General features: G+C 67.3%; 44 protein-coding genes and 1 tRNA gene (1 of these 45 only partly in view). 17 read left to right on the plus strand and 28 right to left on the minus strand.

The features are described 5' to 3' along the window. Positions 1–254: 254 nt before the first annotated feature. The 7 genes from ASE31_RS11155 to ASE31_RS11185 form a co-directional block, all read right to left on the minus strand. Positions 255–1,454, minus strand: a complete 1,200-nt coding sequence (locus tag ASE31_RS11155) for a ribonucleotide-diphosphate reductase subunit beta (RefSeq protein WP_057201712.1) — start codon at positions 1,452–1,454, stop codon at positions 255–257. 135 nt (positions 1,455–1,589) lie between these two features. Then, positions 1,590–4,526 carry a ribonucleoside-diphosphate reductase subunit alpha gene (locus tag ASE31_RS11160; RefSeq protein ID WP_057201713.1) on the minus strand — a complete coding sequence of 979 codons (2,937 nt, stop codon included), beginning with the start codon at positions 4,524–4,526 and terminating at the stop codon, positions 1,590–1,592. 424 nt (positions 4,527–4,950) lie between these two features. Beyond that, positions 4,951–5,580: a 1,6-anhydro-N-acetylmuramyl-L-alanine amidase AmpD gene (ampD, locus tag ASE31_RS11165; protein WP_057201714.1), complete on the minus strand. Its 630-nt coding sequence runs from the start codon at positions 5,578–5,580 to the stop codon at positions 4,951–4,953. Beyond that, positions 5,558–7,129: a sigma-54 dependent transcriptional regulator gene (locus ASE31_RS11170; protein WP_057201715.1), complete on the minus strand. Its 1,572-nt coding sequence runs from the start codon at positions 7,127–7,129 to the stop codon at positions 5,558–5,560. The genes ampD and ASE31_RS11170 overlap by 23 nt, the downstream gene beginning before the upstream one ends. A gap of 6 nt (positions 7,130–7,135) precedes the next feature. After that, positions 7,136–8,842, minus strand: coding sequence for an ATP-binding protein (locus tag ASE31_RS11175; protein WP_057201716.1), 1,707 nt, complete (start codon positions 8,840–8,842; stop codon positions 7,136–7,138). A gap of 7 nt (positions 8,843–8,849) precedes the next feature. After that, positions 8,850–9,077 carry a PP0621 family protein gene (locus ASE31_RS11180; RefSeq protein ID WP_057201717.1) on the minus strand — a complete coding sequence of 76 codons (228 nt, stop codon included), beginning with the start codon at positions 9,075–9,077 and terminating at the stop codon, positions 8,850–8,852. Beyond that, a complete protein-coding gene (locus ASE31_RS11185; RefSeq protein ID WP_057201718.1) occupies positions 9,074–9,871 on the minus strand; it encodes an inner membrane protein YpjD in 798 nt (265 codons plus the stop codon). Before ASE31_RS11185 ends, ASE31_RS11180 begins: the two co-directional genes overlap by 4 nt. 88 nt (positions 9,872–9,959) lie before the next feature. Here ASE31_RS11185 and ffh point away from each other — a divergent pair, with 88 nt between their 5' ends. Next, positions 9,960–11,339, plus strand: a complete 1,380-nt coding sequence (gene ffh, locus ASE31_RS11190) for a signal recognition particle protein (protein WP_057201719.1) — start codon at positions 9,960–9,962, stop codon at positions 11,337–11,339. A gap of 44 nt (positions 11,340–11,383) precedes the next feature. Here the strand turns inward: ffh and ASE31_RS11195 are convergent, their stop codons facing one another. The 16 genes from ASE31_RS11195 to ASE31_RS11270 all read right to left on the minus strand — a co-directional run bounded on the left by ASE31_RS11195 (position 11,384) and on the right by ASE31_RS11270 (position 30,833). Continuing rightward, positions 11,384–12,085, minus strand: a complete 702-nt coding sequence (locus ASE31_RS11195; RefSeq protein ID WP_057201720.1) for a DUF1266 domain-containing protein — start codon at positions 12,083–12,085, stop codon at positions 11,384–11,386. Continuing rightward, entirely contained in the window at positions 12,082–13,239 is a 1,158-nt protein-coding gene (locus ASE31_RS11200; RefSeq protein ID WP_235514413.1) for a hypothetical protein, read from the minus strand. The genes ASE31_RS11195 and ASE31_RS11200 overlap by 4 nt, the downstream gene beginning before the upstream one ends. Continuing rightward, on the minus strand, positions 13,224–15,542 hold the full coding sequence (locus ASE31_RS11205; RefSeq protein ID WP_057201721.1) for a hypothetical protein: 2,319 nt from the start codon (positions 15,540–15,542) through the stop codon (positions 13,224–13,226). Before ASE31_RS11205 ends, ASE31_RS11200 begins: the two co-directional genes overlap by 16 nt. Positions 15,543–15,612: 70 nt before the next feature. Next, the gene (locus ASE31_RS11210) at positions 15,613–16,464 is read right to left on the minus strand and encodes a C13 family peptidase (protein WP_057201722.1); all 852 of its coding nucleotides are present in this window, start codon (positions 16,462–16,464) and stop codon (positions 15,613–15,615) included. Between the two features lie 245 nt (positions 16,465–16,709). Further along, complete coding sequence (mdoH, locus tag ASE31_RS11215; protein ID WP_057201723.1) at positions 16,710–18,740, minus strand: glucans biosynthesis glucosyltransferase MdoH; 2,031 nt, start codon at positions 18,738–18,740, stop codon at positions 16,710–16,712. Next, positions 18,713–20,281 carry a glucan biosynthesis protein G gene (locus ASE31_RS11220; protein ID WP_200961102.1) on the minus strand — a complete coding sequence of 523 codons (1,569 nt, stop codon included), beginning with the start codon at positions 20,279–20,281 and terminating at the stop codon, positions 18,713–18,715. Before ASE31_RS11220 ends, mdoH begins: the two co-directional genes overlap by 28 nt. 182 nt (positions 20,282–20,463) lie before the next feature. Beyond that, the gene (locus tag ASE31_RS11225) at positions 20,464–21,885 is read right to left on the minus strand and encodes a sigma 54-interacting transcriptional regulator (protein ID WP_057201724.1); all 1,422 of its coding nucleotides are present in this window, start codon (positions 21,883–21,885) and stop codon (positions 20,464–20,466) included. A gap of 4 nt (positions 21,886–21,889) precedes the next feature. Then, positions 21,890–22,537 carry a hypothetical protein gene (locus tag ASE31_RS11230; RefSeq protein ID WP_057201725.1) on the minus strand — a complete coding sequence of 216 codons (648 nt, stop codon included), beginning with the start codon at positions 22,535–22,537 and terminating at the stop codon, positions 21,890–21,892. Continuing rightward, complete coding sequence (locus tag ASE31_RS11235; RefSeq protein ID WP_057201726.1) at positions 22,527–23,987, minus strand: sensor histidine kinase KdpD; 1,461 nt, start codon at positions 23,985–23,987, stop codon at positions 22,527–22,529. Before ASE31_RS11235 ends, ASE31_RS11230 begins: the two co-directional genes overlap by 11 nt. Before the next feature lie 22 nt (positions 23,988–24,009). Further along, positions 24,010–25,350 (minus strand): tRNA (N6-isopentenyl adenosine(37)-C2)-methylthiotransferase MiaB, encoded by a 1,341-nt coding sequence (gene miaB / locus ASE31_RS11240; RefSeq protein ID WP_057201727.1) that lies wholly within the window; start codon positions 25,348–25,350, stop codon positions 24,010–24,012. 100 nt (positions 25,351–25,450) lie between these two features. Beyond that, entirely contained in the window at positions 25,451–25,903 is a 453-nt protein-coding gene (locus tag ASE31_RS11245; protein WP_057201728.1) for a hypothetical protein, read from the minus strand. Positions 25,904–26,068: 165 nt separating this feature from the next. Then, positions 26,069–26,145 (minus strand) — tRNA-Met (locus ASE31_RS11250). A gap of 25 nt (positions 26,146–26,170) precedes the next feature. Continuing rightward, positions 26,171–26,950, minus strand: coding sequence for an enoyl-CoA hydratase (locus ASE31_RS11255; protein ID WP_057201729.1), 780 nt, complete (start codon positions 26,948–26,950; stop codon positions 26,171–26,173). 95 nt (positions 26,951–27,045) lie between these two features. Next, positions 27,046–28,833, minus strand: coding sequence for a M61 family metallopeptidase (locus tag ASE31_RS11260; RefSeq protein WP_057201730.1), 1,788 nt, complete (start codon positions 28,831–28,833; stop codon positions 27,046–27,048). Between the two features lie 61 nt (positions 28,834–28,894). Beyond that, the gene (locus tag ASE31_RS11265) at positions 28,895–29,626 is read right to left on the minus strand and encodes a DsbC family protein (protein WP_057201731.1); all 732 of its coding nucleotides are present in this window, start codon (positions 29,624–29,626) and stop codon (positions 28,895–28,897) included. Positions 29,627–29,699: 73 nt separating this feature from the next. After that, a complete protein-coding gene (locus ASE31_RS11270) occupies positions 29,700–30,833 on the minus strand; it encodes an FAD-dependent monooxygenase (RefSeq protein WP_057202482.1) in 1,134 nt (377 codons plus the stop codon). Between the two features lie 91 nt (positions 30,834–30,924). Here ASE31_RS11270 and ASE31_RS11275 point away from each other — a divergent pair, with 91 nt between their 5' ends. The 4 genes from ASE31_RS11275 (at position 30,925) to ASE31_RS11290 (ending at position 35,454) form a co-directional block, all read left to right on the plus strand. After that, complete coding sequence (locus ASE31_RS11275; protein WP_057201732.1) at positions 30,925–31,794, plus strand: MOSC domain-containing protein; 870 nt, start codon at positions 30,925–30,927, stop codon at positions 31,792–31,794. An 84-nt stretch (positions 31,795–31,878) separates the two neighbouring features. Further along, positions 31,879–32,973: a redox-regulated ATPase YchF gene (ychF, locus tag ASE31_RS11280; RefSeq protein ID WP_057201733.1), complete on the plus strand. Its 1,095-nt coding sequence runs from the start codon at positions 31,879–31,881 to the stop codon at positions 32,971–32,973. A 126-nt stretch (positions 32,974–33,099) separates the two neighbouring features. Continuing rightward, positions 33,100–33,993, plus strand: a complete 894-nt coding sequence (gene rarD, locus ASE31_RS11285; RefSeq protein WP_057201734.1) for an EamA family transporter RarD — start codon at positions 33,100–33,102, stop codon at positions 33,991–33,993. A 174-nt stretch (positions 33,994–34,167) separates the two neighbouring features. Further along, positions 34,168–35,454, plus strand: coding sequence for a GGDEF domain-containing protein (locus ASE31_RS11290; protein WP_057201735.1), 1,287 nt, complete (start codon positions 34,168–34,170; stop codon positions 35,452–35,454). A gap of 165 nt (positions 35,455–35,619) precedes the next feature. Here the strand turns inward: ASE31_RS11290 and ASE31_RS11295 are convergent, their stop codons facing one another. Next, complete coding sequence (locus tag ASE31_RS11295) at positions 35,620–36,090, minus strand: YqaA family protein (protein ID WP_200961103.1); 471 nt, start codon at positions 36,088–36,090, stop codon at positions 35,620–35,622. Positions 36,091–36,243: 153 nt separating this feature from the next. Between ASE31_RS11295 and ASE31_RS11300 the strand changes: the two genes are divergently transcribed. The 4 genes from ASE31_RS11300 (at position 36,244) to purH (ending at position 39,925) form a co-directional block, all read left to right on the plus strand. After that, on the plus strand, positions 36,244–36,783 hold the full coding sequence (locus ASE31_RS11300) for a M15 family metallopeptidase (protein WP_057201737.1): 540 nt from the start codon (positions 36,244–36,246) through the stop codon (positions 36,781–36,783). A 155-nt stretch (positions 36,784–36,938) separates the two neighbouring features. Next, the gene (dusB, locus tag ASE31_RS11305) at positions 36,939–37,994 is read left to right on the plus strand and encodes a tRNA dihydrouridine synthase DusB (protein ID WP_057201738.1); all 1,056 of its coding nucleotides are present in this window, start codon (positions 36,939–36,941) and stop codon (positions 37,992–37,994) included. Continuing rightward, the gene (locus tag ASE31_RS11310) at positions 37,991–38,224 is read left to right on the plus strand and encodes a Fis family transcriptional regulator (protein ID WP_057201739.1); all 234 of its coding nucleotides are present in this window, start codon (positions 37,991–37,993) and stop codon (positions 38,222–38,224) included. The genes dusB and ASE31_RS11310 overlap by 4 nt, the downstream gene beginning before the upstream one ends. A 99-nt stretch (positions 38,225–38,323) precedes the next feature. Further along, positions 38,324–39,925: a bifunctional phosphoribosylaminoimidazolecarboxamide formyltransferase/IMP cyclohydrolase gene (purH, locus tag ASE31_RS11315; RefSeq protein ID WP_057201740.1), complete on the plus strand. Its 1,602-nt coding sequence runs from the start codon at positions 38,324–38,326 to the stop codon at positions 39,923–39,925. 86 nt (positions 39,926–40,011) lie between these two features. On the opposite strand, the gene ASE31_RS11320 is transcribed toward purH, so the two are convergent. After that, on the minus strand, positions 40,012–41,790 hold the full coding sequence (locus ASE31_RS11320; protein ID WP_057201741.1) for an alkaline phosphatase: 1,779 nt from the start codon (positions 41,788–41,790) through the stop codon (positions 40,012–40,014). A 74-nt stretch (positions 41,791–41,864) separates the two neighbouring features. Then, positions 41,865–43,076: a 4-hydroxybenzoate 3-monooxygenase gene (gene pobA / locus ASE31_RS11325; RefSeq protein WP_057201742.1), complete on the minus strand. Its 1,212-nt coding sequence runs from the start codon at positions 43,074–43,076 to the stop codon at positions 41,865–41,867. Between the two features lie 175 nt (positions 43,077–43,251). Here pobA and ASE31_RS11330 point away from each other — a divergent pair, with 175 nt between their 5' ends. Beyond that, the gene (locus ASE31_RS11330) at positions 43,252–44,037 is read left to right on the plus strand and encodes an IclR family transcriptional regulator C-terminal domain-containing protein (protein WP_057201743.1); all 786 of its coding nucleotides are present in this window, start codon (positions 43,252–43,254) and stop codon (positions 44,035–44,037) included. 2 nt (positions 44,038–44,039) lie between these two features. Here the strand turns inward: ASE31_RS11330 and hemL are convergent, their stop codons facing one another. After that, on the minus strand, positions 44,040–45,350 hold the full coding sequence (hemL, locus tag ASE31_RS11335; protein ID WP_057201744.1) for a glutamate-1-semialdehyde 2,1-aminomutase: 1,311 nt from the start codon (positions 45,348–45,350) through the stop codon (positions 44,040–44,042). Continuing rightward, positions 45,334–46,284 (minus strand): bifunctional hydroxymethylpyrimidine kinase/phosphomethylpyrimidine kinase, encoded by a 951-nt coding sequence (locus ASE31_RS11340; RefSeq protein WP_057201745.1) that lies wholly within the window; start codon positions 46,282–46,284, stop codon positions 45,334–45,336. Before ASE31_RS11340 ends, hemL begins: the two co-directional genes overlap by 17 nt. 94 nt (positions 46,285–46,378) lie before the next feature. On the opposite strand from ASE31_RS11340, the gene ASE31_RS11345 reads away from it, so the two are divergent. The 7 genes from ASE31_RS11345 to ASE31_RS11375 form a co-directional block, all read left to right on the plus strand. After that, complete coding sequence (locus ASE31_RS11345) at positions 46,379–46,552, plus strand: rubredoxin (RefSeq protein ID WP_082604130.1); 174 nt, start codon at positions 46,379–46,381, stop codon at positions 46,550–46,552. Between the two features lie 49 nt (positions 46,553–46,601). Then, on the plus strand, positions 46,602–47,000 hold the full coding sequence (locus ASE31_RS11350; protein ID WP_005796099.1) for a PleD family two-component system response regulator: 399 nt from the start codon (positions 46,602–46,604) through the stop codon (positions 46,998–47,000). Then, positions 47,000–47,365: a PleD family two-component system response regulator gene (locus ASE31_RS11355; protein WP_007853160.1), complete on the plus strand. Its 366-nt coding sequence runs from the start codon at positions 47,000–47,002 to the stop codon at positions 47,363–47,365. Before ASE31_RS11350 ends, ASE31_RS11355 begins: the two co-directional genes overlap by 1 nt. A 15-nt stretch (positions 47,366–47,380) precedes the next feature. After that, positions 47,381–47,908: a chemotaxis protein CheW gene (locus ASE31_RS11360; protein ID WP_057201746.1), complete on the plus strand. Its 528-nt coding sequence runs from the start codon at positions 47,381–47,383 to the stop codon at positions 47,906–47,908. A gap of 21 nt (positions 47,909–47,929) precedes the next feature. Next, positions 47,930–50,215 carry a methyl-accepting chemotaxis protein gene (locus ASE31_RS11365; RefSeq protein WP_057201747.1) on the plus strand — a complete coding sequence of 762 codons (2,286 nt, stop codon included), beginning with the start codon at positions 47,930–47,932 and terminating at the stop codon, positions 50,213–50,215. A gap of 51 nt (positions 50,216–50,266) precedes the next feature. Next, positions 50,267–56,524: an Hpt domain-containing protein gene (locus tag ASE31_RS11370; protein WP_057201748.1), complete on the plus strand. Its 6,258-nt coding sequence runs from the start codon at positions 50,267–50,269 to the stop codon at positions 56,522–56,524. Positions 56,525–56,621: 97 nt separating this feature from the next. After that, positions 56,622–57,671, plus strand: partial view of a PilT/PilU family type 4a pilus ATPase gene (locus ASE31_RS11375; protein WP_057201749.1) — the 5' portion only. It continues 102 nt past the right edge of the window; only the first 1,050 of its 1,152 coding nucleotides appear in the window; the start codon lies at positions 56,622–56,624; its stop codon lies off the right edge, out of view.

Consider the following 57,671-nt stretch of genomic DNA (forward strand, 5'->3'; position numbering starts at 1 on the left):
CGCTGGCTTTGCAGCTACAGCCTTCTTCGCGGGAGCTGCCTTCTTTGCAGCGGGTTTTTTCGCAGTTGCCATCATGTTCTCCTTGAGTCAATTTGCAAAGAGCACTTCGTGTCTACAGTGGACATGAAGCGATCCATGGAGATGGGGTTGACCCCATCTCCATGAACACGGGAACGCCCTGCACGGCAACGCGCTTGGGCGTTGTCCGTGCAGGGCGTGGTGTGGGGATCCATGGCGTGCGTGCACCTGCGAGGCTAGTCCCAGGACAATGCGCCACCCGACTGGTACTCGATGACGCGCGTCTCGAAGAAGTTGCGTTCCTTCTTCAGGTCGATCATCTCGCTCATCCAGGGGAAGGGATTTTCTTCGTTGGGGAACAGCGTCTCCAGGCCGATCTGGGTGGCGCGGCGGTTGGCGATGTAGCGCAGGTAGCCCTTGAACATCGAGGCGTTCATGCCCAGCACGCCACGCGGCATGGTGTCTTCGGCGTAGCGGTATTCGAGCTCCACGGCCTGCATGAACAGGGCCTTGATCTCGGCCTTGAACTCTGCGGTCCACAGGTGCGGGTTCTCCAGCTTGAGCTGGTTGATCAGGTCGATGCCGAAGTTGCAATGCATCGACTCATCGCGCAGGATGTACTGGTACTGCTCGGCAGCGCCGGTCATCTTGTTCTGGCGACCCAGCGCCAGGATCTGCGTGAAGCCGACGTAGAAGAACAGGCCTTCCATCAGGCAGGCAAACACGATCAGCGACTTGAGCAGCGTCTGGTCGGTCTCGAAGGTGCCGGTGTGGAAGTTGGGGTCCATAATCGCTTCGATGAAGGGGATCAGGAACTGGTCCTTGTCGCGGATCGAGGGCACTTCCAGGTAGGCGTTGAAGATCTCGCCTTCATCCAGGCCGAGCGACTCCACGATGTACTGGTAGGCGTGCGTGTGGATCGCTTCCTCGAACGCCTGGCGCAGCAGGAACTGGCGGCACTCGGGCGCCGTGATGTGGCGGTAGGTGCCCAGCACGATGTTGTTGGCGGCCAGCGAGTCGGCGGTCACGAAGAAGCCGAGGTTGCGCTTGATGATGCGGCGCTCGTCTTCGGTCAGGCCGTTCGGGTCCTTCCACAACGCGATGTCGCGCGTCATGTTCACCTCTTGCGGCATCCAGTGGTTGGCGCAGGTGGCGAGGTACTTTTCCCAGGCCCACTTGTACTTGAACGGCACCAGCTGGTTGACGTCGGTCTGGCCGTTGATGATGCGCTTGTCGGCAGCGTTCACGCGGCGGTGCGCGGGTGCTGTGGCAGGGGCGGCTTGCGGTGCAGCGGATGCCGTCATCGACGCATGCACTTCCTGAAGCGAGGGGGTCTGGAAAGACACAGGCGGCTGTTCCGCCGGGTGGCTTTTGTGCAGTCCACCGTCCAGTTGATTTTGCGATGAGGGCTTGACTTCTTCGTCCCAGGACAACATAGATTTTCCAGTGTTCGGATTATGAAAGCAGTGCTGCAAAAAGGAAAGCACTGCAGCGTTGCGCAGCAACGTTTTGTTGCTTCACAGCACCGAAGCGGCGTGCATGGGTCTGCATGCGCGCCGCTTCATGAGGCCTTACTGGCAGGCCTCGCAGGTTGGATCATCGATGGCGCAGAACTTGACGTCGGTGGCAGGCAGCGCAGCGGCCTGCGCGGCAGCGGCTGCAGCAGCCACTTCCATCGCGCTGGGCTTGGCGGGTGCGGCCTGTGCAGAGCCTGCATCGCTGCCCGACGACACGGAGTTGAGCTGGCGCGTGTTCACGGTGCTCATCTCCACGTGCGTGGCGCTTTGCGTGCGCAGGTAGTAGGTGGTCTTCAGGCCGCGCAGCCAGGCCAGCTTGTAGGTGTCGTCGAGCTTCTTGCCCGATGCACCGGCCATGTAGATGTTCAGGCTCTGGGCCTGGTCGATCCACTTCTGGCGGCGCGATGCGGCCTCCACCAGCCATTGCGAATCGACTTCGAAGGCCGTGGAGTACAGGGCCTTGATGTCTGCCGGCACGCGGTCGATGGGGTGCAGCGAGCCCTTGAAGTGCTTGAGGTCCATGATCATCACGTCGTCCCACAGGCCCAGGCGCTTGAGGTCGCGCACCAGGCCGCCGTTGATCACGGTGAACTCACCCGACAGGTTGGACTTGACCGACAGATTGCCGAACGAAGGCTCGATCGATGCGTCCACGCCGATGATGTTGGAGATGGTGGCCGTGGGGGCGATGGCGACACAGTTGGAGTTGCGCATGCCGTCCTGGACGATCTTCTTGCGCAGGGCATCCCAGTCCAGCGTGGCCGAACGGTCCACTTCAACGTAGCCGCCGCGTGCCGTGGCCAGCATGTCCAGCGTGTCCAGGGGCAGGATGCCCTGGTCCCACAGCGAGCCCTTGTAGCTCTCGTACTGGCCGCGTTCGCGGGCCAGCTCGGTCGAGGCCCAGTAGGCGTAGTAGCAGATTGCTTCCATCGACCGGTCGGCGAATTCCACGGCCGCTTGCGAGGCGTAGGGAATGCGCAGCTCGTACAGGCTGTCCTGGAAGGCCATCAGGCCCAGGCCCACAGGGCGGTGGCGCAGGTTGGAGTCGCGCGCCTTGGTGACCGCGTAGTAATTGATGTCGATCACGTTGTCCAGCATGCGCATTGCCACGGTGATGGTCTTGCGCAGCTTGGCGTGGTCAATCTGGCCGTCCTTCAAGTGCTGCAGCAGGTTCACGGAGCCCAGGTTGCAGACCGCGGTCTCGGTATCGCTGGTATTCAGCGTGATCTCGGTGCACAGGTTGGACGAGTGCACCACGCCAGCGTGCTGCTGGGGCGAGCGCACGTTGCAGGCATCCTTGAAGGTGATCCAGGGATGGCCGGTCTCGAACAGCATGGTCAGCATCTTGCGCCACATGTCGGTGGCCTGCACCGTCTTGGAGGGCTTGATCTCGCCGCGCGCGGCCTTTGCTTCGTAGGCCACATAGGCCTTCTCGAAGGCAGTGCCGAACAGGTCGTGCAGGTCGGGTACGTCGGAGGGCGAGAACAGGGTCCAGGTGCCCTTTTCCATCACGCGGCGCATGAACAGGTCGGGGATCCAGTTGGCCGTGTTCATGTCGTGCGTGCGGCGGCGGTCATCGCCGGTGTTCTTGCGCAGCTCCAGGAACTCCTCGATATCCAGGTGCCAGGTTTCCAGGTAGGTGCAGACGGCGCCCTTGCGCTTGCCGCCCTGGTTCACGGCCACGGCCGTGTCGTTGACCACCTTGAGGAAGGGCACCACGCCCTGTGATTCACCGTTCGTGCCCTTGATGTGCGAGCCCAGGGCGCGCACGCGGGTCCAGTCGTTGCCCAGGCCGCCGGCAAACTTGGACAGCAGGGCATTTTCCTTGATGGAGTCGTAGATGCCTTCCAGGTGGTCGGGCACCGTGGTCAGGTAGCACGAGGACAGCTGCGAGCGCAGCGTGCCGCTGTTGAACAGCGTGGGCGTGCTGGACATGAAGTCGAAGCTCGAGAGGATCTCGTAGAACTCGATGGCGCGGGCTTCGCGGTCGGCTTCATTGAGCGACAGGCCCATGGCCACGCGCATGAAGAAGCACTGGGGCAGCTCGATGCGGGTCTTGCGCACGTGCAGGAAGTAGCGGTCGTACAGGGTCTGCAGGCCCAGGTAATCGAACTGCAGGTCGCGGTCGGCGTTGAGGGCGGCGCCCAGGCGGGCCAGGTCGAACGTCAGCAGGCGCGGGTCCAGCAGCTCGTTGTCCACACCCTTCTGGATGAACTGCGGGAAGTAGTCCACGTAGCTCTGGCCCATGTCGTCCTGCGTGACTTCACGGCCCAGCACTTCGCGCACGATGGTATGCAGCAAGAGGCGTGCGGTGGCGTAGGTGTAGTCGGGGTCCTTCTCGATCAGCGTGCGGGCTGCCAGGATGGACGCTTTGTAGACCTCGTCCATGGGGACGCCGTCGTACAGGTTGCGCATGGTCTCGGCCACGATGGGCTGGGCCGAGATGTCCGCGCCCAGGTTCACGCAGGCCGACTCGATCAGGCCACGCAGGCGCCCCAGGTCCAGCACCACGCGCTTGTCGCCATCCAGCACGTGCAGTGCGGGGGCGGGCGCGGCAGCCGTTTCCTGTTCGACATGGCGGGCGCGCTCCTGGGTGCGGCTTTCGCGGTACAGCACGTAGGCGCGGGCCACCTCGTGGTGGCCGCCGCGCATCAGCACCAGTTCCACCTGGTCCTGCACGTCTTCAATGTGGAAGGTGCCGCCGCCAGGACGCGAGCGCGCCAGGGCGCGGGCGACGTTCTGGGTCAGCGAGTCCACCACTTCGCGCACGCTGGCCGATGCAGCACCCTGGGTGCCGTGCACTGCCAGAAACGCCTTCATCATCGCCACGGCAATCTTCTGCGGCTCGAACGGGACCACGGCGCCATTGCGGCGGATGATCTGGTAATGGGAGTACGTGTTCGCTCCCTCTGGTGCAGCAGAAGATGCCTCGGGCGCATCCTGGGATGCGGGGCGGGTGGTGGATGAAGGCGTGTTCAAAGCAGCGTGCATGGGTGTCCTCTTTTTGGGTGCTGTCTGGAATGTGCAGGCGGGTGGCAGTGCCGCCGCGAGGGAGAAGTGGTGCGCCAGTTTCTGGCCTGTCGCACACTATATATGGTGTGTCAGTTGCGTTCAATACGCTACCGGTAGTGTACCGCCGCCAGAGATGCCAAAATCCGAAACAGCATGTTTCCCCCACGCCGCATCGGCCTATCGGGGCTGCCGTGCGCGCGCCTTGTGTCCGATGGATGGCTGTGAAAACCACGCAGTGGCGCGTGATGCGGCCCGGTTTTGCATGGCAGACCGCGTGCAGATTGAAGCGGCCGTTTTGTGCATGCGCAGCAAAAAATATTTTTGCTGCAGCGGTGAGGTGACGTGCTGTTGCGACATCCGCTGCGGGTGCTGCAGCCTGCGCGCACCGGCCCGGTGCGCGGGGTCAGGCGCCGGTGGTGGAGGCCGGCTGCGTGTCGACCGGAAAGCACTCCGGTGGCCAGCCCAGCGACTGCTGCAGGCCCGCCCAGTCGAAGCCCGCACCCGGGTCGCGCTTGCGCCCTGGGGCAATGTGCTCGTGGCCAGCCAGGTGGGCGACGGGATAGCGCCGTGCAATGTCACGGCACAGCCAAGCCAGCGTGGCGTACTGGGCGGCCTCGAAGCACTCGCCCTCCAGGCCTTCGAGCTCGATGCCGATGGAGTCGTCGTTGCATTGCGCGCGGCCCCGATAGGCCGAGGGCCCCGCATGCCAGGCGCGCTGGTCGCAGTCCACGAACTGCCAGAGCACTCCGGTGCGGTCGATGACAAAGTGCGCGGACACCGTGAGGCCACGGATGCCCTGGTAATAAGGGTGTGCGTCCCAGTCGAGCGTGTTGGTGAAGAGCTGGCGCACGGCCGGGCCCCCGTACTCGCCCGGCGGCAGGCTGATGGAGTGCACCACGATCAGGTCGATCTGCGCTGCGGGAGGGCGCGGACCGAAGTTGGGCGAGGGCTGGCGCACGGCCGACCGGTGCCAGCCCTGGTCCCAGGGGGAACCGTCGGCGTCCGGCCCCTCAGCCGATGTCGTCATGGGCATCCTGGTCATTGGGCACGGCGATGTTCAGGCGCGCAATGCGGTAGCGGATCTGGCGCAGGCTGATGCCCAGGCGTGCCGCCGTGGCCGTGCGGTTGAACCCCGCCTCGCGCAGTGCGCGCACCAGGATGTCGCGCTCCTGCTGGTCCAGCCAGGCCTGCAGGTCGCTGGGCAGGGGCGTGCTGGCGCCTGGCATGGGGGAGCCGGGCGCCCCGCCCAGGGCCGGGCGGGGTGTCGATGCGTCCTCCGCCTGCAGCGTGTCCGGCACGGCGATGGGGTTGAAAGCCGCAGCGTCTGAAGCCTGCGCGGGGGCCGGGCTTGCGCTGCCCGCAGCGGCCGGAAAGCCCCCCGCAGGCGGTGCCACGCCGTCCACGTGCAGCTCGTCCCCCTCGCTCAGGGCCACGGCCCGGTGCAGCAGGTTCTCCAGCTCACGCACGTTGCCGGTGAGCGGGTGGGCGGCAATCGCCTGTATGGCGTGCTCGGTGAGTGCCGGCACGGGCATGCCCGACTCCTGCGCGATGCGCGCGAGCAAGGCCCGGCACAGGGCGGGCAGGTCCTCGCGCCGCTCGCGCAGCGGCGGGATCACGACCTCGATCACGTTGAGGCGGTAATACAGATCCTGGCGGAAGCGGCCGGTCTGCACGTCGGCCGCCAGGTCGCGGTGCGTGGCGCTGACGATGCGCACATCCACCGTCTCTTCCTGCGTGGAGCCCAGGGCGCGCACGCTGCGCTCCTGGATGGCGCGCAGCAGCTTCGACTGCATGGCCAGCGGCAGGTCGCCGATCTCGTCAAGGAACAAGGTGCCCCCACGCGCCGCCTGGAAGTAGCCGTCCCGGTCCTGGCTGGCGCCGGTGTAGGAGCCCTTGCGCGCACCGAAGAATTCGGCCTCGAGCAGGTTTTCGGGGATGGCGCCGCAGTTCACGGCCACCCAGGGGCCGTCCGCGCGCTGGCTGCTGGCGTGCAGTGCCTGGGCGACCAGCTCCTTGCCGGTGCCCGACTCGCCGTGGATCAGCACCGGTGCCATGCCGCGCGCGACCTTGGCCACGCGCTGCTTGACGTTGCGCATGGCGGCCGATTCACCGACCAGCCGGTCCAGCGCCGACGAAGAGGCCTGCGCATCGACCGTGCCGCTCTGGCGCCCGCCCGGGGTGCGCGCTGCGCGCGGTGCGGGCACACCGCCCGTACCCTGGATGGCCGAGGCCACGACCGAGCGGAACTGTTTCAGGTCCACCGGCTTGGTCAGGTAGTCGAAGGCGCCGGAGCGCAGCGCTTCCACGGCGTTTTCGGCCGAGCCATAGGCCGTCATCACCACGCAGCGCTCCTTGCGCTGCTGGTCGCGCAGGTCCTGCAGCAGTTCCATGCCAAAGCCGTCGGGCAGGCGCATGTCGGTGATCACGGCGTCGAAGCGGTGGGCCTTGAGCTGCTCGCGGGCCTCCTGCACGCTGGCGGCGGTCTCCACGCGGTAGCCCTCGCGCAGCAGCGTGAGCTCGTAGAGCGTGCGCAGGTCGGGCTCGTCGTCCACGACAAGGATGGAGGCAGCAGGGGCGTTCATGGAGCTTTAGACAACAATCGTGTCGAACAGGGAGGCGGGCTCGGCGGGCCGGGTGGTGCGCCGAAAGCCTACCGTAAAAGCATTGCCGCCGGTATCGCCGCGCTGGGTCAGGCGCACCACGCGCTGGTAGCCGATGGAGGCGCCGTGGCGCTGGCACAGCTCGCGGCAGATGTACAGGCCCAGGCCGCTGGAGCGGCTTTCGGAAGAGAAGAAGGGCTCGAACAGGTGGCGCTCCACGGACTTGTCCATGGGGGCGCCATCGCTCCAGACCTGCAGGCTGACCTGGCCCGTGATGGTGGTGCGCGTGGCGATGCACAGCGAATCCGGCTCCGGGCCCATGTAGCGCAGGGCATTGTCCAGCAGGTTCACCAGCACGCGGCGCAGGTGCTCGGTGTCGAATTCCACTTGCGCATCGCCGGCGCTCAGCGCGACCAGGCCGCGCCGTTTGTCCGTCTCCTGCCCCTGCCAGTCGCTCCAGATCTGCGCCACGGCGCTGTCCAGGTGCAGGGTGGAGGCCGGCGACTGGCTGATCTGGTGCTGCACGCGGGCAATGTCCAGCACCTCCTCGGCAATGCGCGCCAGGCGGTCGGCGTTCTGCTGCACCATGTGCGCCAGGCGCTTCTGGCCGGGGTCCGTCAGGTCTTCTTCCAGCAGGGCATTGGCCTGGACGATGGCTGCCAGGGGGTTGCGGATCTCGTGCGCCACGGCGGCCGACATGCGGCCCATCGCGGCCAGCTTCTCGGTGCGCAGGCGCGCCTGCATCTCGCGCAGGTCGTGCAGGAACATCACGCACAGCCGCTCGCTGCCGGCCTCGCGGGCCGGTGTGCGCGAGGAGGTCAGCCAGGTGCGCACATGCAGCCCGGTCGGGCTCTCGCCGGGGTGCAGCAGGTCCGCATCGGCGGTCTGGGGTTGCTCCTGGCGAAAGGTGCGGCGTGCCAGCTTCACCAGCGGATCCCATGCGGCCGCATGCGTCAGCGAAAAGGGCAGCGGCGGCAGGGGCGGCTGCCCCAGCAACTGCAGCGCGGCCGGGTTGGCCGTGCGCACGACGTCGTTCTCGTCCACCACGAGCACGCCGTCGGTGAGGTTCTGGATCACCAGGGCGCTCACCTGCGTCTGCACGCGCGCCGTCATCTGGCTTTGCTGGGCCACTTCCTGCTCGCGCGCCAGGCGCGTGGCGAGCTGGTGTACCAGGTAGGAGACGATGAAGTAGCCCGTGCCGGTAAGGGCGCTCTGCAGGTAGCGTTGCGGGTCGTCGACACCGGAGCGCGAGCCCAGCCACGCCAGGCCCAGCAGCAGCAGGGTGACACCCGCCGTGGTGCCCAGCGCCAGCGTGAGCGTGCCCAGCACCGCCGCCATCAGGATCGGCAGGCCGAAGAGCGGGGTGTAGTTCAGTGCGCCCGAGTGCAGCAGCTGCAGCACGCAGACCACCGCCAGGTCGACGCCGATGGACGGCAGCCAGTGCACGCCTGTGCCCGGCGATGGCGGCCGGTGGCGCGCCAGGATGCGCATCAGGAGGGTGGCAACGAGGTAGGCCCCCGAGACCGACAGTGCGGCGGGGTCCAGCACCTGGTTGACCGCCTGCCCGAGCGTCTGCAGCAGGACCAGGGCGATGGCGACCATCACCCGGGCGGTCAGGAAGCCCTTCCACAGGCGCAGGAAAGGTGCGTCCACCGTCACGAGCAGATTGTTGCCCGGCAGCACGTTGTCCGCCATGGTCGGCTCAGGGCTTGCCAAGGCGCTGGTGCTCCAGGCTGCAGTAGGCGAGGTTGCCCTGGATCTGCGCGTCGGCACGCGGCACATGCACGCCGCAGTGCGCGCAGGCCAGCATGTCCTGGGGCAGCGCCGGGGGGCGGGCCTTGCCGGGCTGGGCTTCCTTGGGTGCGGCGCGGTTGCTGCGCCAGATGCCGATGGCCACCACCAGCACCACCAGCAGAACGAGGTACTTCATGCGCTGCGGCCCAGAATGACTTCGAGCACGAAACGCGAGCCCACATAGGCCAGCAGCAGCAGCCCCGCACCGGCATAGAGCACGCCCACGGCGGTGCGGCCGCGCCAGCCAAAGCGTGCACGGCCCAGCAGCAGCGTGGCAAACGTGATCCAGGCCATCAGCGAGAAAATCGCCTTGTGGTCCCAGCGCCAGGCGCGGCCGTAGAGCGCGTCGCCAAAAAGCCAGCCGGCCAGCAGCGTGGCCGTGAGCAGCACGAAGCCGGCGGTCACGAAGCGGAAGGTCAGGCGCTCCAGTGTGAGCAGCGGAATGCCGCTGTGCGGGTCTTCGGCCTGGCGGATGTGGCGCTCGGCCCGTGTCATCAGCCAGGCGTGCACCACCGCAGCGCCGAACAGGCCGTAGCAGGCGATGCCCAGGGCCAGGTGCAGCGGTAGCCAGGCCGAGGCCGACACATGCAGTGGCTGGCCCGGGAACACCAGGGCCAGCACGATGGCCGCCGCGCCCAGCGCCGCCAGCACCCAGCGCGCCTGCATCTGCGGAAACAGCTGCTTTTCGACCGCGTACACCGTCAGCACCAGCCAGGCCGTCATCGACAGCGCCGGCGCGAAGCCGAAGCGCGGAGCCTCGCTCCACAGCCCCAGCACCAGGGTGGCCCCATGCAGCAACCATGCGACCAGCAGGGCGTTGCGCATGCCCGCCGCCCCCAGGCGCGACGCCGCGGCTGCGGGCATGGCATAGGCTGCCGCTGCGGCAAGCGCGAGCAGCCAACCCATGGGAGAAGCACTGGGTAAAATCATGCCTCAGAGTTTAGTAGCCTTTCGCCCCATCGCCAGTACCCCCTGGCGCGCACGCCGCTTGCCCGCGCGCAAACCCGGAACAATCCCTATGGCCTCCGCCCTTACCGACAAACTCACGCGCCTCGTCAAGGAGATGCGCGGCCAGGCCCGCATCACCGAATCCAACGTGCAGGACATGCTGCGCGAGGTGCGCATGGCCCTGCTCGAAGCCGACGTGGCCCTGCCCGTCGTGCGTGATTTCATTGCCCGCGTCAAGGAAAAGGCCCTGGGCCAGGAGGTGCTGGGCTCGCTCAAGCCGGGCCAGACCCTGGTCTCCATCGTCAACCGCGAACTTGCCGCAACCATGGGCGAGGGCATTTCCGACATCAACCTGGCCGCCCAGCCACCCGCCGTGATCCTGATGGCCGGCCTGCAGGGGGCCGGCAAGACCACCACCACGGCCAAGCTGGCCAAGCACCTGATCGAAAAACGCAAGAAGAAGGTGCTTACCGTCTCCGGCGACGTCTACCGCCCCGCTGCCATCGAGCAGCTCAAGACGGTGACCAAGCAGGCCGGCGCCGAGTGGTTCCCGAGCACCCCCGACCAGAAGCCGCTCGATATCGGCCTGGCCGCGCTCGATTACGCCAAGAAGCACTACTTCGACGTGCTGCTGGTCGACACGGCCGGCCGCCTGGCCATCGACGAAGTGCTGATGAAGGAAATCAAGGACCTGCATGCCGCGCTGAACCCCGTTGAAACCCTGTTCGTGGTCGATGCCATGCAGGGCCAGGACGCGATCAACACGGCCAAAGCCTTCAAGGAAGCATTGCCGCTCACCGGCATTGTGCTGACCAAGCTCGACGGCGACTCGCGTGGCGGTGCCGCCCTGTCGGTGCGCCAGATCACCGGTGCGCCGATCAAGTTCGCCGGTGTCTCCGAGAAGCTCGACGGCCTGGAGGTCTTCGACGCCGAGCGCCATGCGGGCCGCATCCTGGGCATGGGCGACATCGTGGCCCTGGTGGAGCAGGTCACGGCCGGCGTGGACATCGAGGCCGCGCAAAAGCTCGCCGCCAAGGTCAAGAGCGGCGACGGCTTCGATCTCAACGACTTCCTCTCGCAGCTGCAGCAGATGAAGCAGATGGGCGGGCTGTCGAGCCTCATGGACAAGCTGCCGGCCCAGTTCACCGCCAAGGCCGGCGCCGTGGACATGGACAAGGCCGAGAAGGACATCAAGCGCAAGGAAGGCATCATCCAGAGCATGACCCCGCTGGAGCGTCGCAAGCCCGAGCTCATCAAGGCCACGCGCAAGAAGCGTATCGCGGGCGGCGCGGGCGTGCATGTCCAGGAGGTGAATCGCCTGCTCAAGGAATTCGAGCAGATGCAGGACATGATGAAGAAGATGAAGGGCGGCGGCCTGATGAAGATGATGAAGAAAATGGGTGGCATGAAAGGCCTGGGCGGCGGTGGCATGCCCAAGATGCCGTTCTGACCCCGGTCCTCGATCACCCAACAGCCCTGACGAGCGCCGGCTTCTCAGGGCTTTTTCATGGGCGGTGGCGGCAGCGGCCAGGGCAGCCAGTGCCAGGGGTGGTCCCGGTTGGCTACCCATTGCGCCACGTCGTCTTCGGTGAACGCCACTCCGAGGCTGTCGGCGCGCGAATGGGCCACCCATTGGCGGCGGCCGCGCGCGCAGGCGGTGCCGAAATCCTGCCAGCCCTGAAAGCAGTCGGCCGCGCGCTGCGCGTTGTGGTGCAGGATATGCCACTGCGTGGCCTCGTCCAGCCAACCCAGCAGCGCGGCCGTGCGCGTCGCAAAGGCCACGCGGGCGCAGGCCAGCGCCATGGCATCGCGCGGGACATCGTCGGGCCGCAGGGCGTCCAGGCCCATGCGGAACCAGCCCTCGCGCAACTGCCCGGGCAGGACCTTGCGGACCTGGTCGTCCGCCATGTCGCTGCGCAGGCCCAGCAGGTGCAGCAGGGCCGGGCGCAGCGATTGCTGCAGCGGCTCGGACAGCACGGGCATGCGCGCATCGGCAAAGCCGCCCTGGATGCGCGCGAAAGCCATGGGGTCGGCCAGGGCCAGGGTCCAGCTCCAGTGCGCGTCCAGCACGTACTGCCGGCGCAGGCGGGGGCGCCCGTACCAGCGCAGAAACGGCCCCAGCACCCACAGCAGCAACCGCCAGGCCAGCCATCCCAGAAGGCAGAACCCCAGCGCGAACACCAGCCAGGCGATCATGGCGTGCGCTCCGTGCCGTTCGGCGCTGCAGCAGTCAGCGCCGCAGCCACGGAAGCGGCCAGGGGCAGGCCCCGCAGCAGCGCCGGATCGCGCGCGGCCACCAGCCACTGCACCAGCACCGAGGGCGCGGGCAGCTCGCGCACCAGCGCCGGGCGGCTCTGGATGAGGCGCAGCTGGTCGGCCTCCAGCGCCACGTCGCGCACGGCGCACCAGCCCTGGGAGGTGTGCACGATGCCCATCTGCAGCGCGTCGGGCGGTGCACCCCCGCAGGTGCCGAGCTGGTTGAGCAGCGCCAGCACCTCGCCCTGGTAGCGCCCGATGGGCGGGCGGTTCTGTTTGCCCTTGATCTGGTCGATGGCCAGGCGGCCACCTTCGCGCACATGCGCGCTGATGGTGATGTGCGGCAGGTTTCCCGCCGTGCGGTAGGAGAACAGGCGCAGCCGGCCCCCTTCGCAGGCGCTGGCGTAGTGCTCGCCGTAGCCGCCACCGAGGCTGCGGCGGTTGGCGAACTGGCCCAGGCAGTGGCGCATCATCTGGCTCTCGTAGGCCATCTCAGCGCGCAGGTGCGTGCTGTCCGGCCGCAATTCGACGAAATGCCCCTGCTCTCCCTGCCACACCGGGGCCACCGCGTCGGGCGCGTGCTCGCGCCAGCCGGCTGCGGCCTTGGCCTCGTAGGCTGCATGCTCCTCGTCCCACTGCGCCAGCGCCTGCGGGGCCGTCACACGCTGCAGCTTGCCCTGCAGTGCGGTCCCTTCGCGCGACATCAGGAACTCCACCAGCCGCGACTCCAGCGCCAGCACGGCCTCGGCCTCGGGATCGACCCACCACAGCGCCGTGGTGGGAGCAGCCGTGTGCCGTGGCGAGGCCTCCACCAGACGGGCCAGTGCCCAAGGCGGTACGGCTGCCGGTTTGAGCAGGGCCTGCGCCTGCTCGCGCTGCGTGACGGCCTGCACCACAGGGGTGCTCGCCTGCAGGTTGCCTACCACATGGCGGTAGAAGTGGTTGGCCAGCCAGGCGCGCACCTCCTCGGGGTCGTTGCGCGCGCGGCTGCGGCGCTCGATGGCGCTGCGGATGGCCGGCGCGTTGACCACGTCGCGCGCACCGTACATGCTGCGTGCCGGCGAAGCCCCCACGGCCACTACCAGACCTTCCACCAAGGGTTCTTCGCGCGCATGGCCTTTTTGCAGCGGTCCATGTTCTCGCGCGCGTACCCGGCCTGCTCCTGATCGTCCGGTTCGCCGGGGCGCACCCTCTTGAGCGACTCCTGGTACAACGCCATGGCCCGCTCATGCTGGCCGGCGTACTCCAGCACGTTGCCTGCCACGCGCCGCATGCCGGGCAGGGAGCTGGCCAGGGTGCGGGGCATGGCCTGCTCCAGCCGCGCCAGCGCGTCGGCGGGCTGCGACCAGGCCAGGTCGCGCAGCATCACCAGCAGCGTGGAGAGGTAGTCCTCTTCGTTCTCGGCCTGGTCCTCCTGGTCCAGGCCGGCCCACCATTCGTCCAGGCGCTGCAGCCAGATGGCGATCTCGTTGTCGCGGTCCAGCCCGTACAGCGCGTGGCATACGCCCTTGAAGTATTCCGTGGGGTCGTGGCGTCCGTAGCCGTGGTCCAGCGCGTAGTGCCACAACCTGTCGGCGGCGGCAATGAACTCGGGTTTGCGCTCGGCCGCCTCGTAGCAGGACATGAGCCCGTTGTGGTGCTCGGCAAAGGGGCTGGTGGCCAGGCCCTTGTGGTGCAGGTCGATGGCCTTGTCGTAGTCCTTGAGTGCCCAGCGGTAGTAGATGCCCAGGTTGTTGCACAGCATGGAGTAGACGTGCACATCGGCATCGCGGAACCAGCCTTCGCCCGTGGCGAAGAAGCCATCGAAGTGCACCACGGCCGCCTCGTAGTAGCGCGCCTTGAGTGTGTCCACGTCGCGCTCGGGCCAGTCGCCATCGTCGATGCCGCAGGCCTCCTGGAAGCTGAAATCGAGCCACACGCCGATGTTGTAGCACCAGCCCGCCGCCGGTGAGGCGGGGAAGGGCCGCTGCAGCGCCTTGGCGATGCCGTGCACCTTGGCGCTGCAGACCCACAGCGCCTGCAGCACGTCGGGTGCGGCCATGAAGGGCTCGCGGGCGGCGGACTCCAGCAGGGGCAGGGCGCCTGCGTGGTCACCGTCTTCAAACCGCTTAAGGCCCTGCTGCGCGGCGATGGCCGGGTGGGCGGGGTCCATCTTGCAGGCCTCCTGCAGGTGGTGCTGCGCAAAGGCCTGCGGTTCCTGCGGGTGGGCGGCCCACTCGGTGCCATCGATGGTGGCCGCAGACGCCAGGGCCAGGTGCCAGTAGATGTCCAATGGTCGGCCCGCCGTGCCGTGCTCTGCCAGCTGGGCCAGCGCCACCCTGCAGGCATGCCCGGCGGAGGTGGGGCGCTCGCTGCTGATGCACTCGTACGCCAGCCGGGCTGCAGCATCCAGGCGGCCGGCTTGCACCAGCCAGTCGAGCACCAGGGCGCTGAAGCTGTCGTCCTGGTCATCGGTCAGGCCGAAGCGGCCTTGCAGCCCCTGGGCGATGGCTGCGTCGAGTTGACCCTGCCGGTGCAGCGCCTTGGCATGCAGGCGTGCGCGGCGCACCGAGACGTCGCGCTGCCGGGGGCGCGACAGGTCGGCCGGCATGCGCAGCGGAACCTGCTGCGCGATGGTGTCGATGCTGGACGGGTCCAGCACCACCAGCCGCTCGCCCAGCTTGAGCCAGTCGTTGTGGTCCACGTCCTGTCCGTCCACTGCATGGCGCAGGTGGTCCATGGCCTGCTGTACCAGTTGCTGCGCCTGCGCGGCATCGCCTTCGGCCGCCCAGGCCTCGGCCATGCGCGTGGCCAGCACGGCATCGTCCCAGGCGCGAAAGGCCGCCCGCCCAGGCTGCACCACCTGCAGCGCGTGGCGCGCCTGCACGCTGCGGCGCCACACGCCGCAGTGCTGGCTGCGTTCGGCCTGGCCGGCAAGGTGCTCCCAGGCATCGTCCGACTGGTGCTGCAGGGGCGGCTGTGCCAGCAACTGGGCCATGCCTTCGAGGGCCTGGTGCAGCATTGGCACCTGGTCCGGCAGGGAGCGCAAGGCCTGGGTGCGGGAAAAGCCGGTACCGACCTGTGCGTCGTGCCGCTCGGCGGGTGGCAGGTCCTGCAGCAGTGCGGCGGCATGGGTGTCTATGGCCTGCAGCGCCATGGCGGGCTGGACCGCCTGCATCCAGAGGGAATGGATGCGGTACAGCACCTCCAGCGAGGCCGGCTGCAGCACCTGCTGGCCCAGCATCCGCGCCAGCGCCTCGGTGCGCTGCGCCTGTGCGGCCGCGCCCTCCTGCTGCGGGGTTTCTTCTTCGTCCTCCTCTTCGCCTTCGACCAGCGCTTCGGCCTGGTCCAGGTAGGCGTCCAGCAGCGGGCCGGACAGGGGCGTGGCTTGGGGGGCGGCAGTGCGGTCAGTCAGCATGGCGTATCGGGGGTGTCAAAGGCAGAGGGGCGCGCCGGGCAGTGCGCGGCGCAAGGATCGCGGCAGGTCCTCAGGGCGCCAGCAGCCAGTCCTTGAGGGGCTGGCCGGCCCAGGCCTTGGCCTCGTCGCCGACGAAGGCCAGCGGCTTGGAGGCCGGCAGCTTGCGGCGCTTTTCCTGTGCGGCGATGGCTTTTTTCGCTTCGCCCATCCAGTCGGTCACCGACAGGCCTTCCGCGCCGGCCTGGCCGAACAGGGCATCACCGAAGGGCGTGTGGCTGCCCTCGTACTGGCACTTGAACGAGGTGCTGCGCACATCGGTCGCGGTCAGCACCACGCGATTCGGTGCCTTCAGGGGCTCGATGAACGAGCCGCTGTAGCACGCCGACAGCACCACCAGCGTGGGCACCTTGCCCAGGGGCGCCAGGGCGTCGCTCAGGATCCTGGGCGTGATGGGTTGCTGGTTCTTGCCGCCCACGTTGACGCTGAGCAGTCCGGGGTTGGCGTGGGTGGAGATCAGCAGCAGCACGCGGTCACGCGGGCGCGCCACCTCGGCCATCTTGGCCATCACCAGCGCGAAATTCTCGGCCGTGGCCTGGGGCCAGTCGGCGCTCTGGTCCTTGGCCGGGTTGGCCAGCTTGAGCATCAGGGCATTGGGGTCGATCCCGCTGACCAGCTTTTCGGCCAGCAGCACGTCGTTGCGGAAGGCCTTGGACTGCGAGTGCATTGCAAAGCCGGCAAAGATGATGCGGCCTGGCGGTTCGGCAGGCGGCTGGGGTTCGGGGGCTGCCTGGGGTGCAGGCGCCGACGGCTCTGCCACCTGGACGGGGGGCGCAGCGCAGCCTGCGGCCGCGAGGGCCAGTGCCAGGGCGCTGGCGTGGAAGAAGAGCCGCGTGGCGGCGTGGGGGGCAAGAGGCGATGGCATCGATGGTGTTCCACAGAAGGGCAAGAATCGGGGCAACCGGAGCGCGGCGCGCAGGCGGTTGCGAAGCGTGCGTATCGTAAGGGAGTGCCGTGGCGAGTCCAGCGCCTGTTTGGGTGAGTGGCGCAGCCGGGGTTGCGTTGTCGCCCATCGCCAGCAGGGATTGGATGCTATTGAATGAGTAGCAAACGACAAAAAGCCGGTGCATGCACCGGCTTCGTGTTTGTGTGGCAAATGTCACGCTTTCATCATGCGGCCCGCAGCGCCGGCCGTGCCAGGCGGCTGGCATGCAGCCAGGCGCGGCGCAGCACGGGGGGCGACCACGACTCCTCGGGGATCAGCAGCAGGCGCTGCGCACGCATCGCCTTGCCCAGGGCGATCTGGCTGGTCAGCACCGCCAGCGGAATGGCCAGCGCCAGCGGCAGGCCCACGGGCATCAGCCACAGCAGGGCGCTGCCATCGACGAAGGCCACGCCCAGGGCCAAGAGGGCGATCACGGCGGTCATCGGGGCGAGCTGGCGCGTGGCCTGGCCCCAGGGCACGGCATTGGCTTCGCGGGGTGGTGACTTCCACTGCAGCTCCAGGCCGGTGATGGCCAGCAGCACGAACAGCGAGTGGGCCAGCATGCGCACGGGCGCCTGCAAAATGGCCAGCACGCTCTCGACCACGGCGCTCTTGACGAGGCTCCAGCCGCCACCGTACTGCGACTGCTCCTTGCGCATGAAGACGGCCGTCACGCCCAGGATGCGCGGCAGGAACAGCATGGACACCGTCCAGCCCCACAGGCCCAGCAGTTCGGCCGGCAGGATGTGCCAGTTGGCCACCACAGGGGCACCCGACAGCCACAGGGCCGTGCCCAGCGTCAGGAAGGCCAGCCACAGCGGCGCCGACAGGTAGGCCATGGCGCCGGTGACGAACATCGAGCGGTGCACGGCATGGATGCCGGGCTCGGCCATGAGGCGGGCGTTCTGCAGATTGCCCTGGCACCAGCGGCGGTCGCGCTGCAGCTCGGCCAGCAGGTCCGGCGGTTGCTGCTCATAGCTGCCGATCAGGTCCGACACCAGCCACACGTGGTAGCCGGCGCGGCGCATCAGCGCGGCCTCGACAAAGTCGTGCGACATGATGCCGCCCGACAGGCCGCCCTTGCCTGCGATGGGGGCCAGCGCGCAGTGCTGCATGAACGGCTCCATGCGGATGATGGCGTTGTGGCCCCAGTAGTGCGACTCGCCCAGTTGCCAGTACTGCATGCCCAGGGTGAACAGGCGGCCGGTGACGCGCGAGGCGAACTGCTGCGCGCGGGCGTGCAGCGTGACGTGGCCAATGGCCTGCGTGGCCGTTTGCACGATGCCGGCGCTGGGGTTTGCTTCCATCAGCTTGGCCATCGAGACGATGCAGTCGCCGCTCATCACGCTGTCGGCATCGAGCACCACCATGTAACGGTAGTCCTTGCCCCAGCGGCGGCAGAAGTCGGCCACGTTGCCCGCCTTGCGGTGGCTGCGGCGCGTGCGCAGGCGGTAGTACACCTGCACCTGGGGCTGCTGGCCATGCTCGGCCAGGGCGCTGCGCAGGTCCTCCCAGGCGGCATGCTCGGCCCGGGCGATGTCCTTGTCGTAGCTGTCGGACAGCACGAACACGTCGAAGGTGGCGCCGTGGCCCGTGGCCGCGACCGACTCGCAGGTGGCGCGCAGGCCGGCGAACACCGTGGCCACGTCCTCGTTGCAGATCGGCATGATGATGGCCGTGCGCGCCTCGGGCGAGAGCTGGGCGGATGCCACGCTCTTGGCCGACAGTGCATGGCGGTCGCCGCGCAGCATGACCCAAAAACCCATCATCCCGGTCATGAAGCCGGTGACCACCCAGGCCGAGAGCAACGCGAACAGCGCCATCTGGCCATAGCCCAGCCAGGCGTTGTCGTAGTCGGGCTGCACACCGGCGAACAGGGTGGTGGCCAGCGTGGTGCTGAGCACCGTGAGCAGCGCAAAGGTCCAACGGCGGCGCTGGGCCGCGCCCTGCCAGGCCTCGTGCTGCATGCCGGCCGGGGTGGCTGGTGCGGCGGCGCCGGGGCGGCCGGTCAAGCGCAGCAGCAGCGCGGTGCCAATGCTGTTCCAGAAGCCGCGCCAGGGCAGGGGCACCATGGAGCCGCGGTTGAGCGGCGGCGCGGTGACGGAATTGGGGTGGCGCTCCTCGCGCAGCGTGCTGCGCTGCGTGCGAGGGGCACCACGGTCTTCAGAGGCGAGGGGCTCTGACGGGCTTACTCGGGAAGAATGATGTGCGTCCATGTTTCGCTCACAGCGTGGTTGTCGTGTTGAAGGAAGGCGCGCAGCTCGATCGGGCGATCGGCCTGCTGGCGCTGTACGCGCACGGTCATGCGCCACTGCCCGGTGGCAGGGTTGCGGTAGGCCGCGTTTTCGAGAACCTTGCCGTTGGCGTCGGCGGTGACCACGGCCTTCACGGCGGCATCGGTGGGCAGGGCGGCCAGCGCCGGGCCGGTGAAATCGACCACGTACTGCACCTGCTGGCGCAGCTCCTGCGCGCTTTGCTGGGTAAAGCCCATGCCGCGACGAGACTGCGTGACCCAGCTGCCCGGCGGGCGCTGCTGTTCATCGCCCTGCCAGCCGAGCTCGTACGAGAACTCCAGCGGCGTGCCCGGGGCGGGCAGCTTGGCCGGCACCCAGTAGGCGACGATGTTGTCGTGCGTTTCGTCGGGCGTGTTGTTCTGCACCAGCTCCACCCGGCCCGGGCCCCAGTCGTGCAAGGGGCGCACCCAGGCGCTGGGGCGGCGTTCGTAGCGGGCTTCCACGTCCTCGTAGCTGGCCCACTGGCGGTCGCGTTGCATCAGGCCGAAGCCCTTGGGGTTGGTGGTGGTGAACGAGGTCACCAGCGTGCTGCCCGGGTTCTGCAGCGGGCGCCACAGCCATTCACCCTCGCCCGTGGCGACCATCAGGCCGTCGGAGTCGTGCACCTCGGGGCGAAAGTCCTGCTTGCGCGGCTGGTTCTCGCCAAAGAAGAACATGCTGGTCAGCGGCGCCACGCCCAGCATGCCGATGGGCTTGGCGGCGTTGCCGCGCACGAAGACCCGGGCGCGCACGGTGGTCAGCGTCTGTGGCCCGGGCGTGATGTCGAAGCGGTAGGCACCCGTGGCGCGGGGCGAGTCGAGCAGCGCGAATACCGTGACTTGCTTGCCTTGGGGCCCGGGCTTGACCAGCCAGAAGTCGGTGAAGCGCGGAAACTCCTCGCCCGTGCCGCCCACGGTGTCGATCGCCAAGCCGCGCGCCGACAGGCCGTACTGCTGGCCCGCACCGAGTGCGCGGAAATAGCTCGCGCCCTGGAACACCGCCAGCTCGTCCTTGTACTCGGGCGAATTGAGGTGGTTGTGCAGGCGAAAGCCCGCAAAACCGAGGTCACCCCAGGCCTGGGGCTGCACGGTGTTCTTGCCGTAGTCGAAGTCGGCGCGGCTGTAGCTGATGTCGCGCGTGCCCGAAAGCATCACCTCATGGATGCGCACCGGCTGGGTCTGGTACAGGCCCAGGTGGAAGAACATGGCCTCGAAGGGCATCTTCTCTGCGCGCCACAGGGCACGCTCGGGCTTGTAGCGGATGTCACGCACCTGGTCGTAATTGAGCTGGGCCAGGTCTGCGGGCAGCTTGTCGCTGCCTGCGTTGAAAGGCTTGTCGGCGCGCTCACGCGCCAGCTTCGTCAGGCTCTCGAAATCGAACGCCTGTGCCTGCGCCACGCTGGCCGCCAGCAGGGCAGACAGTGCCACTGCGGCAGCAGCACTGCGGCGCAGGGGGCGTGAAAGGGAGGGAAATACAGCATCCATGCCGGCATATAGGGCAAACCCTGTGCCAGCTCGAAAAAAAGCTTGTATATCAACAGCTTAGGTGCTGGTTGGCCTGTAAGCAGATGTGCAATGCAGCAAAACGGCCCCAAAAGGCCGGTTTTTGTCGCCGAATGGCGACAGGGGGATGGCTGTGTATCGCCAATCCCTTTGAAATCAAGGACTTACTCCTGTCGCTCATCGGCGACGTCATCGCCCAGGCCCTCGTCCGGGCTGGCGTCGCTCTTGAAATGGCCGGGGGTCAGCGCATGCTTTTGCAGCAGCCGGTAGAACTCCGTGCGGTTGCGCTGGGCCAGGCGTGCGGCGTCGGCCACGTTGCCATCGGTCATCTTGAGCAGGCCCACCAGGTACTCGCGCTCGAAGCGCTGGCGCGCGTCGGCAAAGCTCAGCACCGGGGCCGAGGGGATGCGCAGCGCGCGCTGCACCAGGGTCAGCGGCACCAGCGGCGTGGTGGACAGTGCACACACCTGCTCAACCACGTTGAACAGCTGGCGCACATTGCCGGGCCAGGCCGCCGTGGTCAGGGCCTTGAGCGCCTCGGGCGCAAAGCCCGACAGGCGCTTGTCGTACTTGCGCGCCAGCCGGTCCAGGAAGTGGTTGGCCAGCAGGGCGATGTCCTCGCGCCGCTCGGCCAGCGTGGGCAGTGCCAGCGTCACCACGTTGAGGCGGTAGTACAGGTCCTCGCGGAACTGGGCCGTGGCCATGGCGGCCTCCAGGTCGCGGTGGGTGGCCGAGATGATGCGCACGTCGATGGGCGTGGACTGGCTTGACCCCACAGGCCGCACGGCCCGCTCCTGCAGCACGCGCAGCAGCTTGACCTGCAGGGCCGGCGGCATGTCGCCGATCTCGTCGAGCAGCAAGGTGCCGCCCTCGGCCGCCTGGAACAGGCCCTTGTGGTTGCTGGTGGCGTCGGTGAAGGCGCCCTTGACGTGGCCGAACAGCTCGGATTCGAGCAGGGCCTCGGGGATGGCGCCGCAGTTGACTGCCACGAAGGGCTTGGCCGCGCGCGGGCTGGCCCGGTGGATGGCCTGGGCCAGCAGTTCCTTGCCGGCGCCGCTGTCGCCCAGCAGCAGCACGCTGGCGTCCGACTGGGCCACCATGTAGGCCTCGGCCAGCAGCTCGGTCATGCGGTTGGAGCGGCTCACGATCTCGGCGCGCCAGGCCTCGTTGGCATGGGCCTGGGCCACGACCGGGGCGCTCAGCGCCAGGGCCTCCCCAATCTTCTCGAGCAGGTCCTTGCCGTCGTAGGGCTTGGTCAGGTAGGTGAACACGCCGCGCGAAGTGGCCTCCACCGCGTCGGGGATGGTGCCGTGCGCGGTCAGCAGGATCACGGGCAGCGAGGGGTGGCGCTCGCGCACCTCGTCGAACAGGGCCAACCCATCCTTGCCCGGCAGCCGCACGTCGCTGAGCACCAGCTGGGGCCGGGCCATTTCGAGCTGGGCCAGTGCCGCTTCAGCCGAGCCCACGGCAATCACCTCGTAGTCCGCAGCCTTCAGGCGCAGCGAGAGCAGGCGCAGCATGTCGGCATCGTCATCGACGACCAGGATGCGTTGTCGGCCGCTGGCGGGCTTGCTGGTGGGCGGCATGGCTTCAGCGGACCTCGCTGGCAGCGGGGGCGGGTGGCCGGGCGGTCATGCTGCGCTCGATGGCACGCACGGCCTCCAACCGTTCGTTGAGCTGGTCGTTGCGGCGCTGGGCATCGCGCAATTGCTGTGCCTGCCGCTCCAGTTGCTCTTCCAGCCGGCGCTGCTGCAGCAGCCGTGCTTCCAGCAGGCGCGCCAGGGGTTGCAGGGGCTGCGTGGCGGTGTCGTTGTGGCCCAGCAGGCGCTGCACCTGCGCCAGGGCGCGGGCCGTGTCCACGGGCTGGCGGGTCTGGGCCAGGGCCAGCGCCAGGTGCAGGGGGCTGGCGGCCAGCGTGTCTTCGGCCTCACCCAGGCGGGCGATTTCACGGGTCAGCTCGGCAGGCGGCATGCGCTGCACGCGGTCGGCATAGGCCAGCGCCTGGGTGAGCTGGGCAGATTCGGGCGCAGGCGCGCTGGCCTGCGGCGCGGTTTCCCGGGGGGGCTCGGCGGGGGGCGGTGCCACGGGCAGGGGGGCTGGCACCACCACCGCCACGGGGGCAGGCGGCGTGCCTGCAGGCGGGGGGCTGATGCAAGCGGCCAGCAGCGCTGTGGGCGCCAGTACCAGTGCGCCGATGTGGCGGCGCGCAGCACGGGTGGATGACAGGCTAGGAGGCATGGGGCAATTCGATGCGAAAAAAGGAATGGTCGCCATCTTCCACCAGTTCCACCCGGCCGCCATGGGCGCCGATGTATTCCTGAACGATGGACAGGCCTACCCCGGTGCCGCGCACGGCATCCTCGGGCTGGCGGGCGCCGCGGTAGAAGGGCTCGAAGACATGGGGCCGGTCGGCGGGGGCCACGCCAGGGCCCTGGTCGATGACGTCGATGCGCACCCGGCCCGGCACCCGGGACACTGCCAGGCGCACCGTACCCTGCTTGGGCGAGAAGCGGATGGCGTTGGACAGCAGGTTGCCGATGGCCGAGGCGATCTTGTCGCCGTCGATGGCCAGCGAAACGGGCGAGCCCTGTACCACCACGCGCAGGCTGCGGGCCTGCCACTGCAGGCGCTGGGATTCGACCTGCGCCTCCAGCAGCGCGATCAGGTCGGTGTCGCGCCGGTGCAGTTGCCGGGCCTCGAAGGCGGCGGCGTTGAAGCGCAGCAGCGCCTCGATCTCGTTTTGCAGCATGATCGTGTTGTGGTGCAGGATCTGCGCCACCTCCTGCTGCCCGGGGTTGAGCTCGCCCGTCACGCCGTCCTGCAGCAGGGCCACGCCCTCGCGCATGGAGGCCAGCGGGGTCTTGAGCTCGTGCGATACATGGCGCAAAAAGCGCGCCTTGTCCGAGTCGAGTTCCAAGAGGCGCAGGCGCAGCCATTCGAGCTGCAGGCCCACGCGGCGCACGTCGGCCGGGCCATTGATCTGGATGGGTTGCTCCAGGTCGTTCTCGCCCAAGAGGCGGATGGCGCCTTCTAGCCGCTTGAACGGCCGCGCCAGCCAGATGCCGAAGGACAGCGCCAGCACCAGCGCCAGCACGATCACGCCCACCACCTGGTGCGTGACCTCGCGGCGGCTGGCGTCGACCTTGGCCTGCAGGGCGCTGTTGCGTTCGGCATTGAGCTCCTGCACCGATTGCACGATGGCGTTGTGCAGCGTGTCGAGCGAGGCGAACTCCTCGGCTGCGGCGCGTTCGTTCTCCAGCGACACGGCGGCCGGTGCCGCCATCAGCGACTGCACCGTGGCCAGGTGGGCGCGCCACTGGGCCACGTGCCTGGCCGGCAGGCCGCCGTCCTGCAGCTGCTGCAAGGTCTGCTGGGCGTCGCGCGCCATATCGTCAAAGCCCCGGCGCAACTGCGCGTCGCCCAGCACCAGGGATTGCCGTGCCGCCCGCTCCATGGTCTGGCCGCGCTGGCCCAGGGCCTGCGCAGCGGCGCTCAGGCGCGTGGCCTGCACGGCGCCCTCGCGGCTTTGCACCATGAGCTGCTCCAGCGAGTACAGGGCCCCCAGTGAACTGGCGCCCAGCAGGCCGGCAATCAGCAAAAAGGCCAGCAGCAGCAACTGCTGGAACGACAGGCCATGCAGGCGGTTCCTGCCCGGTTCACCCTCGCGTGAAGCGCTCGATTCGGCCATGGAGAGTGGAATGGGCCGCAGCTCAGGCCGTGGCTATTTCTTGCACCACCACCTCGCCGCGCAAGGTGTAGGCCTTGGCCTCGGTGATGGTCACGTCCACCATCTGGCCGACCAGGCGCGGCTGGCCCACGAAGTTGACCACGCGGTTGCACTCGGTGCGGCCCATGAGCTCGGTGGCGTCGCGCTTGGAGGCGCCTTCCACCAGAATGCGCTGCACCGAGCCCACGCGGCTTTCGCTGATGGACTTGATATTGGCGTTGATCACCGACTGCAGGTGCTGCAGGCGGCGCAGCTTTACCTCGTGCGGCGTGTCGTCGTGCAGGCCGGCGGCGGGTGTGCCGGGGCGCGGGCTGAAGATGAAGCTGAAGCTGTTGTCGAAGTGGACGTCGTCGATCAGCTTCATCATCTTGCCGAAGTCTTCCTCGGTCTCGCCGGGGAAGCCGACGATGAAATCGCTGCTCATGGCCAGGTCGGGGCGGATGGCGCGCAGCTTGCGCACCGTGCTCTTGTATTCCATGGCCGTGTAGCCGCGCTTCATCGCCATCAGGATGCGGTCGCTGCCGTGCTGCACCGGCAGGTGCAGGTGGTTGGCCAGCTTGGGGATGCTGGCGTAGGCCGCGATCAGGCGCGGCGTGAACTCGTTGGGGTGGCTGGTGGTGTAGCGGATGCGCTCGATGCCGGGGATCTCGGACACGTACTCCAGCAGCAGCGCGAAGTCGGCGATCTCGGCCGTGCCGCCCATCTTGCCCAGGTAGGCGTTCACGTTCTGGCCCAGCAGGGTGATCTCTTTCACGCCCTGGTCGGCCAGGCCCGCCACTTCCACCAGCACGTCGTCGAACGGGCGGCTGACCTCCTCGCCACGCGTGTAGGGCACCACGCAGTAGCTGCAGTACTTGCTGCAGCCTTCCATGATGGAGACGAAGGCACTCGCGCCCTCGACCCGCGCCGGGGGCAGGTGGTCGAACTTCTCGATCTCGGGAAAGCTGATGTCCACCTGCGGGCGGTCCAGCCGCTCGCGCTGGTTCAGCAGCTCGGGCAGGCGGTGCAGGGTCTGGGGGCCGAACACCACGTCCACGTAGGGCGCGCGCTTGATGATCTCGGCGCCTTCCTGGCTGGCCACACAGCCGCCCACACCGATCTTCACGCCGCGCGCCTTCAGGTGCTTGATGCGGCCCAGGTCGCTGAACACCTTCTCCTGCGCCTTCTCGCGCACCGAGCAGGTGTTGAAGAGGATCAGGTCGGCCTCTTCCACGTTCTGCGTGGGCTCGTAGCCCTGTGCGGCGTGCAGCACGTCGGCCATCTTGTCCGAGTCGTACTCGTTCATCTGGCAGCCGAAGGTTTTGATGAAGACTTTTTTGGCCATGGCAGTCAATTCTCGTGTCCGAATAGGGATGCGGCGGCACGCGTGGGGCGGCCGCTCTGGGTGGGGTGGTGGGCGTGCGCGCGGCCCACCGGGACCGGGCTTACTTCTTGACCGGGTCCGAGTCGGTGCGGAAGTTGAACTGGATCGTGTCCCCAGGACCTTTGCGTGGCTGGGCCGCCTCGCCCTGGGTCAGGATCCAGGCGGACAGCAGCATGCCCGTGCTGTTCTCGATCAGGTAGTTGACCTTGAAGGTCTGGCCCTGCACGGTGTGCAGCATCACCAGCGTGTTCTGCGGGGTGAACAGGCGCATGCCCGGCGCCATGCGGATGGTGTTGCCATTGAGCTTGGCCTCGGATCCGGCCAGCACGGTCAGGTTGCCGCGCAGCGAGGCATCGGGGAAGTTGCGCATCTCGCCCATGCCGCCGGGCACCTGCTGGGCCTGGACCGGGGCGGCGGCGCACAGCAGCGCGGCAAGACCGGCGGCGGCCAGGGCGCGCAGCGGGGATCGGTCTTTGCGGGCTTGGGAAATCAAGGCAGGGGTGCAGCGGTTCATGGTGTGTATCCAGAGGCTGTTAAGCAAGGTGGGGAAGGCGATTTTACCGGCCGGTGCACTGGCAAAGGCCTTTTGGAACAAGCCCTTACCGTGCACACCATGCGCCGAAACAACGCCGGCCCAAGAAAAAACCCGCAGCGCCAGGGCGCAGCGGGTTTTTAGATGTGGTGGTGGTAGGTGGACTTGAACCACCGACATCAGCATTATGAATGCTGCGCTCTAACCAACTGAGCTATACCACCGCAGACCGAAATTATAGAACAAAAATTATTGGTGTGTAAAGTTCGCGGCGCGTTTGTTCACGAAAGCGTCCATGCCTTCCTTCTGGTCCTGGGTGGAGAACAGGGCGTGGAACAGGCGGCGCTCGAACATCACGCCGTCCGACAGGCTGCCTTCGAAGGCGCGGTTCACCGATTCCTTGGCGGCCATCACGGCGATTTGCGAGAAACCCGCGATGACGAGGGCAGCGCCCAGGGCTTCGTCGGCCAGCTTGTCGTAGGGTACGACGCGGCTCACCAGCCCGGCGCGCTCGGCTTCGATGGCGTCCATCATGCGGCCCGTGAGGGCCATGTCCATGGCCTTGGATTTGCCCACCGCGCGCGGCAGGCGCTGCGTGCCACCGGCGCCGGGGATCACGCCGAGCTTGATCTCGGGCTGGCCGAACTTGGCGTTGTCGGCGGCGATGATGAAGTCGCACATCATCGCCAGCTCGCAGCCGCCGCCCAGCGCAAAGCCGCTCACGGCCGCGATCACGGGCTTGCGGATAGAGCGGATGGTCTCCCAGTTGCGCGTGATGTAGTCGCCCTTGTAGGTTTCGGCAAAGCTGTACTTGGCCATGGCACCGATGTCGGCGCCCGCGGCGAAAGCGCGCTCGCTGCCGGTGACGATGACGCAGCCGATCTTCTCGTCGGCATCGAAGGCCTTGAGGGCCTGGCCCAGCTCGTCCATCAACTGGTCGTTGAGGGCGTTGAGCTGCTTGGGGCGGTTGAGCGTGACGATGCCGACCTTCTCGGCTTCGGTGCGCACTTCAATGGTTTCGTAGGCCATGGAATCGGATCTCCTTGGGTAGTTATAGGGGTGACTGTCTCGGCCGGACGACTATACCCAAGCGAAGAAGGCTTTGCGTGGATGGGGGCCTGGCATCAACCCAGCCAGCGGCCCACGGCGGCACTGTTGGTCACCCCCAGGCTGATGGTGTCGGGCGGGGCGCCCTTGCGGTCGGCGGCATCGGGCGGCAAGGTCAGCGGCAGTTGCAGCAGCCGGCCATCGCGCGCCACCACGGCCACCAGCTTGTGCTCGCTGCCCGCATAGAAGGCCACATCGTCGAGCTTCTGCACGCGCCAGCCCTGCCCATCCACCAGCACGCCCAGCCACTCGTCGCCCGCGGCCAGCCCGGCCTTTTCGGCGGCACCGCCGCGCAGCACGGTCTTGATCTGCACGCTGTGGTTTTCCGCCACGCGCATGCCCAGGCGCTGGGCCAGTTGCGGTCGCTCGGCCTTGAGCAGCACGCCGTGCGCGGCCACCAGTTCGGCCAGCGGCAGCTCGGCCGTGCTGTGCACCCAGGCGTCGATCTCCGCGTCGAACGAGCGGTGCGCCAGCTTCTGCAGCACCTCACGCAGGTCGGCCTCGGTCATGGGGCCGCCTTCGGTGCGTTTCCACAGCGCGCGCATCACCTCGTCCAGCGTGGTCTTGCCGTCGCGGCGCAGGGCCAGGTCCAGGCACAGGCCCACCAGCGAGCCCTTGGTGTAGTAGCTCACCGTGCCGTTGGCGGTGTTCTCGTCCTGGCGGTAGTACTTGACCCAGGCATCGAAGCTGGCCTGGGCCACCGTCTGTACGTGGCGCCCGGGGGTCTGCAGCACCTGGTTGACGGTCTTGGTGATCAGCTTGAGGTAAGTGGCGTCGTCGATCAGGCCGGCGCGGCGCAGCAGCAGGTCGTCGTAGTAGCTGGTGAAGCCTTCGAAGAACCACAGCAGCTCTGTGTAGTTCTCGCGGCCGTAGTCGTAGCGGGTGAGCTCGGCCGGGCGCAGGCGCTTGACGTTCCAGGTGTGGAAATACTCGTGGCTGATCAGGCCCAGCAGCGTGGTGTAGCCGTCGCCTGCGCGCGCTTCGCCCTGGCGTGGCAGGTCGCGCCGCCCGCAGATCAGTGCGGTGGAGTTGATGTGCTCCAGCCCGCCGTAGCTGTCGCCCACGGCGTTGAGCATGAACAGGTAGCTCTTGAACGGGGCCTTGCCCTTGTCGCCATGCCAGAAGGCCATGGCCGTCTCGCAGATCTTCTGCGTATCGGCCAGCAGGCGCTTGCCATCGAACGAGGGCGCGGCGCCCGCGACGACGAAACGGTGTGCAACGCCCCCGGCCGTGAAACGCCCGCTCCAGAAGGCGCCCATCTCCACCGGGCAGTCCACCAGCTCGTCGTAGTGCGCGGCGGCATAGGTGCCGAAACCCGCCTTGTCGGTGGCGCGCGCCGCCAGCCCCGTGGCGACGGACCAGTGCGCGGTGGCGGCGGTGCTTGCCACCTCCAGCGTGTGCGCGCCGTCCTCCTGGCCGTGCACGCGCAGGCACAGGCTGGTGCCGTTGAAAAAGCCGCGCGCGGCATCCAGCCACGCGGTGCGCACCGAGTTGTCGTAGGCGCAGACCTGGTAGGTCAGCACCAGTGCCTGGCCAGGGCGGCACTCCACCTGCCAGCGGTTCTTTTCCAGCTGGGCCAGCGGCACGCTGCGCCGGCCCTGGCGGGCCCCCAGCTGCTGCAGATTCTTGGAAAATTCGCGCACCAGGTAGCTGCCCGGTATCCAGACCGGCAGCGACAGCTCCTGCAGCTCGGCCGGCGCGGCCACTGTGAGGGTGACCGAGAACAGGTGGGCGTTGAGGTCGGCCGGTTCGACGCGGTAATGAACGGGGGCGGGGTGGGTGTCGTCGGTGCGCTGGGTGGCCATGGGCGGTGCTTTGCGTGGCGTGGGGCCTGGCACCTCGGGGCACCGGACCCGCGGATGTCTGTCAGTTCGTGGTGGGCGTGTCGGCGGCGGCTTCTGCCAACCGCTTTTCCACGTCCTGCGCGCCAATGGCGCCCGGCACGCGGATGCCATCGGCAAAGATCAAAGTCGGGGTGCCGGTGATCTTGTGCTTCTTGCCGAACGCCAAGTTGCGCTGCAGCGCGTTTGTGTCGCAGCTGGCGGCCGCGGGGGGCTTGTCGCGCACCATCATGTCCTGCCAGGCGGCGACCTTGTCCTTGGAGCACCAGATGTTGCGCGATTTTTCGGCCGAGTCGGGGCTCAGGATGGGGTACAGGAACAGGTACACCGTCACGTTGTCCACCTTCTGCATGTCGCGCTCGAAGCGCTTGCAGTAGCCGCAGTTGGGGTCCTCGAACACTGCGACCTTGCGCTTGCCGTCGCCACGAACGATGGTGAAGGCGTCCTTGATCGGCAGGGCCGAGAAGTCCACGGCCGTGATCTTGGCGATGCGGTCTTCCGTCAGGTTGCGGCGTGCCTTGGTGTCGATCAGCTCGCCCTGGATCAGGTAGTTGCCCTTGGCATCGGTGTAGAACACGTCGGTGCCGATGCGCACCTCGTACAGCCCCTGCATGGCCGTGGGGCTGACCTCGTCGATCTGCTTCATCTGCGGAATGCGCTCGGCCAGAGCCTTGCGGATGGCCGCTTCCTGGGCCATGGCCGACAGGCCCAGCAAGGCCAGCGCGGCGCCTGCCAGCACGGTGGAAATCAGTTTCATGGTGTTCTCGCTCGCTTCAATTGGGTCTGGCGGGCCTGCACATGGGCGCAGCCCCTGGTTGCCGGTAAGTGGGTCAGTGGATGCCCATGGCCTGGCGGGCCACGAAATTCTTGATCGGTCCGCTGCGCTCGAAGCCCTTCATGCCCCAGTTGCGCAGCGCCTGCCAGGGCCCGTCCTGGCGGGCGAACAGCTGCTGCAGCCCGTCGGTGGCCAGCCCCATGGGCAGCAGCGCGGCCTTGCGTTCCCTTTCATAGCGGCGCAGCAGCTTGGTGTCGGCCACGCTGCGCCAGTAGTCCCGCCCGTGCAGCAGTCCGGCAAGTGCCTGGGCATCGGCCAGCCCCAGGTTCAGCCCCTGGCCCGCCAGCGGGTGCACGTTGTGCGCCGCATCGCCGGCCAGCACAAAGCTGCGCTGCTGCTTGCCCTTGGGCGGCAGGGCACCGCACCAGCGGTCGGCCCGGGCCTGCTGCAGCGGCCAGGAGGCGCGCTCGCCCGCCAGTTGCAGGCTGCCCAGCGTCCGCTGGCTCGCCGCTTCCAGCCGCTCTGTGAATTCTTCGGGGGCCAGCGCCAGCAAACCTGGCACCTGTTCCTTCTGAACAGACCACACGACCGCCACGGAGTTCCCTTCGGGCCCGCCCAGGGGCAAAAAGGCCAGGATGCCGTCGGGCAAAAACCACTGGCGCGCCACCTGGCCGTGCGGCAACTCGCAGGTCAGGCGCGTGGCAATGGCGTGCTGTTCATAGGGGGTGACCTCGAAATTCACCCCAAACTCGGCGCGTGTCTGGCTAGCGCGGCCTTCGCAGACCACGGTCAGCGCGGCCTCCACCGGCTCGCTGAGCGTCTCGACCTGGGGCTGGTAGCGCACGGCCTCGGCCAGGCGGGTCTCCAGAGCAGGCACGTCCACGATCCAGGCCAGGGCGTCCACCCCCTGGGCCTGTGCATCAAAGCGCACTGCGCCGCCCTGGTCGCCCGCCACCTGCATGCTCGTGACCGCCGTGGCATGTGTTGCGTCGGGCCAACTGCGCAGGCCCTCCAGCAAGGTGCGCGAAGCACTGTTCAGGGCGTAGGCCCGCACGTCCGAGGTGGCACCTGCTGCGGGGACTGGGCTGGCCGCCAGGGCCACCCGCAGCCGCTCGCGCGCCAGCAGCAGGGCCAGGGTGCGGCCCACGATGCCCGCGCCGCGAATACAGATATCAAAGGTTTGCGCCATGCGGCCCATTGTAGGAGCGGCTCCGTTGCCTGCAGGGGCAGTGCAGAATTGGGGCCTTTCCCTGTCCGTTCTTTTCCAGGAGCGCCGCCGCGTGAGCTTCAGCACCGAATCCGACCTGTCGGGCACCATCGCCCGTCTGTTTGTCTACCCCATCAAGTCCTGCGCCGGCATCGAGGTGCGCGAGGCCCTGCTCACCGAGACCGGCCTGGACCTGGACCGTGCCTGGATGGTGGTCGACCCCGAGGGCCAGTTCATCACCCAGCGCGAGCTGCCGCGCATGGCGCTGATCCGCCCCCAGCTCAAGACCGAGGAGATGGTGCTGCGCGCCCCCGGCATGCTGGCCCTGCACGTGGGCATCGACGTGGTGGAAGAGCCCATGACCGTGACGGTATGGCGAGACACCGTGCCCGCCTGGGACATGGGCGCCGTGGCCGCCCAGTGGTTCACCGACTTCCTGGGCACCCCCTGCCGCCTGGTGCGCTTCGACCCCGAGGTGCGCCGCCTGTCCAGCATGGACTGGACCGGCGGCGTGGAGGCGCCGAACCAGTTCGCCGACGGCTTTCCGGTGCTGGTGGCCAGCGAGGCATCGATGGACAGCCTCAACGAGCGTCTGGCCGCCGCCGGCCACGCGCCCGTGGGCATCGAGCGTTTTCGCCCCAACGTGGTGCTCGCCGGCGTGGAGGCGCACGACGAAGATCGCGTGGACCAGATCCGCATCGACGCCGAGGGCGGCGAGCTGCAGCTCGTGCCCGTCAAGCCCTGCGCGCGCTGCCCCATTCCCGACATCGACCCGGCCACGGCCGAGAGCACGCCAGCGGTGGGCGACACCCTGCGCGCCTACCGCCAGGACAAGCGCCTCCATGGCGCCATCACCTTCGGCATGAATGCCATCGTGCGCCAGGGCGCGGGCCAGATGCTGCGCGTGGGCCAGCGCGTGGCGGCCGATCTGCGCTTCGATTGAGGGCTTGTCCGGGGTGCTGCGGGTAGGGTGCGCGGCAGCCCCGTAAAATCGGGGTTTGTCTCCCGAATTCCAGAAAGCCCTGCCATGAGCCTCCAATGCGGCATCGTGGGCCTGCCCAACGTCGGCAAGTCCACCCTCTTCAACGCGCTGACCAAGGCCGGCATCGCCGCCGAGAACTACCCGTTCTGCACCATCGAACCCAATGTGGGCGTGGTCGAGGTGCCCGATCCGCGCCTGGCCCAGCTGGCCCAGATCATTTCGCCCGAGCGCATCGTGCCGGCCATCGTCGAGTTCGTTGACATCGCCGGCCTGGTGGCAGGTGCCAGCCAGGGCGAAGGCCTCGGTAACCAGTTCCTGGCCCACATCCGCGAGACCGATGCCATCGTCAACGTGGTGCGCTGCTTCGAGGACGACAACGTCATCCACGTGGCCGGCCGCGTCGACCCGATCTCGGACATCGAGGTCATCCAGACCGAGCTGTGCCTGGCCGACATGGGCACCGTGGACAAGGCCCTGAACCGCTACAGCAAGGCCGCCAAGTCAGGCAACGACAAGGACGCCGCCAAGCTGGTGACGCTGCTCACGCGCATCCAGGCCGCGCTCAACGAAGGCAAGCCCGCCCGCTCGGTCGATATCACCAAGGAAGAGCAACCCCTGCTCAAGTCCCTGTGCCTGATCACGGCCAAGCCCGCGATGTTCGTGGGCAACGTGAGCGAGGATGGCTTCGAGAACAACCCCTTCCTCGACCGCCTCAAGGAATATGCCGCCAGCCAGAACGCCCCCGTGGTCGCCATCTGCGCCAAGATGGAAGCCGAGATGGCCGAAATGGGCGACGAGGACCGCGACATGTTCCTGGCCGAGATGGGCCAGACCGAGCCAGGCCTGGCCCGGCTGATCCGCGGCGCCTTCAAGCTGCTGGGCCTGCAGACCTACTTCACCGCCGGCGTGAAGGAAGTGCGCGCCTGGACCATCCACATCGGCGACACGGCGCCCCAGGCGGCCGGCGTGATCCACGGCGACTTTGAGCGCGGCTTCATCCGCGCGCAGACCATCGCCTTCGACGACTACATCGCCCTCAAGGGCGAGCAGGGTGCCAAGGACGCGGGCAAGATGCGCGCCGAAGGCAAGGAATATGTCGTCAAGGACGGCGACGTGCTGAACTTCCTGTTCAACGTCTGACGCCTGGCAGATTCCCCGGCAGATGCTCCCGGCGCCTGCCCCGCATCCCTGCAGTGCCTTGTGCGTGCAGGGATTTTTTTCATGTGCCCCCGGCGATGCGCCGTGTGCCGATGCCCTGATGGACCCATGAACACCGGAATCCTCTACGCCAGCCTGGCCTATGTCGCCTGGGGCCTCTTGCCCCTGTACTTTCGCCAGGTGGCCGATGTGCCGGCGCTCGAAGTGGTGGTGCACCGCACCGCCTGGGCGCTCCTGTTCCTGCTGGTGGTGCTGGGCGTGCGCCGGCAGTGGGCCTGGCTGCCGGCGCTGCTGCGCCAGCCCCGGGTGGTGCTGGCCTTCGGGCTGTCGGCGCTGCTGCTCTCGTCCAACTGGCTGACCTATGTGTGGGCGGTGCAGAACCAGCATGTGGTGGACGCCAGCCTGGGCTACTTCATCCTGCCGCTGGTGAACGTGGCCATGGGTTTCTTCTTTTTGCACGAGCGGCCCCGGCGCGGGCAGTGGCTGGCGCTGGCCGTGGCGGCTGCCGGTGTGCTGTGGCTCACGGCGCAGACCGGCCGGCTGCCGTGGATCGCGCTGGTGCTGGCGCTCACTTTCGGTGTCTATGGCCTGCTGCGCAAGCTGGCGCCCCTGGGCGCGCTGGAAGGGCTGACCCTGGAGACGCTGATGCTCGCGCCGCTGGCCTTCGGTGCCATGGCCTGGTGGGCCTGGCAAGGGCAGGGCGTGCTGGTGCAGGGCGATGCCGCCTCGGTTGGCTGGCTGGCGCTGGCGGGGCCGCTCACGGCCATCCCGCTGCTGCTGTTTGCTGCCGGTGCCCGCCGGCTGCCCCTGGCGACGCTGGGCATCCTGCAGTACATCTCGCCCAGCCTGCAGTTCGCGCTGGGCGTCTGGCTGTTCCATGAACCCCTGCAGCCGTCCCGGCTGGCAGGCTTCGTGCTTATCTGGGCTGCATTGCTCGTCTACAGCCTGGAGGGCTGGTGGCAGCTGCGGGCAGGCTCCGCCGCCGTGGCGGCAGGGCGCTGATGGGGGTGGCTACTGGAAAACACGGGGGCAATAGCGATAGGCTGTACCTAAAATACCGGGTCCCATGATCGGGGCCCTCGACTGGGCGTGTGCGCCATGTTTGTGCGGGCGAGGCCCTGCTGGCTGTCCATTGACTGAAAAAACGAACGTTTCCAACCAAGTGCACAGACCACCATGGGCGCCACCTCCCCTTTCTCGACGCTCTTCGGACGCAAGAAGCCGCTGTTTGCCAACACGGACGCCTTTCCGCTGACGGACGCCATCCTGGAGTTCGATGACTCCAGCGACGAGACGGCGATCCACCACCACCCTTCGCGCAGGGAAATGGATGCGGCCGGCCAGCCACGCGATCTGGCCAGTGCCCGCCGCTGGTGGATCGCCAGTGGCCTGATTGCCTTGTATTTCGTGGCGATGCTGGTGTTCCATGCGATGGACCTGGTGCAGACGCGCACCGTGTTCGTGGCCCTGGCGCTGGTGGCCGTGTTCGTGCCGGTGTTCGCCATGGTTTTTGCACTGGGCCTGCACCATCGCTTCAAGGAAAAGCAGCTCAAGCTGCCCATTGCCGCTGTGGCCTATGGCGGCCTGCTGCTCATCTGCTACCTCGACCCCATCATGCAGATCCTGATGGCGCCGTTCGCCTTTGTCGTCGTGGCCTATTCCATGTACCGCGTTTCGGGCCGTGCGCTCATTGCCCTGGCGGCCCTGCTGCTGCTGGGCTATGCGGTGGTTATCGCGGTGCACTACGCAGAGCAGTCCAACGACGCGCTGCTGCGGCTGGAGCTTGCGCACTGGCTGTCGCTGGCGTTCGCGCTGCCGGCCGTCATCCTGCTGATCGGCAAGGTGCAGAAGCTGCACCGTGTGCTGCACCGCGCCAGCCGCAAGATCCGCAACATCCAGCAGGATGCGCAGCGCGACACGCTGGTGGGCTGCTTCAACCGGCGCTACACGGTGGCGGCTCTCGAAGAGCAAAAGCAGCTCGCCGATGAAAGCGGCATCCCGCTGTGCTTGGCGGTCATCGACCTGGACCACTTCAAGCGCATCAACGACGAGCTCGGCCACCTGGGTGGCGACGAGGTGCTGCGCACCTTCTCGCGCGTGGCGCAGGACAACGTGCGTGCGGGCGACATCTTCGGGCGCTACGGCGGCGAGGAGTTTCTGCTGATCTTCCCGGGCACCTCGCTGCTGCCGGCGCTCAATACCTGCGAGCGCATCCGCTCGCACGTCGAATCGCATCCCTGGACCGATGTGCTCAAGAGCCGCGTGTCGGTGTCCATCGGTGTCACACAGTACATCCTGGGCGAGTCGGTGCTCGAATTCTTCTCGCGCGCCGACACCGCCATGTACATGGCCAAGGAAGGCGGGCGCAACCAGGTGGTGGTGGAGGAGCCCGTCTCCAAGGGTGATTCGTCCATCGCGCCCCTGGGCACCGAGAAGGATTTCCTGGGTACGCCCGCACCCTGAGAAGGTGCGAACGAACCCGGCATACCCGCTCATCCCGCCAAAACGCGCGCGCTCGTCGTTGCAAATGCTCGCCATAGCCCGAGCTATGGCTGTGCTTTGCGCCTAGATCGCACGCGTTTTGACGGCCTGCTCGGCCCGCCGGATTCCTTCACCCCTTCTGAGCGATCAGGTGCCGATCTGCCCCGGCATGAAGTGCAGCAACACGGTGGTCATTACCATGTAGCGCATGAACTTGCCCACCGCCATGTAGGCCAGGCACGGCCAGAACGGCAGCTTGAGCCAGCCGGCCACGGCGCACAGCGGGTCGCCCACCACGGGCAGCCAGCTGAGCAGGCAGGCGCGGGCGCCAAAGCGTTCCAGCCACGCCAGCGCACGCACATTGGTTGTGTGCCCACGGGCCTTGTCCACGGCCTTGTGGGCCCCGAGGCCCATCCACCAACTGACCCCGCCGCCCAGGGTGTTGCCCACCGTGGCCACCAGGATGGCGGGCCAGTACATCTCCGGGTTGAGCTTGATGAGGCCAAAAACGGCCGGCTCCGAACCCAGCGGCAGCAGTGTCGCCGAGATGAACGAGACCACGAAGACGGTGCTCAGGCCGAACTGCGGCAGGGCCAGCCACTGCATCAGCTGGTGCATCCATATTTCCATGCACCGGAGTTTAGGGGCACCCCGCGCACGAAAAGCCGGGTGAAGGCTCCGTCCTACACCGGTGCGCGCCATCCGCGCATGGCCCGTGGCGAGGTCTGTTTGTATCGTTCATGGACGCTACCGCTCAAGCAGGAGGCCCCCATGCACAGCACCCACCACACCACCACCGCAACCCACCGCAGCCCCTGGCTATCGCTGGCAGCGGCGGCGCTGCTGGCCGCATGCGTGCAAAGCCCCCAGGCGGCCGTGCCCCAGCCAGTGGCTGCGTTGCCATCGGGCGCGATCAGCGTGGTGCAGGAGCGCGGCTGCGGCGCCAATGGCCAACCGGCGGTCCTGCGCTCTGCGCAAGACGGCCTCAAGGCCCAAGGGATGGCGCTCAAGGCCCGGTGCGATCTCCAGACAGGTGCCTGGGTGGTGCAGGTCATCGTGGTCGACGGCATGCGTGCCAGCAAGGTGGTGCGCGGGCCTCTGGCCGATGGAGGCGAGGTGGACATGGGCACGCCTTCCGGGGTGCTGAGCTCTGCCACGCAGAACCTCTCGCCGGACGTGCACCACAACCGCCAATGGCTGCGCGCTTTGATGGCGCACCACCAGTTCGATAACCTGCCCGGCGCCTGGTGGCACTATGCCCAGCGCGGCATGCCGGTACAGGCCAGCGATACCGACCTCGCGGCGCGCTGACAAGGCATCACCGGAGGGGTGCGCAGCGGCACTGTTGCGCAGCAGCACAGGCGGGCTGTAAAAGTCGCGCAGATTTCATTTGCTGAAATTTTGAGCAGGTACAATCCTGCCTCCTTTTTCAGCATTCGCAGCTTCGGCGCACCCCCATCCTTCCCATGCACATCGGCCACATTCCTTTGGCGAACCGCTTGTTCGTCGCCCCCATGGCGGGCGTCACGGACCGGCCGTTTCGCCAGCTGTGCAAGGAACTGGGGGCGGGCTATGCCGTGAGTGAAATGGTGACCTCGCGCAAGGACTTGTGGAACAGCCTCAAGACCTCGCGCCGGGCCAACCATGAAGGGGAGCCGGGGCCGATCGCGGTGCAGATCGCCGGCACCGAGGCGCAGATGATGGCCGAGGCTGCGGTCTACAACGTGGAGCGCGGTGCGCAGATCATCGACATCAACATGGGCTGTCCGGCCAAGAAGGTGTGCAACAAGTGGGCCGGCTCAGCCCTGATGCAGGACGAGGCGCTGGCCGTGTCCATCGCGCAGGCGGTGGTCGAGGCCTGTGCGCCGCACCAAGTGCCCGTCACGCTCAAGATGCGCACCGGCTGGTGCCAGGAGCACAAGAACGCCGTCGCGCTGGCGCGCCAGTTTGAGGCCGTGGGGATCCAGATGCTCACGGTGCATGGACGCACGCGCGAGCAGGGCTACAAGGGCCATGCCGAGTACGACACCATCGCCGCCGTGAAGGCGGCGGTGCGCGTACCGGTGGTGGCCAATGGCGACATCACTTCGCCCGAGAAAGCGCGCGAGGTGCTGGCCGCCACGGGGGCCGATGCGATCATGATCGGCCGCGCGGCACAAGGACGACCGTGGATCTTCCGCGAGATCGGGCATTTTCTCGCCACGGGCGAACACCTGGCGCCACCGCTGGTGGCCGAGGTACGGCGCCTGCTGCTCGAGCATCTGCACGACCACTACCGCCTGTATGGCGAGCTGACCGGGGTGCGCAGTGCGCGCAAGCACATTGCCTGGTACCTGCGCTCCATGCCGGGCGGCGAAGCCTTTCGACAACACATCAACACCATAGAGGACTGCGCGGCCCAGTGGCAGGCGGTGGCGGACTATCTGGATGCCCTGGCGCAGCAGATGGACCGCTTTCCCGCCGCCAGCACACTGGCTGCCGACGCAGACCCCAGCGAAGAACAAGAGGGATTGGCTGCATGAGCAAGAAACATATTGAAGAATGCGTGCGCGAGAGCCTGCAGGGCTACTTTCGCGACCTGGGCGGAGAGACGCCCGATGGCATGTACGACATGCTGGTGCGCGTGGTCGAAAGGCCGCTGCTGGAAGTCGTGATGCAGCAGGCCGACAACAACCAGTCGCGCGCTGCTGAATGGCTGGGCCTGAACCGCAACACCCTGCGCAAGAAGCTGGTGGAACACAAGCTGATCTGATGCCCCGTTGCGCCGGGCAACGCTGGCGCTTCCCACTACCGCAGTGCAGTTGCCGGCAACTGCACCCCACCCGATTCCAAACTCCTTTACCGACCTGCCATGAACGCACTTCTTTCCGTCTCCGACAAAACCGGCATTGTTGAATTTGCCCAGGCGCTGCACGCCCTGGGCATCAAGCTGCTGTCCACCGGGGGCACCGCCAAGCTGCTGGCCGACAAGGGCCTGCCCGTAACCGAAGTGGCCGAGGTCACCCAGTTCCCCGAAATGCTCGACGGCCGCGTGAAGACCCTGCACCCCAAGGTGCACGGCGGCCTGCTGGCGCGCCGCGAGCTGCCCGAGCACATGGCTGCGCTCAAGGCGCATGGCATCGACACCATCGACCTGCTGGTGGTCAACCTCTACCCCTTCGAGTCCACCGTGGTCAAGGCCGGTTGCACGCTGGCCGACGCCATCGAGAACATCGACATAGGCGGCCCCGCCATGGTGCGCAGCGCCGCCAAGAACTGGAAGGACGTGGGCGTGCTGACCGATGCCTCGCAGTACCCCGCCGTGCTCGAAGAACTCAAGGCCTCGGGCAAGCTCTCGGACAAGCTGCGCTTTGCACTGTCGGTGGCGGCATTCAACCGCATTGCCCAGTACGACGGCGCGATCAGCGACTACCTCTCGTCCGTCAGCTTCGAGGAAGAGAAGCTGTCCGAAACCTATGTGCCCGCGCGTGCCCAGTTCGCCGGCCAGAGCAATGGCATCTTCACCAAGGTGCAGGACCTGCGCTACGGCGAGAACGCCCACCAGCAGGCCGCGCTGTACCGCGACCTGCACCCCGCGCCCGGCTCGCTGGTCACCGGGGTGCAACTGCAGGGCAAGGAACTGTCGTACAACAACATCGCCGACGCCGATGCCGCCTGGGAATGCGTCAAGAGCTTCGAGGCGCCGGCCTGCGTCATCGTCAAGCACGCCAACCCCTGCGGCGTGGCCGTGGGCCTGGACGCGCTGGACAGCTACGGCAAGGCCTTCCAGACCGACCCCACCAGCGCCTTTGGCGGCATCATCGCCTTCAACCGCCCGGTGGACGGTAAGGCAGCGCAGCAGATCTCCAAGCAGTTCGTCGAAGTGCTCATGGCCCCGGACTTCACAGCCGAGGCGCTCGAAGTCTTCAAGGCCAAGGCCAATGTGCGCCTGCTCAAGATCGCACTGCCCGCCCACGGCGGCACCACCGACTGGCAGCGTGGCCGCAACGCCATGGATGCCAAGCGCATCGGTTCGGGCCTGCTGCTGCAGACCGCCGACAACCAGGAGCTGTCGCTGATCGACCTCAAGGTCGTGACCAAGAAGCAGCCTACGCTCGAAGAGATGGAAGACCTGCTGTTCGCCTGGAAAGTGGCCAAGTACGTCAAGAGCAATGCCATCGTCTTCTGCAAGGGTGGCATGACCATGGGCGTGGGGGCCGGCCAGATGAGCCGCCTCGACTCGGCCCGCATCGCCAGCATCAAGGCCGGCCATGCCAGTCTGAGCCTGCAGGGCACCGTGGTGGCCAGCGACGCGTTCTTCCCCTTCCGCGATGGCCTGGATGTCGTGGTCGATGCCGGTGCCACCTGCGTGATCCAGCCCGGCGGCTCGATGCGCGACAACGAAGTCATCGACGCTGCGAACGAGCGCGGCGTGTCCATGGTGTTCAGCGGCGTGCGCCACTTCCGGCATTGATCCGGTTGCGATGCCGCCGCCAGCGGTGGCATTTGCGCACTAGAAAGGCGGCCTCGGCCGCCTTTTTCTTTCCTGGTCCGGTTCGGTCAGACCGCCACGATGCGGCCGCGCCCGGCGGTGCCGGCCACCACCTTGAGTGACTTGTCCGTGCTGGCGGTGTAGCTGCGGCTGGTGATGGTGTTCACGTAGACCCAGTCGGCGCGGCACTCGGTGGCCGTGGCGGTAAGCAGCATGTAGCCGCGGCGCGAGGTGTCGCAGTATTTGAGCGGCGAGATCAGTTGCTGCAGTGCGCCGGCCAGCACGGCCGGGTTTTCCTTGGGCAGGTAGTCCTCGAACCCAGGGGAGGTGACGGACGAGGTGGCAAACTCCACGCCCACGGCATTGCCGCCCAGGTCGGCCAGCTCGTTGGCCCAGGCGTTGTGCGTGTCGCCCGACAGCACCACCAGGTTCTTGTTCAGGCCGCGTGCCATGGCCAGCACGGTTTCGCGCGCGGCCTGGTAGCCGTCCCAGGCATCGAGGTTGTAGGGGATGGAGGGCTGGGCCAGCACGCCCTTTTCGGTCGCTGTCAGCGTGGCGGGTGCCGCCTGCGCCTTGGCCACGATGGCCGCGTACTGGGACACGCTCACCCCGGCCCCAGGCTGCAGGGTGTCGATGAGGATGGGGGCAGGGATGTTCATGCGGCCCATCAGCACCTGCTGGCCCAGCACCTGCCAGGTGGCGGACGATGCGGCCATCTGCTGCTGCAGCCACTGGGTCTGTGTGCTGCCCATGAGCTGGCGCGTGGGGGCGCCCACGGCAGCGGTGAAGCCCGCGGCATCGAAGCCGCTGGCCGTGAAGAAGCGGCTGTAGTCGGCCTGCTCGTCGCGCCCGATCACGCGGGTGTCGAGCATGTGCAGAGCCACCAGATCGCCGAAGGCAAAGCTGCGGTAGATCAGTTCGGGCTGCGCGTTGCGGGTGGGCATCCACTCGTGGTAGGCCTGCATCGCCACGGCCTTGCGCGCGGCAAAGCTGCCTTCGGTCGCGCTCTGGTGGTTCTCGGCGCCATTGGCCCAGGTGTCGTTGGCGATCTCGTGGTCGTCCCACACGGCGATCATGGGGGCGGCGGCATGCAGGGCCTGCAGATCGGCATCGGTCTTGTACTGGGCGTGGCGCGTGCGGTAGTCGGCCAGTGACAGGATTTCACCCACAGGCTGGGAGAGGCGGCCCAGTTGCTCGGCATTGGCGGACGCGTAGCCGCCCCGGGCATATTCGTACACGTAGTCGCCCAGGTGCACGGTCGCGTCCAGGTCATTGCGGCGTGCCGCCTCTGCATACACGTTGAAGTAGCCGGCAGGGTAGTTGGCGCAGGAGAACACGGCCAGGCGCACCTGAGACACGCTGCCGGTCGGCAGGGTGCGCGTGCGCGCCGTGGCCGAGGTGGCGGCATAGGCCATGAAGCGGTAGTAGTACGGGGTTGCAGGCCTGAGGCCGGTGGCATCAACCTTCACCGTGAAGTCGCGGGCCGCCGTGGCGGATGCCGTGCCCTGGGCCACCAGGGTGGCAAAAGCGGAGTCGCTTGCCACTTCCCAGCGCACGGGGATGTCGGCGCCGTGGTTGGCGGGCGGCGTGACGCGCGTCCACAGGATGACGCGGTCGCTCAGGGGGTCGCCGCTGGCCACGCCATGCGCAAAGCGCACCTCCGGTGCATCGTCGCTGCCGCCGCAGGCCGCCAGGGGCAGGGTGCCCAGTGCTGCAGCACCGAGCGCCAACTGGCGCACAAAGCTGCGGCGGCTGGCATGGGCGGGATCGGCTGGGGCATCGTTCTCGGGTGCATTGCCCTGCAGAAGATTGGTCAGCGGGCGTGGGGTGCGGGGAGGGCGGTTCATGGTGGAGCGGTCCGTTGTGTATCCGCCAAGGCTCGCATGGCGGTGTGACGGACCGATGAACGGCCACCCCGTTGTCAGCGCCCGTGTGCCGACGTTGTTGCCTGCGCCCCGAAATCCATCGGCAGCCCCACATAGTTCTCGGCCAGCGCGGTGGATGCGGCGCGCGAGTGGACCAGGTAGTCGAGCTCGGCCTCCTGCATCTTCTGGCCGAACTCGCCGGTGTCCGGAAAACGGTGCATCAGCGAGGTGAACCACCACGAGAAGCGTTCGGCGCGCCACACGCGGCGCAGGCAGCGGTCGGAGTAGGTATCGATGCCGGCATCCGACTTGTCGCCGTAATGATCGGCGAAGGCGTTCCACAGGTAACCCACGTCGCTGGCCGCCAGGTTCAGGCCCTTGGCACCCGTGGGCGGCACGATGTGGGCCGCGTCGCCGGCCAGGAACAGGCGGCCAAAGCGCATGGGCTCGGCCACGAAGCTGCGCAGCGGCGCGATGCTCATCTCCAGCGCCGGGCCGGTCACCAGGTTCGCGCGCGCCTCGGGGTCCAGCCGATTGCCCAGTTCGGCCCAGAACTGGTCGATGCTCCAGTTCTCCAGCTTGTCGGTGTCGGGCACCTGCAGGTAGTAGCGGCTGCGCGTGGTGCTGCGCATGCTGCACAGCGCAAAGCCGCGCTCGGTGTTGGCGTAGATCAGCTCGTGCGAAACCGGCGGCACATCGGCCAGCACGCCCAGCCAGCCGAAGGGGTAGACGCGTTCATAGGTCTTGAGCGCGCCCTCGGGCACGCTGGCGCGGCACACGCCGTGGTAGCCGTCGCAGCCGGCGATGAAGTCGCAGGTGATCTCGTGCGCCTGGCCATCCTTCTCATAGGTCACACGGGGCTTGCCACCGTCGAAGTCGTGCACGCGGACGTTGCCGGCTTCATATACGGTGACCAGGCCCGCAGCGGAGCGCGCATCCATCAGGTCGTGCGTGACCTCGGTCTGGCCGTACACCGTCACGCGGCTGCCGCCGCTGAGCGCATGCAGGTCGATGCGGTGGCGCTGGCCCTTGAACAACAGCTCGATGCCGTCGTGCGGCAGGCCCTGTGCATGGGCGCGGGCGCTCACGCCGGCTTTCTCCAGCAGGTCCATGGTGACCTGTTCGAGCACGCCGGCGCGGATGCGGCCGAGCACGTAGTCGGCGCTGCGCTGCTCGATGATGACGGCGTCGATGCCGGATGTGTGCAGCAACTGGCCGAGCAGCAGACCGGCCGGGCCGGCGCCGATGATGGCAACCTGGGTACGCATGGGGGAACCTCGCAAAGCTGGGGAAGGAAGGCCCCGAGCACCGGCTCGAAGGCAAGGCCCAAGCGTAGGTTGACGCAGGTCAACGCGGGGTGCCGGCTGGCCGGTTGCGTGCGATGTACAGATGCTTTGTGCGATCATCGCGCAATCCTTGATGTACCGATCTTTTCTGCCGACCATGACCTCCAGCACCACCCCCATCGCCAAGGCCGACTTCATTGAGGGCATGGCCAAGGGCATGGCTGTGCTGGAGAGTTTCGACACCGAGCGCCAGCGCCTCAATGCCTCGCTGGCAGCGCAGCGCACGGGGCTCACCCGGGCGGCGGCGCGTCGGCACCTGCTCACGCTGGCGCACCTGGGCTACCTGGAAAGCGATGGCAGCTACTTCTGGCTGGCGCCCAAGGTGCTGCGCTTTTCGGGCAGCTACCTGGCGTCGGCCCGGCTGCCGCGCGTGCTGCAGCCCACGCTGAACCGGCTGGCCGCGCAGACCCAGCAGTCCTTTTCGGCCGTGGTGCTCGACGGCAGCGAGGTCGTGATCGTGGCGCGCAGCGGGGTGTATGGCGCGCCCTCGCGCGTGCTGGCCTACGGCCTGCACCTGGGGGCGCGGCTGCCGGCCCACCCCACGTCCACCGGGCGGGTGCTGCTGGCGGCGCTGCCGGCGGCGGCACTCACCACCTGGCTCAAGGGTGCCACGCTGCAGCGGCTCACGCCCCATACGCTCACGCAGGTGGGGCCGTTGCGCCAGGCCATCGCGCGTGCGCGGCGCGACGACTATTGCCTGGCGGTGGAAGAGCACGAGCTGGGCGTGCATGCCCTGGCCGTGCCGCTGCGCAACCTGCAGGGGCAGACCGTGGCGGCGCTCAACGTGGTGGCCTCGCCCAGGCAACTGGACGAGGGCAGCCTGCAAAGGGAGATGTTGCCCTTGCTGCAGGAAGCCGCGCGCGAACTGCGCGGCCTCTTGTAGCTTCAGCTTGCGAGGCTCTTGAAGACCTCGCGCGCAGCGGCCACCGTGGCAGCGATGTCTTCTTCGCTGTGGGCCGCGCTCACGAAACCGGCTTCGTACAGCGCCGGTGCTATATAGATACTGCGGTCCAGCAGCCCATGGAACAGCTGGTTGAAGCGCGCGCTGTCGGTGGTGAGCACCTCGGGGTAGCTCTGGGGCAGGGTGGGCAAGAGGAAGAAGCCGAACATGCCGCCCTCGCAGTCGGCGCTGAAGGGCACGCCTTCGGCGGCGGCGGCGGCCTTGAGGCCATCCACCAGCGATTGGGTGCGTGCCGACAGGGCATCAAAGAAGCCGGGCTTCGTGATCTCGCGCAGCGTGGCCAGGCCGCAGGCCGTGGCCACCGGGTTGCCCGACAGCGTGCCGGCCTGGTACACGGCGCCGATGGGCGCCAGATGCTCCATGATGGCACGCGGCCCGCCAAAGGCGGCCAGCGGCATGCCGCCGCCGATCACCTTGCCCAGCACGGTGATGTCGGGCTTGAAGCCGGGGATGCTCTTGGCATACACGCCTTGCGCACTGGTCAGGCCGACGCGGAAACCGGTCATCACCTCGTCCAGCACCAGCAGCGCACCATATTCCGTGCACAGTTCGCGGCAGCGCTGCATGAAGGGGACGCTCGCGCGCACGAAGTTCATGTTGCCGGCGATCGGCTCGATCATCAGGCAGGCCAGTTCCTTGCCGTGCAGGGCAAAGGCTTCTTCGAGCTGGGCAATGTCGTTGTATTCCAGCACCAGGGTGTGCTGCACCACCTCGGGCGGCACGCCCGCACTGGTGGCGTTGCCGAAGGTGGCCAGGCCCGAGCCGGCCTTGACCAGCAGCGCGTCGGCATGGCCGTGGTAGCAGCCGTTGAACTTGATGATCTTGCTGCGGCCCGTGGCGCCACGCGCCAGGCGGATGGCGCTCATGCCCGCCTCGGTGCCCGAGCTGACCAGCCGGATCATCTCCATCGAGGGCACCAGGCCGATGATCTCCTCGGCCAGCTCCACCTCGCGCTCGGTCGGCGCGCCAAAGCTGAAACCTTCGAGCGCCGCCTTCTGCACCGCTTCGAGCACCGCCGGGTGGCCGTGGCCCAGGATCATCGGCCCCCAGGAGCCGATGTAGTCGATGAAGCGTTGGTCGTTGGCGTCCCAGAAGTAGGCGCCCTGGGCACGCTTGACGAAGCGCGGCGTGCCGCCCACGGCCTTGAAGGCCCGTACGGGCGAGTTCACGCCGCCGGGGATGAGCGCCTTGGCGCGTTCGAACAGGGGGATGTTGAGATCAGTGCTTGGTGTCATGGGGGGGCATCACAAAGCCTTCGATGGCTGCTGTGTCGTCAATCGGGGCGTCGTCGTCTTCGCCGTCCTCGTCGTCGGGCTGGGCCCAGAACATGCGGTCGGGCACGATGTGCCCCATTCCGGGGCGGAAACCGGCGTCCAGGCAGCGGTCCAGGTAGCCCAGCGCTTCGCTGGTGGCCTCGCCCAGGTCGTTGCCGCTGGCCACCAGGGCCGTGAGTGCGGCCGACAGGGTGTCGCCCGCGCCCGAGAAGGTGGCGTCGAACAGCTCGAACTTGCCGCTGCCCAGCACCGTCTGGGGCGAGGCCAGCACGTTCTCGACGAACTGCTCGGGCAGGGGGATGCCGGTGACCAGGGTGTAGGGCACGCCCATCTCGGAAGCCGCCCGGGCAATGTCGCGCGCGGTGGGGCTGCGGTCGCTCTTCCAGTCCGGCAACAGCCAGCGCCACAGCGTACTGTGGTTTCCTACCAACACTGAGGTTTGCGGCAACAACAGCTCACGGAAGGCGTCCAGGTACTCGTCGATCTGCTCTTCCGTCCACCAGGACAGGTTGGGCATGTACGCTATCACCGGGACTTCGTCATAGTCTGTGGTTATTTCGGCGATGGCGCTGATGTTCTCGGGGCTGCCCACGAAACCCACCTTGATGGCCTGCACGGGCATGTCTTCGAGCACCGCCCGGGCCTGCTCGGAGACGGCCTCGTCGTCGAAGCTGAAATGGTCGAATATCTGCGCCGTATCACGCGCGTAGGCCCCCGTGACCACCGCGATGGGGTGGCCGCCGACCGATGCGATAGTGGTGATGTCTGCCGTCAGGCCACCCGCGCCGCTGGGGTCGCTGGCGTTGAAAACGAGCACGCAGGCCGGGCTCGCTTCATCACCGGATTCGTCGTCGGCGTGTTCGGTGTCGGGAGGGGGGAATGCAGATGTGGTCATGGTCCAGTGGCGGCATCGGGGGTGGCACGGAAGCTGCAGCCCGGGGAGATGACTAGATACAATCGTTGCATTCTATGTGAAGGCCCTTTAAGCTGTGATCGACTCTAAAACTTGGATGTGTTTGATCTGCGGGTGGATTTATGACGAGGCAGAGGGTGCGCCCGAGCACGGCATCGCCCCCAACACGCCATGGGACCAGGTGCCCATGAATTGGACCTGTCCTGAGTGTGGCGCCCGCAAGGAAGATTTCGAGATGGTTCAGATTTGATGCGCGGCTCGGGCCGCGCTGTTTGTTTTTCCATCGGGAGCATTAGCAATTGACTACAACAGGCGCATCTTTCAAAGTGCTCGTGGTGGATGACAGCAATACCATCCGCCGAAGCGCCGAGATTTTTCTCAAGCAGGGGGGGCACGAAGTCTTGTTGGCTGACGACGGCTTTGATGCTTTGGCGAAAGTGAACGATTACCAGCCTCAGCTGATTTTCTGTGACATTCTCATGCCCAAGCTCGACGGGTACCAGACCTGCGCGATCATCAAGCGCAACGCCCGTTTCGCAGATACCCCGGTGGTGATGCTGTCCTCCAAGGACGGCGTATTCGACAAGGCGCGCGGGCGCATGGTCGGCTGCCAGGAATATCTCACCAAACCGTTTACCAAAGACCAGTTGCTGCAGGCCGTGCAGCAATTCGGCAATTCCCAACAAGGAGCGATGTAATGCCCATCCAGAAAGTTCTGGTCGTCGACGATTCGAAGACCGAGTTGATGTTTCTGACCGACCTGCTGCAGAAAAAAGGCATGCAGGTGCGCACAGCCGAGAACGCCGAGGAGGCCTTCCGCCGCCTGGCCGAAGACAAACCCGACCTGATCCTCATGGACGTAGTGATGCCAGGCCAGAACGGCTTTCAGCTCACGCGTGCGATCACCCGTGATCCGCTGTACGCCGATGTGCCCATCATCATGTGCACCAGCAAGAACCAGGAGACCGACCGGGTCTGGGGTATGCGCCAGGGCGCGCGCGGCTATATCACCAAGCCGGTGGATCCCGCCGAGCTGCAGGCCAAGATTGACGCGCTGAACTGAGGCAGCGGCGCGTTCATGGCCAACCGCGAAGCCCTCCGCGAGCTACAAGTCCGACTGGCCAGCCGTCTTCAGGCCGCCAGGACGGAAGGCTTGTCCGTATCGTCCTGGCTGGCTGTCGAGACAGCAGGGCAGTACTACCTTCTACCTCTCGCCCAGTCGGGCGAGATTTTTCCTTGGGTCACCGTCCAGCCCGTGCCGTACACGCAAAGCTGGTTCCTCGGTGTCGCCAACCTGCGCGGCGGGCTGGTCGGTGTGGCCGACCTCGCCGGCATGCTGGGCACCACGGTCACGCGCACCGAGCAGGCGCTGTCCGAGTCCAGCCTGCTGGCCTTCAATGCCGTGCTTGAAGTGAATGCCGCCTTGCTGGTGGACCGGCTGGCCGGCCTGCGGGGTACGGAGTCCTTTGTGTCCTCCGAGCCGCCTGCACCCGAATCTCCCGCATTTTTCGGCACCACCTACATCGATGCAGGTGGCGCGCGCTGGCAGGAGCTCAATCTGCAGATCCTGTCCCAACATCCCGCTTTTCTGAGCATCAGTGCTTGAGTTTTTCTGTAAGGCTGCACCATGTCCGTCGTCAATCAATTTGGAAAACTGTTCAACCGGAAACCCGGAGCGCCGGACGCCGCAGCAGGCCATGCTGCGGCCGATGACGGTCAGGACGTGCTGGGGACCGGTTCGCTCGAAGCAGCGGCGCTGCGCGAGTACCAGAGCGATGCCATGAACAGCGTGCAGGGCGACCCGGGCGGCTATGCACCCGAGCTCACCGAACCCGACAGTGATGAAGATCTGATCTCCCTGCCGGTGCTGGGCACCTCCACGGCGGCCGGCCACCAGCGCCGCCTGCTGGCCTTGCTGGCCGTTGGCGTGGTGGTGCTGGGTGCGATCGCTTTCTGGGTGCTGCAGCAGGCAGACCGCTCCGCACAGCAGCTCGCCGCTACCGGCCAGTCCCTGATGCAGTCGCAGCGCCTGGCCAAGTCGGTGTCGCAGGCGCTGGTTGGTAGCCCCCAGGCCTTCCCCGACGTGGTGGAAAGCTCGGGCGTGCTGGCGCGCAACGTGCGCGCCCTGACCGCTGGCGACAACGAACTCGGCGTGCAATCGCTGGGCGAGCCCTACAAGCCCGATCTGGACGCCGTGACGCCCCTGATGGAGCGCGCCGAGCGCAACGCCGGCGTGGTGATGGGCCAGCAAAAGATCCTGACCCAGGTGGGTGACGCTCTGCGCACCATCAACCGCCAGTCGTCCGACCTGCTCGAAATCGCCGAAACGGTGTCTTCGCTCAAGCTGCAGCAGAACGCCCCCGCCGCCGAAATCTCGGCCGCCGGCCAACTGGTGATGTTGACCCAGCGCATCGGCAAGTCCGCCAACGAATTCCAGACCATGGAAGGCGTGAGCCCAGAGGCCGTGTTCCTGCTGGGCAAGGACTTGAACTCCTTCAAGGAAATCGCACAGGGCCTGCTGGACGGCAGCCCCGAGCTGCGCCTGTCCGCCACCAAGGACGGCCAGACGCGCGAGCAACTCGACGGCCTGGTGAAGCTGTACGAGCAGACCCGCACGCAGGCCAGTGCCATTCTGGGCAACCTGCAGGGCCTGGTGTCCGCCCGTGAAGCACAGTCCGCCATCATTGCCGACAGCGAACCGCTGCGCCGCCAACTGGAAAACCTGCAGGGCAAGCTGTCCGCACAGACCGGCCTTGGCGCCGGGCAGATCGGTGCCCTGGCCCTTGCCGGCCTGTTCGTGTTGCTGTGCGGTATCGGCATCTCGCGCGTTCAACTGCTGGACAGCCGGGGCCGCCAGACGGCTGCCGAATCGCAGCAAAAGGACGCCAAGCGCCAGGAGCAGGAAGCCAAGCGCGTCAACGACGCCAACCAGGCCGCCATTTTGCGTTTGATGAACGAACTGCAGTCGGTCGCTGAAGGCGATCTGACCCAGGAAGCCACCGTGACCGAAGACATCACGGGCGCCATCGCCGACTCGGTGAACTACACGGTGGAAGAACTGCGCCAGCTGGTGGGCAGCGTGCAGAACACGGCGACCCGCGTGGCACAGACGACGGCCCAGGTGGACAGCACCTCGACCGAACTGCTCGCCGCCTCGACCGAGCAGCTGCGCGAAATTCGCGAAACCGGCCGCTCCGTTCTGGACATGGCGACCCGAATCAACGAAGTGTCCACCCAGGCGCAAGAGTCCGCCACGGTGGCCCGCCAATCGCTGCAAGCCGCCGACTCCGGTCTGCAGGCCGTGCAGAACGCCATCGGCGGTATGAACTCCATCCGCGACCAGATCCAGGACACCTCCAAGCGCATCAAGCGCCTGGGCGAATCGTCGCAGGAGATCGGTGAAATCACCGAGCTGATTTCCGACATTACCGAGCAGACGAACGTGCTGGCACTGAACGCCGCCATCCAGGCCGCATCCGCCGGTGAAGCCGGCCGAGGCTTCTCGGTGGTGGCCGAAGAAGTGCAGCGACTGGCTGAACGCTCCGCCGACGCCACGCGCCAGATTTCGGCCCTGGTGAAGGCCATTCAGACCGACACCCAGGATGCCGTGGCCGCTATGGAGCGCTCCACGCAGGGTGTGGTGGAAGGGGCCCGACTGTCCGACAGCGCCGGTACCGCACTGACGGAAATTGACCGCGTGTCGCGCCGCTTGGCCGACCTGATTGAACAGATCTCGTCCTCGACCTCCCGTGAAGCCGTTCTGGCCAACGAAGTGGCCGACAACATCCAGCACATTTTTGCCGTGACGGAACAGACCGGTGAAGGTACCCGCACGACGGCCCAGCAGGTGCGCGAACTCTCGCACATGGCTGAAGAATTGCGCCAGTCTGTCGCCCGTTTCAAGATCGCCTGAGGCGATCCGTAGTCATCAACCAGCTGGCTCATTGCAGCCGGGGACGAACCCATGCCATCTATTGATGTCAAAAATGCACCGGCCGCAGACTGGACCCAGGGAGAGCAGGACCTGGGTCCTTTGGCTTGGGTGCTCGACGAACTGCGCAAATCCCTGGGGGGCGCCGTCAAATCGATGCGCCGCTTTGTGCGCGATGTGGAAACAGCGACCGAGTCGGACCTTGCGGCGCTCGACGCCGGCGCCTTGCGCATTGCAAGGCAGCAACTGCACCAGGCCAGCGGCGCGCTGGAAATGGTCGGCATGGGGCCTCCGGCGCTCGTGCTGCGGGCCATGGAGTCCGCCGTCCAGCGCTTTGTGCAACGCCCTGAGCTGTGCACCGATGAGGCCACCAGCACCATCGAAAAAGCCAGCTTCGGCCTGATCGAATACCTGGAAAGCGTGCTGTCCGGCAAGTCCGTCTCGCCCGTTGCCCTGTTCCCCCAGTACCGTGAAGCCCAGGCGCTGGCCGGAGCCGAGCGCGTGCACCCCGCAGACCTGTGGCCTGTGGAGCGGCGTTTCCGCGAGCCGGAAGTCACCATTCCTGCGGAACCCCTGCCTTATGGCCCGCAGGCGCGGGCACACCTGGACGCGGCGGTGCTGCGCATCGTCAAGACGGGCGACCTCAAGGCCGCCCGCAGCATGTACGAAACCTGCCTGGGCCTGGTTGCGGCCCAGTCGGACCGCCAGTCGCGCGCGTTCTGGAAGATCTGCGCCGCCTTCTTCGAAGCCTTTGCCGGCGGCCTGCTGCCGGCGGACGTGTATGTGAAGCGCGTGGCTTCCCGCGTGCTCATGCAATACGCCACCCTGGCCAAGGGCGACAACACCATTGCCGACCGCCTGGTGCAGGACCTGCTGTTCTTCTGCTCGCAGACCACGGTGCCTGCGGGCGCGGAGGCCAGGTTCCCCGCGTTGATGACCGTGCGCCATGCCTTCAGCCTGGACCGCTTCAAGCCGGTGGACTACGACACCGCGCGCTTTGGCCGTTTCGACCCTGCCGTGCTGGCCCAGGCCCGAAAGCGCATTGCCGCCGCCACCGAAACCTGGTCGGCCCTGGCCGGCGGTGACCGCAACAAGATCAAGCCCGCTGCCGACCAGTTCAGCCTGGTCTGCGATTCGCTGCGCAAGCTCAGCCCTGGCAGCGAGAAGCTGGCCACAGCGCTCACGCACGTGATGGATGCCACCACCAAGTCCGGCGAGCCGCCATCGGCTGCGCTGGCCATGGAAGTGGCCACCTCGGTGCTGTACCTGCAGGCTGCGTTCGAAGAGCTCGATGCGGCCGAAGACCAGATGGCCGTGCGCGCCGCCCGCCTGTCCGAGCGGCTCGAAGCCGTGGGCACCGGTGCCGAACCCGAGCCCCTGGAAGGCTGGATGGAAGAGCTGTACCGCCGTGTCAGCGACAACCAGACCATGGGCAGCGTGGTGGACGAACTGCGCGCCACCCTGGCCGAGGCGGAAAAATCGCTGGACCTGTTCTTCCGCGACCCCAAGGACCCCACGGTGCTGGCCCCGGTGCCCGGGCACATGGCGCAGATGCGCGGCGTGCTGTCCGTGCTTGGCCTGGACCAGGCCTCGCTGGCCGTGGTGCGCATGCGCGACACCGTGGACCGCCTGCTGATCAACGACATCCCCGAGGAAGAGCGCCAGCCCGTCTTCGAGAAGCTGGGCAGCAGCATGGGGGCCCTGGGCTTCCTGATCGACATGCTCAGCTACCAGCGCGCCATGGCGCGCAAGCTCTTCGTCTATGACGAGGAACTGGGCGAGTTGCGCATCCTCACGGGCCGCACGCGCGCCCGCGTCAGCGACACCCAGGAAGTCACGCCCGCCAAGCTCGAAGAGCGCGCCGCCATTCCGCTGCCCGATGTGGTGCCGCGCTTCCCGGTCGAAGAGCCCGAAAGTGCCCCCACCGACTTCTCGCCCCTGCCCGGCGAATTTGCCGAGCCCGCGCCCGCCCCGGCGCCGGTCGAGCAACTGGCTCCCGACATCGGCTTCGGCCACCTGGGTGATGCGCCTGCATCACCTGTGGCGCCCGCGCCAGCCCCGGCGCCAGCTGCCGCCTTGCCGGCCCCCGTGGTGCGCCCCCCGGTGGACGTCGAAGACGAACTGCTCGAAATCTTCCTGGAGGAAGCGCGCGAAGTCGTCACCACCGGCTTGGCAGCCATCGCCACCCTGCGCAATGAGCCGGGTGAACTGAGCGAGCAGACCACGCTGCGCCGTGCCTTCCATACCTTGAAGGGCAGCTCGCGCATGGTGGGCCTCAACGACTTCGGCGAAGCCGCCTGGTCGATGGAGCAGGTGCTCAACGCCTGGCTGGCTGAACAAAAGCCCATGCACGCGCCCTTGCTGCAGCTGTCCACCGATACGCTGCACGCCTTTGGCGACTGGGCCGACAGCCTGGCCTCGGGCAACCCGACCCATTGGCAACCCGAGGCCTTCCGCAAGGCCGCAGAAGCCATGCGCAACGATGGCACCTTGCTGCCATTGACGGGCGGCCCTGCCGAGGTCGCCTCCCTGATCGAGGTGCCTGCCGACAACACCGTGGCCGACGTACCCGCCGAGCTGCCTGAAACCGTGCCCCAGCCGGTGGAAGACTTCGCGCCCGTGCCGGAGCTGGTCGATGCCCCCGTCGCCCTGGAGCCAGCGCCCGAAGCCTTGCCGCACGAAGAGGAAGAAATCGTCCACGCCGACTTCGTCTCCACCGAAGTCCCTGAAGACGCCGTCGAGCCCGAGATCATCGCGCTCGAGGCGCCCAAGGACGTGCCCGACACCAGTTCCACGGTCACCGAAGAGATCGACTTCGCGGTGTTCGCCGAAGCCGTCGCGCAGGTGCCCGACGGCATCGACGCACCGGCCGCCATCGAACCTCCCGTTGTGGTCGAGCCAGTCGCCGCCACCGTGGTGGACTTCGACCTGCCGCTGCTCGATGCCTTCGAGGTGGCCGCTGAGCCCGCTCCTGCACCCGTGCCCGAGCCCGTGGTGCAGGCCGTGTTCGACACTCCGTTCGAATTCGCGCTCGACGACCAGTTGCTGGAAGCCGGCGCCCCCGCACAGCCCGAGGCCGTGCCAGAGCCCGAAGCCGTTCTGGAGTTTGTCCCCGAGCCTGAACTGCAGGCCCCGGCCGTGGTGGCCGAACCTGTTGAAGCGGTGCTGGAGCCCGTCCTGGACGCGGGGCCAGAGACCCCCGCTGCCCCCGTGGCACCGGTCGCTGCGCCCGTGGCCGAAGAGGCTTCCTTCGACGAGGCCGTCAAGGTCATCGAGACGCTGCGCATCGGCATCCCGCTGTACAACGTCTACCTGAACGAAGCCGACGAATGGTCGCGCCGCCTCGTCACCTGCCTGCAGGAATGGTCGCTGGAGCTGCACGAACCCCTGCCGGACACGGCCGTGGCCCTCGCGCATTCGCTGGCGGGCAGCTCCGCCACGGTGGGTTTCAATGCGCTGTCCGAAATGGCACGTGTGCTTGAGCATGCGCTGCAGCATGTACAACTGCAGACGCGCGGGTCCGAAGAACAGGCCCGTGTCTTCATGGATGCGGCGGAAGACATCCGCCGCCTGCTGCACCAGTTCGCCGCCGGCTTCCTCAAGGAGCCCAGCCAGGAAGTGTTGGAAGCGCTGCGCCAGATCCTGCAGACCGAGGTCGACAACACCCTGACGCCGATCGAGGATGAGATCGACGATGAGCCAGTCCGCGATGCTGAGGCCGAGGCTGAAGATTCCGCTGCGGCAGCGCTGGCAGCGGCTGAGGTGGCGCCCGCTCTCTCCGTGGTCCCTACCGGGCATGTGGCACCCGCGCTGTCGCCGGTGGTGCACGACAGCGACCACGACCAGGATGTGGACGACGCCATCGCGCGTGCGGTGGCGTTGTCGTCCGACCTTGACGATGACATCGACGTCATCGACGTGATCGATCCCGACCTCTTCCCGATCTTCGAGGAAGAAGCCCAGGAACTGCTGCCCCAGTTGGGTGGCGCCCTGCGCCAATGGGCCTCGCGCCCCGACAACCTGGGTGCCCGCAGCGAAGTGCTGCGCGCCCTGCACACGCTCAAGGGCAGCTCGCGCCTGGCCGGTGCCATGCGCCTGGGCGAAATGGCCCACCGCCTGGAGTCCGCCATCGAGCAGCTCGATGTGGACACCGTCACCAGCGCCGAGATCGAGCCGCTGCAGGCCAGCTTCGACGGCCTGCAGGCCAACTTCGCCGCCCTGAGCGCCATTGGCAGCCAGGGCCCGGCCGATGCCGTCGTCACACTGCCGGTGGCTACCCAAGCGCCTGCCGTCGCAGCTGCACAGCCCGCCGCCGCTGCGGCAACCACAGCCGGCACCCCGGAGCAACGGCCTGCCGCTGCCACCGTGGCGCCGGCCGCTCGCCTGGCAGGTCCGTCGCAACTGGCACCGCTGCGTGTCGCTGCGAACCAGTCGGTGCGGGTGCGTGCCCAGCTGCTGGACCGCCTGGTCAACCAGGCGGGCGAGGTGATGATCAGCCGCTCGCGGCTGGACGTGCGCCTGTCGCAGTTCCGTTCCTCACTGACCGACCTGTCGGGCAACCTGGACCGCCTGCGCCTGCAACTGCGCGACATCGAAGTGCAGGCCGAATCGCAGATGCAGTCGCGCCTGGCGCTGTCCAAGGACTCGGCTGCTGGCTTCGACCCGCTGGAGTTCGACCGCTTCACCCGCGTGCAGGAGCTGACCCGCATGATGGCCGAGTCCGTCAACGACGTGGCCACCGTGCAGCGCAACCTGCAGCGCACCATGGAAGGCGCCGAAGACGACCTGATCGCCCAGGGCCGCCAGGCGCGTGAGCTGCAGCGCGATCTGCTGCGCACCCGCATGGTGGAGTTCGAAGGCATCGCCGAGCGCCTGTACGCCGTGGTGCGCCAGGCGTCCAAGGAAACCGGCAAGCAGATCAAGCTCGACATCACCGGCGGCTCCATTGAAATGGACCGCGGCGTGCTGGACCGCATGACCCCCGCCTTCGAGCACTTGCTGCGCAACTGCGTGGCCCACGGCATCGAGAACCCCGAAGCCCGCGTGGCCGCCGGCAAGCCGGCATCGGGCACCATCACGGTGGACCTGCACCACGAAGGCAACGACGTGTCGGTGGAGTTCCGCGACGACGGCGCCGGCCTGAACCTGCCGCGCATCCGCGAAAAGGCCATCTCCCAGGGGCTCATCGAGCCGGGCCTGGACCTGAGCGATGCCGACGCCGCCAACCTGATCTTCACGCCCGGTTTCAGTACCGCCAGTGAAGTCACGGGCCTGGCCGGACGGGGCATCGGCATGGACGTGGTCCGCTCCGAGATCAACGCCCTGGGCGGCCGCATCGAGACCACGACCGAAACCGGCAAGGGCGCTGCCTTCCGCATGATCCTGCCCCTGACCACGGCGGTCACGCAGGTGGTGATGCTGCGTGCCGGCGATCTGTCCATCGGGGTGCCTGCCAACCTGGTGGAAATCGTGCGCCGTACCTCGGTGGCCGACCTGCAGGAAGCCTACAAGTCCAGCCACTTCAATGACGGCACGGAGCAACTGCCCTTCTTCTGGGCCGGTGCGCTGCTGCAGGCCTCGGCCCGCAGCCATGAATCGGTCGGCAAGACCCGCCCCGTGGTGGTCTTCCGAAGCGCCTCGCAGCGCATCGCCATGCACGTGGACGAAGTGCTGGGCAACCAGGAAGTGGTGGTGAAGAACCTCGGGCCGCAGCTGTCGCGCTTGCCTGGCCTGGCCGGCATGTCCGTGCTGGCTTCGGGGGCCGTGGTGCTGATCTACAACCCGGTGGCCCTGTCCACCGTGTACGGCGACCAAGTGCGTGCTGCCAGCGCCGACCTGCCGATGGTCACCGACCGGGTGGATGCCAAGGGTGCGACCGTTGCGCCGCTGCCATCGGGCATCAGCCAGGTGCCTCTGATCCTGGTGGTGGACGATTCCATCACCGTGCGCCGCGTCACGCAGCGCCTGCTGCAGCGCGAAGGCTACCGCGTGGCCCTGGCCGCAGACGGCCTGCAAGCGCTGGAACGACTGCAGGACGAGCGCCCCACGGTGGTGCTGTCGGACATCGAAATGCCCCGCATGGACGGTTTCGATCTGGCGCGCAACATCCGCGCCGACGGTGCCCTGCGTGACCTGCCCATCATCATGATCACCTCGCGGATTGCCGAGAAGCACCGCGAGCACGCGATGGAGCTCGGGGTGAACCACTACCTGGGCAAACCTTACTCGGACGAAGAGCTGCTCAGCCTGATTCAGCACTACGCCCGCATCGCCGCTGCCGCAGAGGCCTGACAAACCACCCGACGCCTGCATCCCTCACCGGTGCAGGCGTTGGTGTTTGTGGGGACCTGCGGCTTTTTTGTGTCTGTCAGCCTGATCAGAGGTACCGATGGAGTCGACTTCACCTGCCGGCGACAGCCGGCTGCTGGCCTGCCTGGGCCTGGTGGCGCGCGAAGGCGCGTCCGACCTGTTTCTGCTCGCGGGCGCCTCGCCCACGGTCAAGCGCCAGGGGCTTTACGTGCCCATCTCGCGCCAGGTGCTGGGCGCCGACGATATCCGCATGATGGCCTACTCGGTGATGCGCAAGGCGCAGCGCGAGGAGTTCGAGGCCACCATGGAGTGCGACCTCTCGTACACCACGCCGGACGGCGAGCGCTTTCGCTTCAACATCCACATGCAGCGCGGCCAGGTCGGCATCGTGGTGCGGCATGTGGTGTCGAACATTCCGCAGCTTGACCAACTGGGCCTGCCACCCGTGCTCAAGCAGCTGGCGTTCCTGAACGGCGGGCTGATCCTGACCGTGGGGGCCGCCGGTTCGGGCAAGACCACCACGCTGGCGGCCATGCTGGACCACCGCAACGAGCACGCCAACGGGCACATCCTCACCATCGAGGACCCCATCGAGTACCTGCACAACCACAAGAAGTCCCTGGTCACCCAGCGCGAAGTGGGGCTCGATACGCTGTCGTACGACGAGGCCCTGCGCCGCGCCATGCGCGAGGCACCCAGCGTGATCCTGATCGGCGAGATCCGCGACCGCGCCACCATGCAGCATGCGCTGCATTACGCCCAGTCGGGCCACCTGTGCGTGTCCACCCTGCATGCGCACAACGCCAGCCAGTCGGTGCAGCGCATCTTGAACTTCTTTCCCGAGACGGCCCACCAGCAGCTGCTGATGGATCTGTCGCTGAGCCTGAAGGCCGTCGTCGCGCAGCGCCTGATCAAGAGCGTCAAGGGCACCCTGGTGCCTGCCACCGAGGTCATGCTGCTCACGCCCTATGTGGCCGACCTGATCCAGAAGGGCCAGGTCGACGAGCTCAAGACCGCCATCATCCGCGGCACCGAGCAGGGCATGGGCAGCTTCGACCAATCGCTGCTGGCCCTGGTGGAGGCCGGCTCCATCACTCCGGCCGAGGCCGTGGCCAATGCCGACAACCGC

This window comes from Acidovorax sp. Root217 (assembly GCF_001428645.1).
Taxonomy (GTDB): Bacteria; Pseudomonadota; Gammaproteobacteria; order Burkholderiales; family Burkholderiaceae_C; genus Acidovorax.

Excerpts from the sequence above, each read along its gene's own strand:
- miaB (WP_057201727.1), bottom strand. The coding sequence starts at position 25,350 with ATGGCCAAAAAAGTCTTCATCAAAACCTTCGGCTGCCAGATGAACGAG.
- ASE31_RS11265 (WP_057201731.1), bottom strand. The coding sequence starts at position 29,626 with ATGAAACTGATTTCCACCGTGCTGGCAGGCGCCGCGCTGGCCTTGCTG.
- ASE31_RS11210 (WP_057201722.1), bottom strand. The coding sequence starts at position 16,464 with ATGCCATCGCCTCTTGCCCCCCACGCCGCCACGCGGCTCTTCTTCCAC.
- ASE31_RS11155 (WP_057201712.1), bottom strand. The coding sequence starts at position 1,454 with ATGTTGTCCTGGGACGAAGAAGTCAAGCCCTCATCGCAAAATCAACTG.
- ASE31_RS11340 (WP_057201745.1), bottom strand. The coding sequence starts at position 46,284 with ATGACCACATCTGCATTCCCCCCTCCCGACACCGAACACGCCGACGAC.
- purH (WP_057201740.1), top strand. The coding sequence starts at position 38,324 with ATGAACGCACTTCTTTCCGTCTCCGACAAAACCGGCATTGTTGAATTT.
- dusB (WP_057201738.1), top strand. The coding sequence starts at position 36,939 with ATGCACATCGGCCACATTCCTTTGGCGAACCGCTTGTTCGTCGCCCCC.
- ASE31_RS11220 (WP_200961102.1), bottom strand. The coding sequence starts at position 20,281 with ATGGATGCTGTATTTCCCTCCCTTTCACGCCCCCTGCGCCGCAGTGCT.
- ASE31_RS11310 (WP_057201739.1), top strand. The coding sequence starts at position 37,991 with ATGAGCAAGAAACATATTGAAGAATGCGTGCGCGAGAGCCTGCAGGGC.
- ASE31_RS11360 (WP_057201746.1), top strand. The coding sequence starts at position 47,381 with ATGGCCAACCGCGAAGCCCTCCGCGAGCTACAAGTCCGACTGGCCAGC.
- ASE31_RS11365 (WP_057201747.1), top strand. The coding sequence starts at position 47,930 with ATGTCCGTCGTCAATCAATTTGGAAAACTGTTCAACCGGAAACCCGGA.
- ASE31_RS11355 (WP_007853160.1), top strand. The coding sequence starts at position 47,000 with ATGCCCATCCAGAAAGTTCTGGTCGTCGACGATTCGAAGACCGAGTTG.
- ASE31_RS11175 (WP_057201716.1), bottom strand. The coding sequence starts at position 8,842 with ATGGCGGACAACGTGCTGCCGGGCAACAATCTGCTCGTGACGGTGGAC.
- ampD (WP_057201714.1), bottom strand. The coding sequence starts at position 5,580 with ATGCCCATGACGACATCGGCTGAGGGGCCGGACGCCGACGGTTCCCCC.
- ASE31_RS11300 (WP_057201737.1), top strand. The coding sequence starts at position 36,244 with ATGCACAGCACCCACCACACCACCACCGCAACCCACCGCAGCCCCTGG.
- ASE31_RS11205 (WP_057201721.1), bottom strand. The coding sequence starts at position 15,542 with ATGCTGACTGACCGCACTGCCGCCCCCCAAGCCACGCCCCTGTCCGGC.
- ASE31_RS11180 (WP_057201717.1), bottom strand. The coding sequence starts at position 9,077 with ATGAAGTACCTCGTTCTGCTGGTGGTGCTGGTGGTGGCCATCGGCATC.
- ASE31_RS11260 (WP_057201730.1), bottom strand. The coding sequence starts at position 28,833 with ATGGCCACCCAGCGCACCGACGACACCCACCCCGCCCCCGTTCATTAC.
- ASE31_RS11290 (WP_057201735.1), top strand. The coding sequence starts at position 34,168 with ATGGGCGCCACCTCCCCTTTCTCGACGCTCTTCGGACGCAAGAAGCCG.
- ASE31_RS11330 (WP_057201743.1), top strand. The coding sequence starts at position 43,252 with ATGACCTCCAGCACCACCCCCATCGCCAAGGCCGACTTCATTGAGGGC.
- ASE31_RS11370 (WP_057201748.1), top strand. The coding sequence starts at position 50,267 with ATGCCATCTATTGATGTCAAAAATGCACCGGCCGCAGACTGGACCCAG.
- ASE31_RS11295 (WP_200961103.1), bottom strand. The coding sequence starts at position 36,090 with ATGCACCAGCTGATGCAGTGGCTGGCCCTGCCGCAGTTCGGCCTGAGC.
- ASE31_RS11230 (WP_057201725.1), bottom strand. The coding sequence starts at position 22,537 with ATGCCTCCTAGCCTGTCATCCACCCGTGCTGCGCGCCGCCACATCGGC.
- ASE31_RS11270 (WP_057202482.1), bottom strand. The coding sequence starts at position 30,833 with ATGGCGCAAACCTTTGATATCTGTATTCGCGGCGCGGGCATCGTGGGC.
- ASE31_RS11225 (WP_057201724.1), bottom strand. The coding sequence starts at position 21,885 with ATGCCGCCCACCAGCAAGCCCGCCAGCGGCCGACAACGCATCCTGGTC.
- ASE31_RS11255 (WP_057201729.1), bottom strand. The coding sequence starts at position 26,950 with ATGGCCTACGAAACCATTGAAGTGCGCACCGAAGCCGAGAAGGTCGGC.
- ASE31_RS11170 (WP_057201715.1), bottom strand. The coding sequence starts at position 7,129 with ATGAACGCCCCTGCTGCCTCCATCCTTGTCGTGGACGACGAGCCCGAC.
- ASE31_RS11195 (WP_057201720.1), bottom strand. The coding sequence starts at position 12,085 with ATGATCGCCTGGCTGGTGTTCGCGCTGGGGTTCTGCCTTCTGGGATGG.
- pobA (WP_057201742.1), bottom strand. The coding sequence starts at position 43,076 with ATGCGTACCCAGGTTGCCATCATCGGCGCCGGCCCGGCCGGTCTGCTG.
- rarD (WP_057201734.1), top strand. The coding sequence starts at position 33,100 with ATGAACACCGGAATCCTCTACGCCAGCCTGGCCTATGTCGCCTGGGGC.
- ychF (WP_057201733.1), top strand. The coding sequence starts at position 31,879 with ATGAGCCTCCAATGCGGCATCGTGGGCCTGCCCAACGTCGGCAAGTCC.
- ASE31_RS11160 (WP_057201713.1), bottom strand. The coding sequence starts at position 4,526 with ATGCACGCTGCTTTGAACACGCCTTCATCCACCACCCGCCCCGCATCC.
- ASE31_RS11245 (WP_057201728.1), bottom strand. The coding sequence starts at position 25,903 with ATGAACCGCTGCACCCCTGCCTTGATTTCCCAAGCCCGCAAAGACCGA.
- ffh (WP_057201719.1), top strand. The coding sequence starts at position 9,960 with ATGGCCTCCGCCCTTACCGACAAACTCACGCGCCTCGTCAAGGAGATG.
- ASE31_RS11185 (WP_057201718.1), bottom strand. The coding sequence starts at position 9,871 with ATGATTTTACCCAGTGCTTCTCCCATGGGTTGGCTGCTCGCGCTTGCC.
- ASE31_RS11235 (WP_057201726.1), bottom strand. The coding sequence starts at position 23,987 with ATGGCCGAATCGAGCGCTTCACGCGAGGGTGAACCGGGCAGGAACCGC.
- ASE31_RS11320 (WP_057201741.1), bottom strand. The coding sequence starts at position 41,790 with ATGAACCGCCCTCCCCGCACCCCACGCCCGCTGACCAATCTTCTGCAG.
- mdoH (WP_057201723.1), bottom strand. The coding sequence starts at position 18,740 with ATGGACGCACATCATTCTTCCCGAGTAAGCCCGTCAGAGCCCCTCGCC.
- hemL (WP_057201744.1), bottom strand. The coding sequence starts at position 45,350 with ATGACACCAAGCACTGATCTCAACATCCCCCTGTTCGAACGCGCCAAG.